This window comes from Streptomyces sp. NPDC054770 (assembly GCF_053611985.1).
In genome coordinates this window covers 1-57613 of record NZ_JBSHBL010000065.1, presented here as the reverse complement: position 1 = coordinate 57613, position 57613 = coordinate 1, and the positions used below count along the sequence as shown (strand labels likewise).

The 57613-nt window shown below is 72.4% G+C and carries 41 protein-coding genes; 22 read left to right on the top strand and 19 right to left on the bottom strand.

The window, feature by feature from the left end:
* Positions 1-112: 112 nt before the first annotated feature.
* Positions 113-541 (bottom strand): VOC family protein, encoded by a 429-nt coding sequence (locus tag ACWGKQ_RS39050; RefSeq protein ID WP_453296798.1) that lies wholly within the window; start codon positions 539-541, stop codon positions 113-115.
* 327 nt (positions 542-868) lie between these two features.
* On the opposite strand from ACWGKQ_RS39050, the gene ACWGKQ_RS39045 reads away from it, so the two are divergent.
* Both ACWGKQ_RS39045 and ACWGKQ_RS39040 read left to right on the top strand, forming a co-directional pair.
* Complete coding sequence (locus ACWGKQ_RS39045; protein WP_453296797.1) at positions 869-1225, top strand: helix-turn-helix domain-containing protein; 357 nt, start codon at positions 869-871, stop codon at positions 1223-1225.
* A gap of 133 nt (positions 1226-1358) precedes the next feature.
* Positions 1359-2366 (top strand): zinc-dependent alcohol dehydrogenase family protein, encoded by a 1008-nt coding sequence (locus ACWGKQ_RS39040; RefSeq protein ID WP_453296796.1) that lies wholly within the window; start codon positions 1359-1361, stop codon positions 2364-2366.
* 37 nt (positions 2367-2403) lie between these two features.
* Here ACWGKQ_RS39040 and ACWGKQ_RS39035 read toward each other — a convergent pair whose 3' ends face one another.
* Both ACWGKQ_RS39035 and ACWGKQ_RS39030 read right to left on the bottom strand, forming a co-directional pair.
* The gene (locus ACWGKQ_RS39035; protein WP_453296795.1) at positions 2404-3036 is read right to left on the bottom strand and encodes a TetR/AcrR family transcriptional regulator; all 633 of its coding nucleotides are present in this window, start codon (positions 3034-3036) and stop codon (positions 2404-2406) included.
* Positions 3037-3131: 95 nt separating this feature from the next.
* Positions 3132-3653 carry a MarR family winged helix-turn-helix transcriptional regulator gene (locus ACWGKQ_RS39030; protein WP_453296794.1) on the bottom strand — a complete coding sequence of 174 codons (522 nt, stop codon included), beginning with the start codon at positions 3651-3653 and terminating at the stop codon, positions 3132-3134.
* Between the two features lie 62 nt (positions 3654-3715).
* Between ACWGKQ_RS39030 and ACWGKQ_RS39025 the strand changes: the two genes are divergently transcribed.
* On the top strand, positions 3716-4999 hold the full coding sequence (locus tag ACWGKQ_RS39025; RefSeq protein ID WP_453296793.1) for a multidrug effflux MFS transporter: 1284 nt from the start codon (positions 3716-3718) through the stop codon (positions 4997-4999).
* A 71-nt stretch (positions 5000-5070) separates the two neighbouring features.
* Here the strand turns inward: ACWGKQ_RS39025 and ACWGKQ_RS39020 are convergent, their stop codons facing one another.
* Genes ACWGKQ_RS39020 through ACWGKQ_RS39010 form a run of 3 tightly spaced genes read right to left on the bottom strand, consistent with a single transcriptional unit; the run spans position 5071 to position 7828 of the window.
* Positions 5071-6447 (bottom strand): sensor histidine kinase, encoded by a 1377-nt coding sequence (locus ACWGKQ_RS39020; protein ID WP_453296792.1) that lies wholly within the window; start codon positions 6445-6447, stop codon positions 5071-5073.
* Positions 6444-7106, bottom strand: coding sequence for a response regulator transcription factor (locus ACWGKQ_RS39015; protein ID WP_453296791.1), 663 nt, complete (start codon positions 7104-7106; stop codon positions 6444-6446). The genes ACWGKQ_RS39020 and ACWGKQ_RS39015 overlap by 4 nt, the downstream gene beginning before the upstream one ends.
* A 50-nt stretch (positions 7107-7156) precedes the next feature.
* Entirely contained in the window at positions 7157-7828 is a 672-nt protein-coding gene (locus tag ACWGKQ_RS39010) for a DedA family protein (protein WP_453296790.1), read from the bottom strand.
* A 297-nt stretch (positions 7829-8125) separates the two neighbouring features.
* Here ACWGKQ_RS39010 and ACWGKQ_RS39005 point away from each other — a divergent pair, with 297 nt between their 5' ends.
* Entirely contained in the window at positions 8126-8932 is an 807-nt protein-coding gene (locus tag ACWGKQ_RS39005) for a COG4705 family protein (RefSeq protein ID WP_453296789.1), read from the top strand.
* Between the two features lie 36 nt (positions 8933-8968).
* On the opposite strand, the gene ACWGKQ_RS39000 is transcribed toward ACWGKQ_RS39005, so the two are convergent.
* Positions 8969-10162 carry a glycoside hydrolase family 3 N-terminal domain-containing protein gene (locus ACWGKQ_RS39000; RefSeq protein WP_453296788.1) on the bottom strand — a complete coding sequence of 398 codons (1194 nt, stop codon included), beginning with the start codon at positions 10160-10162 and terminating at the stop codon, positions 8969-8971.
* A gap of 156 nt (positions 10163-10318) precedes the next feature.
* Positions 10319-12589 (bottom strand): M4 family metallopeptidase, encoded by a 2271-nt coding sequence (locus ACWGKQ_RS38995; RefSeq protein WP_453296787.1) that lies wholly within the window; start codon positions 12587-12589, stop codon positions 10319-10321.
* 426 nt (positions 12590-13015) lie between these two features.
* Between ACWGKQ_RS38995 and ACWGKQ_RS38990 the strand changes: the two genes are divergently transcribed.
* The gene (locus tag ACWGKQ_RS38990; protein ID WP_453296786.1) at positions 13016-13435 is read left to right on the top strand and encodes a hypothetical protein; all 420 of its coding nucleotides are present in this window, start codon (positions 13016-13018) and stop codon (positions 13433-13435) included.
* 68 nt (positions 13436-13503) lie between these two features.
* Here ACWGKQ_RS38990 and ACWGKQ_RS38985 read toward each other — a convergent pair whose 3' ends face one another.
* Entirely contained in the window at positions 13504-15060 is a 1557-nt protein-coding gene (locus ACWGKQ_RS38985; protein ID WP_453296785.1) for an oxidoreductase, read from the bottom strand.
* A gap of 82 nt (positions 15061-15142) precedes the next feature.
* A complete protein-coding gene (locus ACWGKQ_RS38980; protein WP_453296784.1) occupies positions 15143-15547 on the bottom strand; it encodes a winged helix-turn-helix transcriptional regulator in 405 nt (134 codons plus the stop codon).
* 132 nt (positions 15548-15679) lie between these two features.
* On the opposite strand from ACWGKQ_RS38980, the gene ACWGKQ_RS38975 reads away from it, so the two are divergent.
* The 3 genes from ACWGKQ_RS38975 (at position 15680) to ACWGKQ_RS38965 (ending at position 18606) form a co-directional block, all read left to right on the top strand.
* A complete protein-coding gene (locus tag ACWGKQ_RS38975) occupies positions 15680-16570 on the top strand; it encodes an NADP-dependent oxidoreductase (RefSeq protein ID WP_453296783.1) in 891 nt (296 codons plus the stop codon).
* A 191-nt stretch (positions 16571-16761) separates the two neighbouring features.
* Positions 16762-17493 carry an ABC transporter ATP-binding protein gene (locus ACWGKQ_RS38970; RefSeq protein ID WP_453296782.1) on the top strand — a complete coding sequence of 244 codons (732 nt, stop codon included), beginning with the start codon at positions 16762-16764 and terminating at the stop codon, positions 17491-17493.
* Between the two features lie 156 nt (positions 17494-17649).
* The gene (locus tag ACWGKQ_RS38965) at positions 17650-18606 is read left to right on the top strand and encodes an ABC transporter ATP-binding protein (protein WP_453296799.1); all 957 of its coding nucleotides are present in this window, start codon (positions 17650-17652) and stop codon (positions 18604-18606) included.
* Between the two features lie 70 nt (positions 18607-18676).
* Here ACWGKQ_RS38965 and ACWGKQ_RS38960 read toward each other — a convergent pair whose 3' ends face one another.
* The 3 genes from ACWGKQ_RS38960 to ACWGKQ_RS38950 form a co-directional block, all read right to left on the bottom strand.
* Positions 18677-21526, bottom strand: coding sequence for a hypothetical protein (locus tag ACWGKQ_RS38960; protein ID WP_453296781.1), 2850 nt, complete (start codon positions 21524-21526; stop codon positions 18677-18679).
* A 35-nt stretch (positions 21527-21561) separates the two neighbouring features.
* Positions 21562-24801 carry an FtsX-like permease family protein gene (locus ACWGKQ_RS38955; RefSeq protein ID WP_453296780.1) on the bottom strand — a complete coding sequence of 1080 codons (3240 nt, stop codon included), beginning with the start codon at positions 24799-24801 and terminating at the stop codon, positions 21562-21564.
* Between the two features lie 255 nt (positions 24802-25056).
* Positions 25057-26016, bottom strand: coding sequence for a GlxA family transcriptional regulator (locus tag ACWGKQ_RS38950; protein ID WP_453296779.1), 960 nt, complete (start codon positions 26014-26016; stop codon positions 25057-25059).
* A gap of 102 nt (positions 26017-26118) precedes the next feature.
* Here ACWGKQ_RS38950 and ACWGKQ_RS38945 point away from each other — a divergent pair, with 102 nt between their 5' ends.
* On the top strand, positions 26119-26757 hold the full coding sequence (locus ACWGKQ_RS38945) for an HD domain-containing protein (RefSeq protein ID WP_453296778.1): 639 nt from the start codon (positions 26119-26121) through the stop codon (positions 26755-26757).
* A gap of 19 nt (positions 26758-26776) precedes the next feature.
* Here the strand turns inward: ACWGKQ_RS38945 and ACWGKQ_RS38940 are convergent, their stop codons facing one another.
* The gene (locus tag ACWGKQ_RS38940; RefSeq protein ID WP_453296777.1) at positions 26777-27391 is read right to left on the bottom strand and encodes a TetR/AcrR family transcriptional regulator; all 615 of its coding nucleotides are present in this window, start codon (positions 27389-27391) and stop codon (positions 26777-26779) included.
* 178 nt (positions 27392-27569) lie between these two features.
* Here ACWGKQ_RS38940 and ACWGKQ_RS38935 point away from each other — a divergent pair, with 178 nt between their 5' ends.
* Positions 27570-28124 (top strand): cysteine hydrolase family protein, encoded by a 555-nt coding sequence (locus ACWGKQ_RS38935; protein WP_453296776.1) that lies wholly within the window; start codon positions 27570-27572, stop codon positions 28122-28124.
* Between the two features lie 19 nt (positions 28125-28143).
* Here ACWGKQ_RS38935 and ACWGKQ_RS38930 read toward each other — a convergent pair whose 3' ends face one another.
* Both ACWGKQ_RS38930 and ACWGKQ_RS38925 read right to left on the bottom strand, forming a co-directional pair.
* Positions 28144-29418, bottom strand: coding sequence for a cytochrome P450 (locus ACWGKQ_RS38930; RefSeq protein WP_453296775.1), 1275 nt, complete (start codon positions 29416-29418; stop codon positions 28144-28146).
* Positions 29419-29438: 20 nt separating this feature from the next.
* Positions 29439-30788: a glutamine synthetase family protein gene (locus ACWGKQ_RS38925; protein ID WP_453296774.1), complete on the bottom strand. Its 1350-nt coding sequence runs from the start codon at positions 30786-30788 to the stop codon at positions 29439-29441.
* 362 nt (positions 30789-31150) lie between these two features.
* On the opposite strand from ACWGKQ_RS38925, the gene ACWGKQ_RS38920 reads away from it, so the two are divergent.
* From ACWGKQ_RS38920 to ACWGKQ_RS38875, 10 genes are all read left to right on the top strand, one after another.
* On the top strand, positions 31151-31339 hold the full coding sequence (locus ACWGKQ_RS38920) for a ferredoxin (RefSeq protein WP_217553506.1): 189 nt from the start codon (positions 31151-31153) through the stop codon (positions 31337-31339).
* 2 nt (positions 31340-31341) lie between these two features.
* On the top strand, positions 31342-32535 hold the full coding sequence (locus ACWGKQ_RS38915; RefSeq protein WP_453296773.1) for an NAD(P)/FAD-dependent oxidoreductase: 1194 nt from the start codon (positions 31342-31344) through the stop codon (positions 32533-32535).
* A 10-nt stretch (positions 32536-32545) separates the two neighbouring features.
* On the top strand, positions 32546-33358 hold the full coding sequence (locus ACWGKQ_RS38910) for an acetoacetate decarboxylase family protein (RefSeq protein ID WP_453296772.1): 813 nt from the start codon (positions 32546-32548) through the stop codon (positions 33356-33358).
* Between the two features lie 97 nt (positions 33359-33455).
* Positions 33456-34916, top strand: a complete 1461-nt coding sequence (locus ACWGKQ_RS38905) for an aldehyde dehydrogenase (RefSeq protein ID WP_453296771.1) — start codon at positions 33456-33458, stop codon at positions 34914-34916.
* Complete coding sequence (locus ACWGKQ_RS38900; RefSeq protein ID WP_453296770.1) at positions 34909-35844, top strand: 3,4-dihydroxyphenylacetate 2,3-dioxygenase; 936 nt, start codon at positions 34909-34911, stop codon at positions 35842-35844. The genes ACWGKQ_RS38905 and ACWGKQ_RS38900 overlap by 8 nt, the downstream gene beginning before the upstream one ends.
* 10 nt (positions 35845-35854) lie before the next feature.
* Entirely contained in the window at positions 35855-36700 is an 846-nt protein-coding gene (locus tag ACWGKQ_RS38895; RefSeq protein WP_453296769.1) for a fumarylacetoacetate hydrolase family protein, read from the top strand.
* A gap of 43 nt (positions 36701-36743) precedes the next feature.
* Positions 36744-37418 (top strand): TetR/AcrR family transcriptional regulator, encoded by a 675-nt coding sequence (locus tag ACWGKQ_RS38890; RefSeq protein ID WP_453296768.1) that lies wholly within the window; start codon positions 36744-36746, stop codon positions 37416-37418.
* Positions 37419-37604: 186 nt separating this feature from the next.
* The gene (locus ACWGKQ_RS38885) at positions 37605-39050 is read left to right on the top strand and encodes an APC family permease (RefSeq protein ID WP_453296767.1); all 1446 of its coding nucleotides are present in this window, start codon (positions 37605-37607) and stop codon (positions 39048-39050) included.
* Positions 39051-39110: 60 nt separating this feature from the next.
* Positions 39111-40601: an aldehyde dehydrogenase gene (locus ACWGKQ_RS38880; RefSeq protein WP_453296766.1), complete on the top strand. Its 1491-nt coding sequence runs from the start codon at positions 39111-39113 to the stop codon at positions 40599-40601.
* Positions 40598-41311: a gamma-glutamyl-gamma-aminobutyrate hydrolase family protein gene (locus ACWGKQ_RS38875; protein ID WP_453296765.1), complete on the top strand. Its 714-nt coding sequence runs from the start codon at positions 40598-40600 to the stop codon at positions 41309-41311. Before ACWGKQ_RS38880 ends, ACWGKQ_RS38875 begins: the two co-directional genes overlap by 4 nt.
* A gap of 24 nt (positions 41312-41335) precedes the next feature.
* Here ACWGKQ_RS38875 and ACWGKQ_RS38870 read toward each other — a convergent pair whose 3' ends face one another.
* The 3 genes from ACWGKQ_RS38870 to ACWGKQ_RS38860 are packed head-to-tail and all read right to left on the bottom strand — an operon-like array spanning position 41336 to position 56135.
* Positions 41336-41908 carry a MarR family winged helix-turn-helix transcriptional regulator gene (locus ACWGKQ_RS38870; RefSeq protein WP_453296764.1) on the bottom strand — a complete coding sequence of 191 codons (573 nt, stop codon included), beginning with the start codon at positions 41906-41908 and terminating at the stop codon, positions 41336-41338.
* A gap of 57 nt (positions 41909-41965) precedes the next feature.
* Entirely contained in the window at positions 41966-44488 is a 2523-nt protein-coding gene (locus tag ACWGKQ_RS38865; protein WP_453296763.1) for a right-handed parallel beta-helix repeat-containing protein, read from the bottom strand.
* A 37-nt stretch (positions 44489-44525) separates the two neighbouring features.
* Complete coding sequence (locus ACWGKQ_RS38860; protein ID WP_453296762.1) at positions 44526-56135, bottom strand: hypothetical protein; 11610 nt, start codon at positions 56133-56135, stop codon at positions 44526-44528.
* A gap of 171 nt (positions 56136-56306) precedes the next feature.
* Here ACWGKQ_RS38860 and ACWGKQ_RS38855 point away from each other — a divergent pair, with 171 nt between their 5' ends.
* Both ACWGKQ_RS38855 and ACWGKQ_RS38850 read left to right on the top strand, forming a co-directional pair.
* A complete protein-coding gene (locus tag ACWGKQ_RS38855) occupies positions 56307-57158 on the top strand; it encodes a hypothetical protein (protein WP_453296761.1) in 852 nt (283 codons plus the stop codon).
* 62 nt (positions 57159-57220) lie between these two features.
* A complete protein-coding gene (locus tag ACWGKQ_RS38850) occupies positions 57221-57532 on the top strand; it encodes a hypothetical protein (protein ID WP_046730425.1) in 312 nt (103 codons plus the stop codon).
* The last annotated feature ends 81 nt before the right edge of the window (positions 57533-57613 follow it).

Genomic DNA, 57613 nt, shown 5'->3' with positions numbered 1-57613 from the left:
AAATCCCCCCCCCCGTTGGGGTTGTCGGGGGCACGGCCATCCCCCGCGGGGTGGGGGCGCCCGTCCCCCCCCCGGCCCGCCCACACCCGTTCCACGCGCCGGGGCCCGGGGCCTACGGGCGGACGTAGGGCCGCGTCATGATCTCCATGTTGTGGCCGTCCGGGTCCTCGAAGTAGGCGCCGCGACCGCCGAACAGGCCGTTGGTCCGGCCGGGTCGGGTGTGGTGCGGGTCGGCGTAGTAGGTGACCCCGGCCGCCTCCAGGCGGCTGATCATGCCGTCGAACCGCTCCTCGGGCACCAGGAAGGCGTAGTGCTGCGACTGGATCGGCTCGTCGCGCTTCTCGTAGTAGTCGAGCGTCACGCCGTTGCCGAGGTCCATGGGCAGGAACGGCCCGAACGGGGTGCCGACCTCCAGGCCCAGGACCGTGGCGAGGAACCCGGCGGAAAGGTGCCGGTCGCTGGCGTATATGGCGGTGTGGTTGAGCTGTACGGCTGCCGACGGCAGTTCGGACGCGTGCGGGTGTGGCTGGTCAAGGGGCATCGATGTGGTCTCTCCGGTCTCGGGACATCCGCTGGGACGGGCGCCGCATACGGGCGCCGGGGCGAGGACGCGGAGATGCTGGCGGGCCTCTTGCCCGCCTCGGGCTCACGCCGAGGCCGGAAGCCTCACTCGTGCATGGCCCATGGCCGACCCGGCAGTCACGCGGGCGACTTTAGTGACCGTCACGGGCCGGGGCAACGCATTTGTCCCCCGCGCCGGACGACCGTGGGTGCTCTGCGGTCCGGCGGAAGATTTCGGGGGCGGATGCGGTTTCGATGGCGGTCGTACTATGACTTGACCGCCCAGCAGCCGCCCCGAGGAGTCACTGTGGCCCGCCCCCGCACCACCGCCCGCACCGTGGAGCACCCCGAGCTGTCGGAGGTCTCGCTCCAGCAGGTGCTGGAGGCGCTGGTGGACCCGGTGCGGCGCACGGTGGTGTCGCAGCTGGCCCGAGCGGGGGAGGACATGAGCTGCGGGACGTTCGTCGCGCCCGTCTCGCTGTCGACGCTGACACACCACTTCAACGTGTTGCGCGAGGCCGGTGTGATCCGGCAGTACTACGTCGGGACGACGAAGATGAACACGCTGCGCACCGACGAGATGGAGCTGCGTTTCCCCGGACTGCTCTCCGCGGTGCTGGCCGCCGCGGCGGCGGAGGCGGACCTGGCACGAGACGGGCGGTGACCTCGACGACCGGGACCTTATTTCGATCGCGCTCAAAATTTGACGGCCATCGAACCTTGGGGCAAGGTGAGTGGAGACGCCGGGCGACCCGGCGCGTTCACTCACCGATCTCTTCCCTCAGGACGGATGCGCCATGGCAAGACTCGTTCAGTTCGACCGGACCGGCGGACCCGAGGTCCTCACCCTCCGTGATGTCGAGGTCGGCGCGCCCGGCGTGGGGGAGGTCCGGATGCGCGTCGACGCGATCGGTCTGAACCGCGCCGAGATCATGTTCCGCGAGGGCGCCTACTTCTACGCGCCGGTCTTCCCCTCCCTGCTCGGCTACGAGGCCGTCGGTGTGGTCGAGGCGGTCGGCGAGGGCGTGCACGGCCTCGCGGCGGGCGACCCGGTGGCGGTCGTACCGCAGTTCCTCCAGACCGACTACGGCACCTACGGCGACCACGTCATCGTCCCGGCCTCGGCCGTGGTGCCGCGCCCCGCCGACGTCGACCCGGTCCGGGCGGCGGCCGTGTGGATGGCCTACATCACCGCCTACGGCCCCCTCGCCGAGAGCGGCCGGGTGCGGCCCGGTGACCACGTCCTGATCACGGCGGCCTCCAGCAGCGTCGGACTCGCCGCCATCCAGATCGCCCGTCACATCGGAGCGGTCCCGATCGCCACCACGCGCGGCTCCGCCAAGAAGCAGCGCCTCCTGGACGCGGGCGCGGCCCACGTCATCGTCACCGACGAGGAGGACCTGCCGGCCCGGATCAAGGAGATCACCGGCGGCGAGGGCGTCCGCCTGGCCTTCGACCCCGTCGCGGGGCCCGGCGTGGAGGCCCTCGCCCAGGGGATCGCCCCGGGCGGCTTCCTGGTGGTCTACGGCGCCCTCGACCCGCGCCCCACCCCGCTGCCCAACGCCCAGTCCTTCCCGGCGCTGACCAGCAGCACGTACACCCTCTTCGAGATCACCACGGACCCCGAGCGGCTGCGCCGCGCGGTCGCGTTCGTCAACGCGGGCCTCAGCTCCGGCTCCTTCGACCCCGTCGTCGACCGCACCTTCGATCTCACGGACATCGTCGAGGCGCACCGCTACATGGCGGCCAACGAGCAGGTCGGCAAGATCGTCGTCACCGTCGCCCACGAGGGCCCGGCGTCTTGAGTCCGCACTCGCGCGCGGGGCGTCGACGTGCCGGCCGTCAGCGCTCCGCCGGTGCCGCCATCCGGGCGGCGGCGTCGTGGATGAGCCGGGCGTGCAGTTCGAACAGGGCCACCAGGTCGACGGAGTCGCCCTTGACCTCCCGGTGCACGAACAGGCCGTCGGCGCCGGCCACGGCATAGGTGGTCAGGGTGTCCACGACATCCCTGGCCAGAGTCGGGAAGAGGGCGCCGATGACCTCGGCGATGCGCTGGTGGGAGACCTCGCGGACCTGGAGGAAGACCGTCCGGCCGCGCGGCTCGGTCGGGCGGCGTTCCAGCGCGAGCATCAGGCCGAGACGCAGGAAGTCCGGGGCGGCGACGAGGGACCTCGCCACGTTCGCGGCCATCAGGGTGACCCGTTCCAGCGGGGTGCCGGCGTCCTCGCCGGGCAGCTCGACGGCCGTCAGCCAGGTTTCGAAGCTGCGCTCGATGACCGCGGCGATCAGGTCGTCCTTGTCCTTGAAGTGCCAGTAGATCGAGCTGGCCGGCAGCCCGCACTTGGCGCTGACGGCCGCGATGGACGTGCCGTCGTAGCCGCGCTCGCCGGCGATCTCGACGGTGGCGTCGAGGATGCGCTGACGCGACTCCACCCCGTTGGCGCGCTTCCTGCGCGTCGTCTGCGGCCCGGTCATCTCTGCGCCCCTCGGGGATCGCGGCGGCCCCGGTGACGGGCCGCCTCTCCAGTGAGCACTCTAATTGGAGCAACCCCTACAACAGGAACCGCCTGTCAGCCGTGGGCCCCGCGGGCCTCCATGGCCGCCACCAGCCGGCGCAGCGCCTCGGTCACCCACTCGCGGTCCTCGCCCAGGCCGTCCAGCAGGCCGATCTCGACGGAGAGCTGCCGCGGGAAGAGGTCGTCGACCGCCTTCGCGCCGGCCTCGGTGATGGTGACCAGGGCGGCACGCCGGTCGGCCGGGTTGGGGGTACGGGCGATGAAACCACGCTGCTCCAGTCTGCCGAGGGTCTTGCTGACCCCCGCGCGGGACAGGCCCAGCCGCTCGGCGAGGCCGCGGGCGATGAACGGCTCGGTCGCGTGCCGCAGCGGGATCAGCATGTCGACCTCGGGTGCGGTGAGCGGGGCGCCCGCGTAGAGGGGTTCCACGGAGCGGTTGAGCAGGCCGGTGGCGTGCTTGAGCAGCCCGACCAGCTCCATGGGGGAGGTGTCCAGGCCGGGGTGGTGCGCGGCCCACTGGGCGCCGACGTCCGCGGCGGACGGGGTGGCGGGGCTGGGGGAGGAGGGGGAGGGCATGCGGCTCGTCTTCTCGCTCTCCATATTTGTTAGCTGGTGAACTATCGGCTACCTTTATTTTCATGGCAGCTCCGTCATCCTCGCGCAATCGCGCCGACGCCGTCCCCGACACCGCCGGACCTGCGCCTTCGGGGCGTACGGCCACCGCCCTCATCGCCGTGCTCGGCGCGCTGACCGCCGTCGCCCCGCTCGCGACGGACATGTACGTCCCCGGCTTCCCCGCGCTGGGGGAGGCGCTCGGGGCGAGCAGTTCGGCCGTGCAGTTGACGATGACCGCGTTCCTGGCCGGTCTCGTCGTCGGCCAGCTGGTCATCGGCCCGCTCAGCGACGGCCTCGGCCGGCGCCGGCTGCTCATGGCAGGCACGGTGGGCTTCGTCCTCTGCTCCGTCGCCTGCGCCGCCGCCCCGGACATCGCCGCCCTCACCGGCGCCCGTTTCCTGCAAGGCGTGGCGGGCGCGGCCGGCATGGTCCTGGCCAGGGCCGTCCTCACCGACCGCTTCCACGGACCCGAACTGCCGCGCTACTTCGCGGTGCTGTCACAGGTGATCGGCGTGGCACCGGTCGCCGCGCCGGTGCTCGGCGGGGCCGTCCTCGCCGTCTCCACCTGGCGCACGGTCTTCGCCGTACTGGCCGTGCTCGGTGTGCTGCTCCTGCTCGCCGTCGTGCGGGCGGTACCCGAGTCACTGCCGCCGGAGCGGCGCCACAGCGGCGGACTCACCGGGACCTTCCGGGCCATGGGCGGGCTGCTCGCGGGCCGCACGTTCATGGGGTACGTCCTGGTGGTCGCCCTGGTCTCGGCCGCGATGTTCGCCTACATCAGCGGCTCCAGCTTCGTCTTCGAGGACCTGCACGGGGTCTCCTCGACCACGTACTCCCTCATCTTCGCCGGCAACGCCGTCGCCATGCTGGCCGCCGGGGCCTCCTTCGCCCGCCTGGCCGGGCGCGGCACCCGCCTGAACACCCTGCTCGCGGCGGGAGTGGGGATCGCCCTGCTGGGCGCGCTGGCCCAGGTCCTGCTGGTGGAGACCGTGGGCGAGACCCTCGCGGGCACCTGGAGCACCCTGTTCGTGACCGCCGGCGGCATCGGCCTGGTCTTCCCGAGCGCCATGAGCATCGGCCAGACGGTCGGCCGCGCGGCGCCGGGCGCGGCGTCCGCGCTCCTCGGCGGCTTCCAGTTCCTGTTCGGAGCCCTGGCCGCCCCGCTGGTGGGCGTGTTCGGGGAGGGCAGCTCCCGCCCGATGGCGCTCATCATGCTGGGCGCGCTGCTGGCGGCGGGACTGGCCCTGGTGGGGCTGGCCCGGCCCTGGGAGGGGCGCGGGGAGCCGGTGCCGGTGTCGGCGGCGTAGAGGCAGAGGGGCAGCGGCGTGGCACGTGGGCGGCGGCCCGGGCGGACGCGCGGCAGATGTTCAGGATCCGGTCACCCGGCGGGCAGGTCGGTCACGAAGCGAGCGCCGGAGGTGTGGGCGGGATCGTGGGAGACCTCGCCGCCGACGGCCCGGGCCAGGCGCCGGGCGAGCGGCAGCCCCAGGCCCGCGCCGTCGTGGCCGTCCCCGGGATCGGCCCGGCGGCCGGGCTGGAACAGGTCGGCCACGAACGGCTCCGGTACGCCGGGACCGTCGTCGGTGACGGTGATCCGCACCCCGCCGGGCACCGGTCGCGCGGCCACGGTCACCGTGGAGCGCGCGTACCGGACCGCGTTCGCCAGGAGCGGGCTGACGATGCGTTCGAGAAGGGCCGGCCGGACGCCCGCCGCCAGCTCGGGCACCGCCGGATCGACGACGGCTTTGACCTGCTCAGGCGTTTCGAGGCGGTCGACCAACCGGCACAGGACCGGCACGACGGCCGTGGCGCCGGGGGGCGTGGCGGCGGTGCGGGCGTCCTCCCGGGCGTCGTCCAGCAGGGTGTCGCAGATGGAGCGCATCGCCTGGGCGGCCTCGGCGATCACCTCGTGGGTGGCACGGGTCTCGGCGGCGGAGCGGGGCCGGGCCCGCCACCAGTCCAGTTCGATGATGATCCGGGTGAGCGGGGTACGCAGTTCGTGGGACAGCTCCCCGGTCAGCTGCCGCTCGTGCCGCAGCACGGTACGGATGCGGTTCAGCAGCGCGTCCAGCGAGGCGCCCAGGCGGGCGAGTTCGGCCGGCTGGTGGGCGGCGCCGAAGCGTTCGTCGGAGCCCACGGCGCTCCACTCGGTGGCCTGGTCGGTCATGGTGCGCACCGGACGCAGCGCCCGCCCGACGGCGAGGCGGGTCAGCGCGTAGGTGCACGCGAGCATGACGGAGTCCAGGACCAGGGAACCCAGCAGTACGGCCGCTGCCGAATTGCGGTACGGGGCGAGGTCCAGGGCGGTGACGACCGTCGCCGTGCTGCGGCGGCCGGCCAGGGAGTGGGCGCACAGGCGGACGGACCGGGGATTCCCGGCCGCCACGGTCGTACAGACGTCGCCACCCCGTACGGCGAGCCGCGCGGCGGCCTCGGTCAGGATGCTGTCGGCGGCGGCGGACGGAGGCTTCTCCAGCAGCCGTGTCCCGGTGTAGATCCAGACGTTGGCGTCGAGGAGCCGGTCGTTGACGGTCTCCAGCACCCGTACCCGTGGGCCGCTGGTGTCCACGGTGGTGGCGACGGCGTCCGCCCGGTTGCGCAGCTCGGCGTCCGCCTGATGTTGCAGATGCCGGTCCAGTACGGTGTTGAACGCCACGGTCAGGACGGTCATCAGGAGGGCCGCGGTGGTCAGTGCCACGAGCGAGAGCCTGCCGCGCAGCGTGCGGGGGGCCAGGTGCCGCAGGAGGCCGGTCACGACAGCCGGTGGCCGATCCCGCGCGCCGTCCCCAGGCTCAGGCCGCTGCCCGCCTCGCGCAGCTTGCGGCGCAGCCGGCTGAGGTACTGGTCCAGTGTGTTGTCGCTGACCTGGGCGCCGTCCGGCCACGCGGCCCGCACCAGGTCGCGGCGGCTCACGATGCCGCCGCCCGCGGCCACGAGGGTGGCCAGCAGACGGAACTCCGTCGGGGACAGCTCGACCCGGGTCTCGCCGACGCTCGCGCTGTGCCGGGTCGGGTCCAGCACCAGGTCCGCGGCCGTGGTCACCGCCGGCGGGGCGGCCCGTTTGAGTGTCGCCCGCAGCCGGGCGACGAGTTCGGCGAGGTGGAACGGCTTGGGGAGATAGTCGTCGGCCCCCGCCGAGAACGCGGACAGCCGGTCGGTGAGGTGGTGGCGGGCCGTCAGGAAGATGATCGGGGCCGTGAATCCGTTGGCACGCATCGCCTGGCACACGTCCCTGCCGTCCGCGTCCGGCAGCCCGACGTCCAGGACGACGGCGCCGATGCCCTCGGCGGCCAGCCGCAGGGCGGTGGCGCCGTCGGCGGCGGGCACGGGCTCGAAGCCCTCGTCGGCGAGCCCGCGGCGCAGCACGTCACGCAGGGCGTGATCGTCCTCGACGACCAGGATCCTGTGGCTCATGCTCCTCCGTGCGGTCACCGCCGTCCCACGGTGCCCGGACCCGGCGACGGTCACCCGCGTCCCTCCTCGGCCCCGGCGGCCCGCCGCCTCCCCCGGTACACCTCGGCGAGGACGGGGATCAGCGACACGATCACGATCAGCGCCACCAGCGGCAGCAGATACCGGTCGACGTTCGGGATCGACGAGCCCAGCGCGTATCCCGCGAGGGTGAGGCCGATGCTCCACACGAGTCCGCCGACGATCTGCCACTGGGTGAATGTCCGCACCGGGACCTCCAGCGCACCCGCCATCGGATTGAGCACCGTCCGCACCACCGGCACGAAGCGAGCCAGCACGATGGCCTTCGCGTGTCCGTACCGGTCGAGGAACTCCTCGGCGCGTGTCACGCCTTCGTGCAGGCGCCGGGAGCGGCTGCGGGCCAGCAGCGCTCCGCCGGCCTTCCGGCCGAGCAGGTATCCGCACTGCGCCCCGGCCAGCGCACCCGCGGCCGCGGCGACGAGCAGCGGCCCCAGGGACAGGTGCAGGCTGCCCTGTGCCGAGCCGGTGCACAGCAGGCCGGCGGTGAACAGCAGGGAGTCGCCCGGCAGGAAGAACCCGACCAGCAGCCCCGTCTCGGCGAACATCACCACCCCGACGCCGAGCACACCGAACGCCGCCAGCAGCGAATGGGCGTCGAGCACGTTCACGGCCAGCTGTGACGCCGCGAGGATCGGAGTGGTCATGAACGGGGCCCTTTCCGCGGACGGCTCTACCTGGACACCCAGGGGGACTACAGCCTTGTAGACGCCGTAGGAGACTCTAGACGATCGCCGGTCCGGGACGGACGCGGTGCACCCCGCGCGGCACGCGAACGCATGCGCGCCTATCACCGGCTCGACCGCCTTGACCAGGGGCTCTGCCGAGGCATTCAGGTTGCGTTCAGGTCGGGCGCGCGGATGAGAAACTCATGCACCAGAGGCGCCAAAGCATTGGCAAAGACATCTGTGGTGCCTGGAGCCCGGCGTGTCATGGTGCCGCTCATGACCACAGAGCACCTCCTCGACGACCGTTCCCGCGTTCCCCTCCGCACCCTGGCGAACAAGGTGCCGGAAGTGACCGTCTACTTCTGGATCATCAAGGTGCTCACCACCGGGATGGGCGAGACCGCGTCGGACCTGCTGGCCCGGCTCCTCGGCCCGGTACCGGCCGTCGGTCTCGGCGGTCTCGCCCTGGCGGCCTCCCTGGCCGTGCAGTTCGCCGTACGGCGGTACATCGCCTGGGTGTACTGGACCGCCGTCGTCATGGTCAGCGTCTTCGGCACTATGGCGGCCGACTTCCTGCACGTCGGTCTCGGCGTGCCCTACATGCTGTCGACCCCGTTCTTCCTCGTCGTGCTGGCCGCGGTCTTCGCCCTCTGGTACGCCGTCGAGCGGACCCTGTCCATCCACGGCATCCGCACCCGCCGCCGCGAGATCTTCTACTGGGCGGCCGTCCTCGCCACGTTCGCCCTCGGCACCGCGGCCGGGGACCTGACCGCCACCGCCGGCCTCGGCTACCTCGGCTCGGTGGTCCTCTTCGCCGTCGCGATCTGCCTGCCCGCGATCGCCCACCGCGGCGGTGCCCTGAGCGCCGTGCCGGCCTTCTGGACGGCCTACGTCATCACCCGCCCGCTCGGCGCCTCGCTCGCCGACTGGATGGCCGTCGGCCACAGCCGGGGCGGACTCGGCCTGGGACTGGCACCGGTGACCCTCGCCTGGACGGCCGCCATCGCCTGCTTCGTCGGCTACCTGGCCGTCTCCCGCCGGGACACGTCCGGTGTCGAGGCGTTGTCGGCCGAGGCGGGATGAGGCGAAGGCGACCGTGACGGGCGACCGGCCGGAGGCTCAGCTGCAAGTGAGGCGGCCGGCCGCTGCCTTGGCCGTGAGGATGCGGTGCACGGAGGCGGCGACCTTGGCGCGGAAGGAGGCGTCCTTCGCCATCTGGGCCTGAACTCCCTGCACCATCGCCGGCACGGTCGACGCCTTGACCGTGAGGACCATGTCGCCGCCGGCGCCGATGAACTGCACCGCCCGCTGTGCCGGAGTGTAGGCGCGTACCGCGACCGCCTGGCCCAGGTCGTCGGAGATGACGACGCCCTTGAAGCCGAACTTGCCGCGCAGCAGGGTGTTGATGACGGTCGGTGAGAACGCGGCCAGGTGCTTCGAGTCGATCTTGGTGTACTTGGCCGACGAGATCATCACGAACGGCGCACCGGCCTTGATCCCGCTCTGGAACGGCTGGAGGCTCGAACTGGTGGTAGTGGTCACCGAGTCGACGACGTTCGCGGTGGTGTCGGTGTTGCCGATCACCTGGCCCAGGCCCGGGAAGTGCTTGAAGGTGGTCATCACCCCGGCCGTGCGGAAGCCCGCGGCGAAGGCGCCGGTGTGCGAGGTCACGACGGCCGGGGTGTGGCCGTACTCCCGGTAGAAGTGGCCGATGGGAGCGTTGCGGGTGCCGAGGCTCGCGGGCACCACGTCGGCGACCGGGGCGAGGTTGAGGTCCAGGCCCGCCGCCTTGAGCTGCTTCGCCCAGGTCTCGGCGCGGCTGCGCAGGGTCGCGGTGCTCCACGTGCCCTGGGTCAGGGCGTTGGGTATGACGGAGAAGCCGGGGCCGCTGAGCACCTGGACCTGGCCGCCTTCCTGGTCGGTGGAGACCAGCAGCCCGACCCGGTGCCCGCCGACCGTGTCGGCCTGCGCACGGACCCCGTCGACCACCTTCCGCGTCGCGGCGGTTCCGGCGCTGCTGCGTCCGGTGAGCATGACGGACCCGACGTGATAGGTGCGCAGTGTCTGCAGATCCGTGGTGCTCGGACGGCCGGCGGCGACTCCGCCCATGAACAGCTGGCCGACGCGCTGTGCCTGGGTCATTCCCGTATACACCGTGTCGGCGCAGGTGGCGGCGGGGGTCGCCGGGGAGGCGGTCGCCCCCGCGGCGGGTACGGCGCACACACCGGCGGTGAGCACGGTGGTGACGACTCCAACAGCGGTACGCCGCACGGCGGAACCGCCGCACGCGCGCCGACGAACAGGTCTCCCCATGATGCGCTCCTGACGCTCCTGAATCATGCGGGTGCACGCCACGGCATTCCCACTACACGTTACGCCGAACGGGTGCTGTCGGCACATGGGCGGAGCCGTTGCCGCGGGCCACCGAGGGTGTCCCGGGACAACGGCTCCCCAGAGGGCGGGGGAGGATCAGGGGGTGAGCCGCCACTGGTCGATGTAGCCGACGTCGATCGGGGCGTGGTCCTGGACGCGGAGTTTCCAGGTGCCGTCCACCGGCTGTGCGGAGGCGTCGACGGTGAAGGTCTGGTCGACGTTGTCGGCGGAGCCGCCACTGCGGTTCAGGAGCGAGTACACGGTTCCGTCGGGACCGACCAGGTCGACCGTCAGGTCACCCCGGTAGGTGTGGATGATCTTCACGTAGACCTGGGTGGTCGCCGAGGCGTTCCCGGTGCGGTCCGTGACCGTGACCGGGGACTCCACCGCGGCGCCGTTGTCGGGGATGTCGACGCGGGTGGCGTTGCCGTAGACGTACGCCACCTCCCAGGAGAAGTTCACCGTGCTGCTCGCGCCGGTGTCGTCGGTGACCGTGATGGTGACGTCGCTGGTGCCGAGGGTGGTCGGGGTGCCCGAGATCAGGCCCGTGTCACTCATCGTCAGCCCGTCCGGCAGGCCGGTCGCCGTGTACGTCAGACCCGCGCCGGAGTTCGTGGTGTACGCGTCCGTCTGGAGGGACACCGCCTGCCCGACGCCGCTGATCTGGTCCGCGATCGGCGCCACGTTGACGCCCAGCGCGATCCGGTTGCCCACGTTGATCGCCGCCCACGCGTCGGCCACCGCGAGGTAGGAGGGGCTGTAGGCGCCGAACAGGTCCGCCGCGGCCTGGAGGGTGGCCGTGCGGGCGCCCGCGTAGTTCGTGCTGGACGTCATGTAGGTGGTGAGCGCCCGATACCAGACGCGTTGGGCGTTGTCGATGCCGATGCCTGCCACCGGCCGGCCGTCGTAGGTGGGGCTGTCGTAGGCGACCCCGTTCACGGTCTTCGCTCCGCTGCCCTCGGAGAGCAGGTAGAAGAAGTGGTTGGCCGGGCCCGAGGAGTAGTGGACGTCGAGTCCGCCGAGCGACGGGCTCCAGTTGTCGCTGGACGCACCGTCTTTGCTCGGCTTGTCCATGTAACGCAGCGGGGTGCCGTTGCCGTTGATGTCGATCTTCTCGCCGACCAGGTAGTCCGGGACGTCGGCCGGCAGGTTCTCGTAGAACTCCACGGCGGCGGCGAAGATGTCGGAGGTCGCCTCGTTCAGGCCGCCCGACTCGCCGGAGTAGGTGAGGCCCGCGGTGGCCGCGGTGACGCCGTGGCTCATCTCGTGGGCGGCCACGTCGAGCGCGGTGAGCGGGTGGGTGTTGCCCGAACCGTCGCCGTACGTCATGCAGAAGCAGGCGTCCTGCCAGAAGGCGTTGACGTAGTTGTTGCCGTAGTGGGCGCGGCTGTAGGCGGCGACGCCGTCGTTGCGTATGCCGTTGCGGCCGAAGACGTTCTTGTAGTAGTCCCAGGTCGCCGCCGCGCCGAAGGCGACGTCCACGCCCGCGGTCTGCCGGTTGGCCGGGGTGCCGTCGCCCCAGACATCGTTGTCGTCGGTGAAGAGCGTGCCGGTTCCGGAGGTGCCCTGGTTCAGGTCGTAGGTGCGGTGTCCGGCGCGGTCGCCGTCGACGAGCTGGTAGGTCGAGCCGGACAGCGTGGTGCTGAGCGGCACGGTGCCGTTGAACTGGCCGGTGCCGGTGCCGGTTTCGACGCCCTGGTACCGGAAGAGCTGCTTTCCGGAGTCCGCGTCGGTGATGACGTGGAGTTCGTTGGGGGTGCCGTCGTCCTGGAACCCCCCGACCACCGACTCCCAGGCCAGGGCGGGGTGACCGGAGGCGGCCCAGACGACGAGACGCGGGCTGCCGTCGAGCGCGGGCCGCTCGGCGCCGGTCTTCGCCGCGGTGGTGAGCGCCTGGGCCTTCGCGGTGGCCGAGGAGACCTTCGCCCTGGTGGACGGGAGCGCGAGGGCCGCCTTCGTGGCCCGGGACACCGTGAGGCGGCCGGCGCTGTCGTGGACGACCAGGTCGCCGCCGAGGACGGGCAGGCCTGCGTAGGTACGTTCGTAGCGGGTGTGCGTCGTACCGTCGGCGTCCTGGGCCACGTCCTTGACGACCAGCTTCTCGCGGGTGCCGAGACCGAGGATCCTCGCGGTGTCCGGGGCGTCGGTCGCCGCGCTCTTCAGCAGCGCCGTGCGCTTCGCCGGCGAGAGCGAGGCGGGGGCCGCGCCGGCGTCGGGGGTGGCCAGGATCTTCGCCGGGGCACGGCCGTCGGACGCGGCCACGGCGGTGCCGTTCTGGATTCCGGCCACGAGCATGGCACTTGCGGCTGTCAGGGCCAGGGCGATGCTGTGTCTGGTGCGACGGTGATGACGGTCCTGCCGGAGCATGCGTTCTCCTTCTGTGGGGTGGTCGGGCCTGGTGTGGGGCCCGGGAGAGCGGGTCGGCCTGGTGAGGCCGTCCGGCGGCGCGCGGGTGGCCGGCACGGCTCGAGGAGGGGTCAGGTCCTCGCTGCCGTGCGGGGTGAAGTCGGGTGTCGGACAAGGGAGTTGTGTGAGACACCTGTGAGCAGGCGGTGAACTTTCGGAGAGCAGATTGACACCCGGAAACCGGAACTGTCATGACCGCATCAGCACATCGGCTTGAACTGGCGGTTGCGAGCGGCGGGTTCGAGCGCCCGAACAGTGCTTTTCGGCCGCCGTTCCGGTGCGGCTCCGCGTGTGCGGGTCCTGTTGAGCCGGACACGCGGAACGCCATGGCGCGGGAAGAATGTCTCGCGGAACGAGCCGTCCCACACCGCGACTTGGGAGCGAGTCTTGGAGCTCAGGCGAATCGGAGACCCGACCGGTGACCAGCAACCGGGCATCAGCCTGGAGTCCGAGATGCGCCGGGCGAGACGGAATCTGCGCATCGGCACGTTCAACTACGGCATCACCTATTTCGTGACCCGTTTCACCCTGATCGTCACCTCGGCGATCGTCGCAGCGGACCAGAATCTCGGCGGTGGGGCCGTGAGTTGGCTCGTCGACTGGGTTCCCGCCCTGTCGCTTCTGGTCGCGATCGGGACGGCTTTCGACACCTGGTACAAGCCTCAGCAGAAGTGGAAGGGGTTCATGGAGTCCCGCGATGCCCTGGCCGACCTGCTGATCCAGGTCAACCAGGGACTCACGGAAGAAGAGGCCCGCACCAAGTTCGTCGATCTGCGCAGCCGGCACCGCCAGAACAACGTCTTCTGAGCGGTGCCGCCGGGCCATGGGAAGTCGACGAGGAACTGTGGGCGCAGGCGGAACTCGGCTGTCGCCGACTAGTTTTTCTGCAGTGCGCGGGTGACACCCGCGATGATGGCGGTCGTCAGCACCCAGCCGAAGGCGATCAGCAGGTAGGCCAGCCACTGCAGGCTCTCGTTCGGCCAGTACCAGGCGGTGCGCTGGCCCAGTCCGCCGATGGGGATCAACAGGTCCAGTGTGTAGACCAGGGGTTGGAACGGGGCGCCTTCGCCTCGTTGGACCGGAGTGGGGGAGTGCGTGCGGAAGGACAGTGTGCCCAGCAAGGTCAGCGCGAGGAGCCAGACGCCGGCCAGCCAGGGGCGGTAGCCGTAGCCGACGGTCACGTCGAGCAGGTGCCCCCACGCGCGTGCGATCCGGGGCAGGGTCTGACGCCGGTGGCGCTGTTTGGCCAGGAGTACGCGGCGGGCTTCGTCGTCGTGACCGGCCTTCCGGTACCAGCTCGCCAACTGTTCGTAGGGCTGGGGGTTGTAGCCGGGGCAGCGTCGTATCCACGCCACGCGGTGGGGCACAGAGTTCCGACGGCGCGCTGCCTCCCGCCGCCCGCCCGCCTCGTCCGCCTTGATGGAGCCGTAGACGAAGCCGTCCAGCTCCACCACGTCCGGCCAGCTGTGCTCGCTGTCGTGGAGGTAGGACACTTGCGCGCCCTGGAGGTCCACGGTGCCGGACGGCGGCCGGGCGAGGGTGAAGTCGAAGTCGACGGCCTGCATCTGCAGAGCGACCAAGGAGGGGCCCTGGCCGTCGGGCGGTCCGTTCAGGACGGCTCCTTCGAAGGACAGGGTGCCCGAGGCCCGGGTGCCCTGCAGCCGTACGGTCCCGTTCGCGGTGAACCCGTCGGAGAAGTCGAGTGCCGAGGCTACGGCGTTGTCCAGAGCGAGCGCCACTCCGCGTGGACCGGGGTCCGCCAGGTGTGCGCCCTGCATGAACAGTCCGCCCGGCAACTGAGCACCCAGGAAGCGCACTTCACCTCGTGCGACGAACCCGCCCCGGCAGAAGAAGCCCCCTTCCATGACCAGGCCGCCGGCGGCCACGGCCCAGCCGCCGGGCGCGTCGAACTCGGCCTTGTTGAGGACCACTCCGCCGGTCACCCGGGCGTTGGTGAGCGACAAGGCCGTGATGTCGTGGTTGAAAGGCGAGGAAGCGCCACTCTCCACGAGTGAGCGCCGCAGGTCGACGTTTCCGTCGATGCGCGCCGCCCCGGCGTCGATGCCGGGCACGCGGCTGCCGGTGATCACGAGCGTCTGTGTCGACGCCCCGAAAAGGTTCACCGGCTCCTCGAACCAGCAGTTCTCGATCCAGAGGGACTGACCGATCTGCGCGCCGGCCAGATCGAGGGGCCCGGTTATCCTCGCCCCGGCGAGCCTCAGGCATGCGACGGCGCCCGGTCGCGCGGTGTTCGCGCCCAGGAGGAGCGCCACGATCACGGCGGCCCGAACCGTCCGCCCCGCACCCCACTGCCCGCCCTCGACGACGCGGTCGTCCTCGGGAACGCCCGTGCGCAGGTCCACCCGGCGCCCCTCGGGGAACGCGTCCCACAACTCACGTTCCGGTGAAGTCAACTCGTCGTATGAGAGCACTCGTGCAGAGTAGTGATCTCCCTCCGCGCCCGCGTCGGCTCCTCGCACACGGATCGGAGGGCGGCCCGTTCTGTTAGAGGCTCTAACTCCCGGCCTCCGCGTCATAGCGCTCGCGTGCCACGTGGACCTGCTCGATGTGGGTCTCCGCCCAGTCCTTCACACCCGCCAGGAGCAGGGAGAGACTGACGCCGAGCGGGGTGAGTTCGTAGTCCACGCGGACGGGCACGGACGGGGTGACCGTGCGGTCGAGGAGACCGTCGCGTTCCAGTGAGCGCAGGGTCTGGGTGAGCATCTTGGGGCTGACGCCGGCGATCTTGCGGGCGAGCTCGCTGTAGCGCATCGGCCCGGGGGACAGCGCGCAGACGACCAGGCTGACCCACTTGTCGCTGATCCGGTCGAGAAGCTGGTTGGTCGGACAGGACCGGATGAACGCGTCGTACTCGGCACGCGCCTGCTCGCGCCGCTGGGCGGCCGTCGTCGTCGGCATCGCTCACCTCTGGGGGACCTAGGCACCTTCAGGTAACTACTTACCAGTGGATAGTAGCTCTTCCTAGGGTTGCAGACAGCTGAGGAGAGACCGCAGCGGGAACGTGGCATGTGGAACAGGGAGATGACCGTCATGCGTGCAGCAGTGGTGAACAGGTTCGGGGGGCCCGAGGCCGTGGAGGTCGTCGAGACCGAGCGGCCCGAACCGGGGCCGCGCCAGGTGCGGATCAAGGTCGCCGCGGCCGCGCTGAATCCCGTGGACGAGGGGGTACGGGCGGGTTTCTTCGGCGGTGCGGGCAAGCGGATCGGGCTCGGCTGGGACGTCGCCGGGACCGTGGACGCGACCGGTGTCGCCACCGCCTGGGGCGCCGGCGACCAGGTGGTGGCGATGGACCCCGGCATGGTGCGCCCGCTCGGCACCCACGCCGAGTACGTCGTGGTGGAGGCGGACGCGGTGGCCACGGCGCCGGCCACGGTGGACGCGGTGCACGCCGCGACGCTGCCGCTGAACGGGCTGACCGCCGTACAGGCCCTGGACCTGCTGGAGTTGACCGAGGGGCAGTCCCTCCTGGTCACCGGTGCGGCCGGCGCGGTCGGCGGCTTCGCCGTCCAACTCGCCGCCCACCGGGGGACATCGGTGACCGCGCTGGCCCGCGAGGCCGACGAGGAGCTCGTACGGTCGCTGGGGGCCGCGCACTTCACGGCGGGCGCCGTCGAGGCCGGGAGTTTCGACGCCGTACTGGACGCGGCGGTCCTCGGCGAGCCGGCCCTGGAGTGGGTGCGCGACGGAGGCCGCTACGTCGGCGTCCGCCCCGGAGGCGAGCCGGCGCCGGCACGCGGGGTACGGACGACCGCCGTCGCCGTGACCGCCGACGGAGCACGCCTCGCGGAACTGGCGGCACTCGTGGACGAGGGCGTCCTGACGCTCCGAGTGGCCGAGACCTTCCCCCTGGCAGAGGCGGCCAAGGCACACGCCCGCCTCGCGGAGGGCGGGGTGCGCGGGCGGCTGGTGCTGGTGCCCTGAGTGCTCAGAGAGGAAGGCCGAACTCGCCGCCCTGGCCGCCGAAACGGGCTCGGACATCACGGTGTGCCGGCTGCCGCCGGGCACCTCGAAATGACGATGGCTGATCTTCCTGCGGAGGTCCTCCGTGCCGTACGGTGCGGAGGAAGGACCTCCCCGGCCGAGCCGGGGCGGGGCGGGGCGGGGAAGGAAGTATGAGCGAGCAGTCCAGCGGTCACGGCGCTCTTGCGGACATCGGGACGCCGACCGGCGAGATGGTGGTGGTCGAGGACCTGCGCCGCACGTACGGCAGCGGCGACACCACCGTCCACGCCCTGCGAGGCGTCTCCTTCAACGTGCCGCGCGGCGAACTCGTCGCGCTCAGAGGCCGTTCCGGCTCCGGCAAGACCACCGTGCTCAACCTGGTCGGCGGCCTCGACACTCCGGACGGCGGCCGGATCATCCTGGACGGTACCGACCTGGCCGGGCTCGGCGACGACGACCTGCTGGCGCTGCGCCGCGACCGCATCGGCTTCGTCTTCCAGTCCTTCGGCCTCATCCCGGTTCTGACCGCCGCCGAGAACGTCGGGGTCCCGCTGCGCCTGCGGAAGGTCCCGGCCCGCGAGCGCGAAGCCCGCGTCGGCCTTCTGCTCTCCCTGGTCGGCCTCTCCGACCACGCCGACCAGCGTCCCGGCGAGTTGTCCGGCGGCCAGCAGCAGCGGGTCGCGATCGCCCGCGCGCTCGCCAACAACCCCGCCCTGATCATCGCCGACGAACCCACCGGCCAGCTCGACGCCGACACCGGACTCACCGTGATGGACCTGCTGCGCGCCGTCGTCCGCAGTGAATCCGTCACCGCCCTCGTCGCCACCCACGACACGCAACTCCTCGCGCTCGCCGACCGCGTGCTCGAACTCCGTGACGGCCGCATCGTCGAGGACATCTGACGGCACCGCCCGCGGACCGGCGGCGGGAGCCCGCATTACCCTGGCGGCTGTCCGACAGCGTTGTCCGCACACTTCATCTCCACGGGGGACCGCGTGGCAGTTCACGAACAGCCGACCGGGGTACCGGACTTGGACGAGCTGCGCCGACGGGCCGCCATGGCCGCCGTCCCGCAACGCGAGGAGGGGCTGGTCGTCTGCGAGAACCTGGTGCGGATCTATCAGACCGAGGGCGTCGAAGTTCAGGCCCTCCAGGGCCTCGACCTGGCCGTGGCCCAGGGCGAGATGATCGCGGTGATCGGGGCCTCCGGCTCCGGCAAGTCCACCCTGCTGGGCATCCTCTCCGGCCAGGACCTGCCGACCGCGGGGGCCGCCGAGGTCGCCGGACACGACCTGCTGGCGATGAAGCGCCGCGAGCGGCTGGAATACCGGCGTACCACCGTGGGCTTCGTCTGGCAGCAGACCTCCCGCAACCTGCTGCCCTACCTCACGGCGGCCGAGAACGTGATGCTCCCGATGACGTACACCGGGGTCAGGCGTTCCCAACGGCGGGCCCGTGCCGAGGAGTTGCTCGACCTGCTGTCCGTCGGCCACTGCCGGGACCGCACGCCGGACACGCTCTCCGGCGGCGAGCAGCAGCGGGTCGCCGTAGCCGTCGCCAACGCCAACGAGCCCCGGGTGCTGTTCGCCGACGAACCCACCGGCGAACTCGACACCGCCACCAGCGACGAGGTCTTCGCCGCACTGCGCCGGGCCAACGAGGACCTGGGCGTCACCGTGATCGTGGTCACCCACGACGCGCTGGTGTCCGAGCAGGTCCAGCGCACCGTACGGATCCGCAACGGCCGCACCTCGACCGAGGTGCTGCGCCGGGTCGCCACCGGTGAGGACGGCGTCGAGGTGCTCACCGCCGAGGAGTACGCGGTACTGGACGGCAGCGGTCGACTTCAGTTGCCGGGCGAGTTCACCGAGCGGCTGCACATGCGCAAGCGGGTGCGGCTGGCTCTGGAGAGCGACCACATCGGCGTATGGCCCGACGAGGTCGCGCGGCGGGCGAAGTCCGACGCGGAGGCGGAGGACCGGGGCGAGCGGCGGCCGGAACGCCGGGAGAGCTGAGAGCGCCGAGAGCGCGCAGTGAGCCGTTCGCCCGGTGGCCGTCCCGGGCAGCCTCCGCGTGCGCGGCCGTTCACGTGAGGCGCAGTACGGTCCCCAGGCGGCGCCGGCGGGCGAGGACGGTCTCGGTGGCCGCGGCGGTCAGGATCAGCGCGGTCACGCCGGCGATGAGGGCGACGGTCAGCGAGTAGTCGGTTCGCAGCGCCGGTTGGGCGGGGCCGCCGGTGAACTGCCGCAGATCCAGTGTCCGCGCCATGAGCCGTGGTTCGAGGAGCCCGAGCAGCGTGCCGCCCACCGCTGAGGCCACCGCCAGCGGCAGCAGTTGCAGGAAGTGCAGTGCCCCGGCTTCCTTGCCGCCGAGCCCGAGCGTGCGCAGGAACGAGGTGGTGCGGCTGCGCTCGTGGGAGGTGAGGGTCAGTTCCAGGGCGAGCGCGAGCAGGCCCGAGAGTGCGGCCAGGATCGAACTGGTGGTGTAGATCGTGGCGAGTCCCTGCGTCAGGCCGTCCGCGCGCAGGGTGCTCAGCGTCTCGGAACGGACGCGGATCCGGGCCAGCGGCCCGAGCGTCCTGGCCGCCGCCGACCGCAGTGCCGCGGGCTCGGTGGAGGCGGGACCGTCGCCCTTGAGGAGCAGGACGGTGCTTCCCGAGGACCCTTGGGGCATCAGGTGCTCGGCGGTGGCGGTGGTGATCAGCATCGGCGTACCGGCGGCGATCTGCGCCGTGACCGGCCCGAGGAGGGGGTCGTGCAGTTCCGCGGCGGTGAGGGTGCCGACCGGCTTGAGGGTCAGGTTCACCGGGGGCCGCCCCTGGGTCACCACCGTGGAGGTGAAGCCGCCAGTGCGCTCTTTCGCCCGCAGGTCGGGCGAGAGGAAGGACGGCAGCGGGGTGCTCGCGCCGGCCCGGGTTCCCGGCGGGGCGGCCAGCCCGGCCAGCAGGGCGCCGGCCAGCGGCGACTTCGGGGCGATGGCGGCGAGTTGCCGGGGATCCACGGTGATCACGGCGACCGAGGAGATCGCCGCGCCGTCGGCCTGTCCCGCCAGGTCGAGGGTGTGCAGATGCTGGAGGGCGGTCCGTATCCCGGTGGTGGTGCCGGCTCCGAGTGCGGCGCTCCCGGCGGGGGTTACGGTCCCGGCCACGGTCGCGCTCGCGTCGGCGCCGGTGGTCCAGGACGCGCCCGCAGCCAGGCCGTCGCCGATCGTACGCTGCACGAGGCCGCCGAACACGGCCGTGCCCAGGGTCAGGACGAGCACGAACAGAGCCAGCCCGGTCGCTGGGGCGTCGTGGGCGGCCCGGGCCGCCGCGATGAAGCCGACCGTTCCCCGGCCGCGCCGGGTCTGCCGCAGTACCGGGCGCAGCACGAGCGGGTAGATCCGCAGCAGGATCAGTACGACGGCCAGTGCCACCAGCACCGGCACCGCGCCCAGAATCCCGTCGGGGGCCTGCGAGCGCAGCGCGGCCACGCCCGCCGCCGCCGCGAGCAGCACCGTCAGCTCCAGGACCACGCGCCGGCCGACGGCGGTGTTCCGACGCGAGCGCCGCGGCCGTCCGGGCCTGCGCGGTTCGCGAACCGTGAGCCAGGTCAAGAGCGGCACCGTCAGCATCACCACCGCGGCGGCGAGGGCGGCGGGCACCGGTTGCGGCGATCCGGACGTGCCCGTGGGCGCGAGGGCCCGTCCGGCCGCCCAGCCGAGCAGTGCGGCGGTGAGCACCACCGGCCAGGCCACGGCACAGCGCAGCAGCACCAGCCGCGCGGTGGACGCGCCCCGCGCACGCTGCAACCGCAGATGCGCCTGCCTTCGGCGCAGCAGCAGCCGTACCGCGACCGCGACGGTGGCCAGCGCGACCGCGGCCAGCGCGTCCACGGCGAACGTCGCCAGCGCCCTGGCCTGTTGGTCCTGAGCGGTGAACGCGGCCAGCAGCGGCGTGAGGAAATCGCTCACCAGCAGGGACCCGGTGGTCTGGCCGCCGACCTGGCAGCTGACGTCGCCGGTGATCGGATCCATCCCCTGGCACAGGGCGGCGCTCAGGTCCGCGCCGTACTGGGACAGCGGCCCGGTCAGTGCGCGGGCCTGGTCGAGCGCCGCCCCGGACAGGTCGGCGCGCAGCTGCCAGGTCACCCGCGGGCCGCCCACCCCGCCGTCGGCCAGCAGGTCGGCGGCGTCGAGGCCGACGAGGCCGCGGACGGCGAGCACCGTGCCGGCGGAGCGCTCCGCCGGGTAGCGCGACGGCTGGTCCAGCGTCTCCCGGCCGGTCCAGTAGTCGTCCGTCGCGGCCGCGGTGCGGTAGACCCCGCTCACCAGCAGCCCCGCGCGGGGTGGTTCGTTCTGTACTCCGGGCGTCTTGGCGAACTCAAGGGTCAGCCGGCTGCCGGCCCGGACGCCCAGCGCCTGTGCGGTGGCCTGCGACAGCCCGATCTGGGGCGCGGTGCCCAGCGGCGTGTGGTCGGCCGGTGGGCGGCCGCTGACGTAGTGCAGATGGGCCCGCGCGGACGGCAGATAGCTGATCGTCAGTCGGGTGCCGGCGTTCGCCGGCCCCGGCGGCTGCGGTGAGATCAGGGACGCCTGGTTGTAGTCGTAGCTGCCGCCGGCGGAGGTCAGGTGCCGAGCGGCGGAGCCGCCGAGGCGCTCGGTGAGGGCGCGGCCGGCGCCGAGCAGGGTGGCCATGTCCACGGCGGGCGGCTGGGTGTCGAAGACCTCCGGTGTGGTGCTCAGGCTGATCAGGGGTGCCTGGGCCTGCGCGGCGTCGACGCGCTGCCGCAGCGCCCGGTCCTCCTGGCGGCCCGCGAGGGCGGGGGCCCAGGCGCACAGCGCCGTCAGCACCAGGACCAGCACCGCCAGGCAGGCCAGCAGGGGCAGGTCGCCGCGGGTCTCCTTGCGTATCAGGCGCCCCGTCACCGTCGCGCCCGTGCCCACGGATCGCGTCACCGTCCGCCCTTTCCGGTCGTGTCCGGTCGCCCGGCTCAACGGTCTTCCCCCGCTCGCAGTACGCGTACCAGGTCCACCCGGGCCAGCAGCCGGGCCAGCGCCAGCACGACCGCGCTGATGGCCAGGGCGGTCGCCACCGCGGTCAGCGCCACGGTGCCCCAGGGTATGACCTGCGGCAGCGGCGGATAGGGTGCCTGTCCGCTGTCGTCCACGGTGACCAGCGGCAGCACCGCCGCCGCCAGGGCCATGCCCATCAGCGCCCCCGGGACCACCGCGAACAGCGCCAGACTCAGTTGCTCTGCGCCCAGCAGCGCGGACAGGTTCTTGGCAGGGACGCCGATCGCCCGCAGGAGGGCGAACTCCTTGCGGCGCTGCCGGGTGGAGACCACCGCGTGCACGGTGAAGGCGATGACCGCGAAACCGGGAGCCAGATACCGGACCAGTTCCAGCAGCCGGCGCAGCCCGCTGCGGAACGGGTCGGCCTGCAGGGACGCGGCGGTGCCCGCCGTGGTGGTGACGCGGCCCAGCGCGGGCTGCGCCTCGGCGGCGGCGGCCGTGCGCGCGCTGTCGGTGCTGCCGATCCACCAGAACGCGGGATCCTGCTGGTCGGCACCGGCCGGCGTCAGCGCGGTGGCGAGTTGGCGCTGGTCGGCGATCAGATGCCCCTGTCCGCGGCCCAGTCCGGGCAGCGAATCGACCCGGCCCACGATCTTGGCGGTGATCCGGCTGCCGCCCAGATCCAGTGTGGTGGTGCCGCCCACGCTCAGGCCCGCGTCGCGCAGCGCCGAGGCGTCGGCGCGCACCGGCAGCGGCGCCGGATCGCCGGCCGGCCCCGCCACGAGCCGTACCCGGCTGCCCGGCTGGGTGTCGTAGTCGCTGTCGGCCAGGCCGCCGAAGGCGTCGCTGATGGCCCGGGAGGGCCGGCTGCCGGTGCTGATGGTGGTCCGGAGCACCTCGGCGCCTCCGGGAACGATCGAGCACACCCCGGGGTGGCCGGGATCGTAGCGGCCGGCCGGCTTTCCTTCACAGGCCCCCGCGGTGGCGTCGGCGGCGTGGTCCGTGCCGTCGGCCCAGACCTGCCCGCCGGGCAGCCGGGAGACCCAGGTGTCCGCGGTGCCGCGCGCACCCACCCGGAGCAGTTCCAGGTCCAGCCGCGCGGGACGCGTGTTCGGCTGCGGCAGGACGTCGACGGCGGTCACCGTCAGCGGATACGACCGCGGGTGGCCGCCGCTCAGCGCCACGTCGAGTGGGACCACGACGGTGTGCCTGGCTCCGTCGGCGGCGGGCAGGTGGGTCACCACGGTGCTGACCAGGCCGGACGCGTCCTGGACGGTCAGGTCCAGGTCCGGTGCCGTGCGGCTGCCGTCGCTGCGCAGCCGCTCGTCCAGCAGCAGCGCGGCCGGACGCCCGGGGAGCGGTAACCCGAAGACGACCGGCGACGGGGTGCGGGGAGCGGGCCCGCCGATCGTGCCGACGAGGTCTTCGGTGGCGCCGCCGGGCAGGTTCACCGTCGACTGCGTCACGGGTGTCACGGCGGTCACCGCCGGCAGCGCGCGGTAGGCGGCGCCCAGTACGGAGGAGGGGTAGCCGTCGTCTGCGGACGGGAAGACCCGTACGTCCGCGCCGACGGTGAACGCGGCCTGCTCGGACGCCAGGCCGCCCAGGCAGGCCAGCGCGGTGGTGGCGAAGGCGCTCACCGACACGGCGAGGCACATCAGCACCACCGGTCCGGCGTTGCGCGCGGCCCGCCGGCTCAACTGCCAGCCGGCCAGCGCGGGGACCAGGCCCCGGCTGCGACGGCCGAACGAGTCCAGCAGCAGGGAGGTCAGCGGCAGCAGCCGCAGCAGCAGGAGTGCGGCGGCGCCGGCCACCAGGGTCGGCACCAGGACCAGCACCGGGTCCGCGGACGCGCTGCCGGTGCCCGCGTCGGCGATGAGCGAGTGGTGCCGCCGCAGCTCCAGATACCCCAGGGCCGCGATGGCCAGCAGTGCCAGGTCGGCGCCCAGCCGCTGTGCGGCCGCGGCCCGGGCGCCGCGGCCCGGCCGCGACCGGGCCGACGGCAGCACGGGCAGCAGCACCGCCGCGGCGTGCACCAGCAGGGTCAGTCCCACCGCCGCCCAGGCGCCGGCGCCCCGGCCGCCGGGGTGCAGCAGTCCGGCCAGGAAGGGCGCGACGACGGCGGCCGGGACGCCGGTGAGTGCCCACTCGGCCGCAGCGCCGCGCAGCAACCGCAGGGTGCCGGCGCCTCTGGCCCGTTGGAGGGCCAGCTCATCGCGGCGGCGCTCGGTCAGCTGGCGAGCGGCCAGCAGCAGGGTGGCCAGGGCGAGGACCGCCAGCAGCACGCTCGGCAGGTACAGCGAGGACCGGGCCGCCACCATCGGCACCGTCAGGTCGTCGATCGCGCCCGGCAGTCCGGAGACCACCGTCAGGTCGTCCAGCGACGGCTGCCGCCCGCGGAACACCGACACGCGGCTCTGGCTGCCGGAGAAGGCACGCAGCCGGTCGTGCAGCCCGGCGAGGCTGCCCGCGTCGAGACGGGAGAAGACGGGCTGCACACTCCAGTGGACCGTGAGATGCCCGTTCAGGACGGCGCTGTCGTTGAGAGCCGACGCCGAGACCACCAGCAGGTCCTGGTCGGCGGTCTCCCCCTGGGTCAGGTCGCCGGCCATCGCGGGCCAGAACCCGACGGCGCCGGTCGCCCGGAAGACACCGGTGATCCGCAGGGTCATGGTGCGGTCGAAGGCGTCCTGCACCTGGAGGCTGGAACCGGGTTCGATGCCCAGGCGCTTGGCCAGCGCGTCGGGTACCGCCGCGTCGACCGGGGCGGTGGACCCGGTGGCGACCCGGACATCGGGGAGCGAGGTGAACGCGCCGGCCGGGGCGTGGGCCGTGCCGGCGGGCCACCGCCCGGCGGTCAACTGCCCGAACCTGCCCGCGTCCTGCACCGCGACCGGGTGCAGCCCGCTGCCTCCGGGACCGCGCGGCGGGCCCGCGATCCCGTCGATCCCCGTCACCGAGACCGGCGACGTGCCCAGCAGCCCCACAGAGGTCCGCTGCGGCACCCCGGCGAACACCCGGTCGGCGGCGGCCCGCACGGCTCGATCGGCGGCGGCCATTCCCCCGGCCCGGAAGGACGCGTTGACGTTCACCTGCGCGTCGAGGTCGGCAGCCAGCCGCCGCACGGCCCCGCCCTGCACCGAACTCCCCGCCAGCGCCGCGAGCGCGGCCAGCGCCGTCGCACACAGCAGCACGGTCACCGCGACGGCGGCCAGCACCAGCCCGTGCTGCGTGGCCCGCCTGGCAACGATGGGAAGGCGCCGCCGGATCGGGTGCGGAGAACCCGGGCGTCGCCGTGACGAAGACGTGAAGGCCGTGGCGACCACATGAACCCCCGCGAAATCGAACATGTGACGGTGACGGCGCGCCACAGTCCTACCAGGCATCCACCGACGAGGCAAGAATCGCTGATCTTTTCCAGCCTGCGGTACCAGAGCGCCCGGAGCCGCCGCCGCGCTGCGCGAGGACCGGCCCTAGTCACCGTGTCCGGTGCTGGTGAAGCGGCTGCGGTAGTGGGTCGGGGTGGTGTCCAGGTGGCGGGCGAAGGCGCGGCGGAGGGTCTCGTCGGTGCCCAGGCCGCTGTGCTGGGCGGCCGCGGTGACGCTGTGGCCCGCCAGGAGCAGCTGCTGGGCGCGGTCCAGGCGGACCCGCTCGACCCAGCGCGCCGGTGTGGTGCCCAGCTCGGCGGTGAACATCCGGGTCAGATGGCGCGGGCTGACGGCGACGGCCGCGGCCATGGCGGGCAGGCTGTGGTCGGCGGTGGGATCGGCGAGTACGGATGCGATCAGCGCGCGGAGCCGGTCGTTGCGGGCCGGTGGTGTGGTGATGGCCGTGGAGAACTGCGACTGGCCGCCCGGGCGTTGCAGGAACACGACCAGTTCGCGTGCGATGTCCCGCGCCACCTCCGCCCCGTGGTCGTCCTCCACCAGCGCGAGCGTGAGGTCGATGCCCGCGCTGATGCCGGCCGAGGTGACGTACCGTCCGTCGCGGATGTGGATGGCGTCCGGCTCGACCCGCACCCGGGGGTACCGGCGCGCGAACGTGGCCGCGTGCCGCCAGTGGGTCGTCGCGCGCCGCCCGTCGAGCAGGCCCAGCTCGCCCAGCACGAACGCCCCCGTGCACACCGAGGCCACTCTGCGCGCCCGCTCGGTGAGGTCGCGGGCCGTGCCGAGCAGCCCGGCCTCGATCGGCCGCTCGGCCAGCCGGTCGCCGCCGGCCACCAGGACCGTGTCGACCGGGCCGGCGTCGGCCGCCCGGACGGTGCCGGTCAGCGAGAGCCCGGCGGAGGTGGTGACCGTGCCGCCCGCGGGGGAGACCAGTACCAGCTCGTAGGGGTCGGCGAGCCGACCCGCCTGGTGCAGCACCTCCGACGGACCGCTGACGTCCAGCATGGTCACCCCGTCGAAGACCACAAAGCCCACCCGATGCGTCATGTCCTGATCCGTGGTTTTCCTGTCGGCAGAGACATGGCCCAGCCTACGTCCCCCGGAGAACCCTGGAGGCACACCACCCACCGGCATGGAGGCTGAGGAACGATGAGCGAAGAGATCGCAGGCGTACGGATCCCCGACACCGCCCTGGTACGGGAGGCCACCGAACTGGTCCGGGACGTCGCCACACCGCTGGTGTTCGACCACTCCCGGCGGGTCTTCCTGTGGGGCTCGCTGCGCGGCCGGGCCCTGGGGTCGGCCTTCGATCCCGAGCTGCTGTACGTCGGCGCGATGTTCCACGACCTGGGGCTCACCAAGAGCCTGCGCCGCACCGACCAGCGCTTCGAGATCGACGGCGCCGACGAGGCCCGCGCCTTCCTGCACGCCCACGGCATCACCGGTGAGCCCGCCGACCGGGTCTGGACGGCCATCGCCCTGCACACCACCCCGGAGATCCCGCTGCACATGGCACCCGAGATCGCCCTGGTCACCCGCGGGGTCGAGCTGGACGTGCTGGGCATCGGCTACCACGACGTCACCGACGAGCAGCGTGCGGCGGTCGTCGCGGCGCATCCGCGCCCCGACTTCAAGAACCAGATCCTCGCCGCCTTCACCGAGGGCATCCAGGACCGCCCCGACACCACCTTCGGCAACGTCAAGGCCGACGTGCTCGCCCACTACGTCCCCGGATTCCGGCGCGGCGACTTCGTCGAGGTCATCAAGGGCTCCGCCTGGCCCCAGTGACCCGTCCGAGCGGGGCTGCTCAGTCCGGCGGCGGTCCGAGCAGCCCCTCCACGATGTCGTGGAGGGGGCCGAGGAGGTCGCCGGGTGTCGCGTCGGCCAGCGGCCGCAGGCCCACGGCGGAGCGTACGACGGCGACCCCGACACCGAGGGCGACCAGAAGCTCCGCCCGCAGCTCGGCGTCGGGTGCCGCCGAGGTGCCCGACGCCTCCAGCACCTGCCGGGCGAACTCCCTCAGGGCCCGCCGCCGCAGCTCGGCCACCTGCTCGTCGCCGGAGTCCCGCAGCAGCATCAGCACCGGATGCTCGCCGAACTCCGCCCACGCCCCCGCCGCCAGCTGCCGGCTGAGCGCCTCGGCCAGCGCGGCACGGTCGCGCGGGAACTCCCCCTCGCCGCCCAGGAACCGGGGCGTCGACGCCAGCGCCGCCTTGAACAGGCCCTCCTTGGAGCCGAAGTACCGCTTGATGAGCGCCAGGTTGACCCCCGCGTCCGCGGCGACGTCCCGCAGCGTCGTGCGGTCGTAGCCCAGCCGCGTGAACCGGGCGCGGGCGGCCAGGAGCAGGGCCCGCCGGGTCGCCGCGGCGTCCCGACGCCGAGGCCCGTCGGCGGCCCGGCCGGTCGCGTCGTCCGATGACACAGCGGCTCCTCTCGTCAACGCCACCACGGCCCCTGCGGCGGAACGGGGCCCCGCCACCAAGTAATCATGCGTTGACATTGTCCCGCAGCGGGGACTAGGTTGCCAAGTAATCATTTGATGACTAATCACCGACCCATCACTCGATGACCAACGGGGCCGTGTGGAAGGAACAGAGACGGTGCCTCAGCAAGCCCTCCTCGTCATGGACGTCCAGCAGGTCGTCGTCGACCGGTTTCCCGACGACGAGTACCTGCCCCGGCTGAGCAAGGCGATCGACGCCGCCCGGGCCGGCGGTGTCCCGGTGATCTACGTGGTCGTCGGCTTCCGCCCGGGCTACCCGGAGGTCAGCGCCCGCAACAAGATGTTCCGCGGCCTGGTGGGCGCAGCGCCCCGGCCGGCCGGGGACGACCGGACCACCCAGGTGCACCCGGACGTGGCTCCGGCGCCCGGCGAGCCGGTCGTCACCAAGCGGCGGGTCAGCGCCTTCGCGGGCAGCGACCTCGACATGGTGCTGCGGGCCGGCGGGATCGACCACCTAGTCCTCACCGGCATCGCCACCAGCGGTGTCGTGCTGTCCACCCTGCGCCAGGCCGCCGACCTCGACTTCGAGCTCACCGTCCTGGCCGACGGCTGCCTCGACTCCGACCCGGAGGTGCACCGGGTGCTCACCGAGAAGGTGTTTCCCAAGCAGGCGGACGTCACGACGGTCGACGCCTGGGCCGCAGCGCTCTGACCGCGCTCCACCCGGACCGTCAGGCGAGCGTCACCTCCACCGGCAGCTTCTTGATCCCGTTCACGAAGTTCGAGCGCACCCGCGGCACCTCGCCGGTCAGCCGGATGCCGGCGAGCCGGGGGATCAGCTCCTCGAACATGATCCGGATCTCGGTGCGCGCGAGCAGGTTGCCCAGGCACAGGTGCGGGCTGCCCTTGCCGAAGGTGACGTGGTCGTTGTGCTGCCGGGCCACGTCGAAGTCGTACGGGTTGCCGAAGACCTCCTCGTCGCGGTTGCCCGAGGCGTACCACATGACGACCTTGTCGCCCTCCCTGATCCGCCTGCCGCCGAGCTCGACGTCACGGGTCGCGGTACGGCGGAAGTGGTAGACCGGGGACGCCCAGCGCAGGAACTCCTCCACCGCCGTCGGGATCAGCGACGGGTCGTCCTGGAGGCGGGCCAGCTGCTCGGGGTGCTGGAGGAGGGCCAGCATGGAGTGGGTGATGGTGTGCCGGGTGGTCTCGTTGCCGGCCACCACGAGGAGCAGGAAGTAGTTGTCGAAGTCCTGGGCCGAGAGCGGGACGCCGTCCCGCGGGGTGGTGTTGACCAGCTTGGAGACCAGGTCGGTCCCCGTGCCGCCGCGCCGCTGCCGGGCCAGCTCCCGCCCGTACTCGAAGACTTCGAGCGAGGCGGGGGAGCGGAACGGCAGGTCGCGGTACTGCTCGCTCTCCGCGCTTTCCAGCAGGACGTCGGCGTAGTCGGGGTCGGTGTTGCCGATGATCCGGTTGCCCCAGTCGATGAGTTGCTGGTTGTCCTCCGGCGGGACGTCGAGGAGGCGGGCGAGCACGTTGATGGGGAAGTCCGCGGAGACCTCCTTCACGAAGTCGAAGGTCCCCTTGGCCAGCGCCGCGTCCAGCGTCCTCGCCGTCAGCCCGCGCAGGAAGTCGGTGTAGCTGTTGATGACCCCGGCCCCGAACTGGCGCTGGATCACGCTGCGCAGGGCGCGATGGCGGACCCCGTCCAGCTCCAGGACCGAGGCGCGTTTGCGGATCTGGTCCTCGTCGAGCTCCTCCAGGTTCACGAACCGGGTGGAGGTGAACGTCTCGGCGTCCCGGTCGACCCGCGCGATGTCGGCATGCCGGGTCACCGCCCAGAAACCCGAGTTGGGCGCCTGCTCCGGCTGCCAGTGAACCGGGTCCTCGTGGCGCAGGGTGTGGAACATCCGCCAGGGCGTGACCCCGTCGGTGAAGTTGTCGAGGTTCGCGAGGTCGACATCGGCGAGGCGCATGGCCTCGACGCCGGTGGCTGTGGTCATCGTCGGTCCTTTGCGGGTGGTCACAGGTGGTAGGCGTACTCGGTGAACTCCCAGTCGGTGACATGCCGTTGGAAGCGTTCGACCTCGTTGCGCTTGTAGGAGAGGTAGGAGTCGGTGAAGTCCTTGCCGAGCAGTTCGGTCAGGGCGGTGTCCGCCTCCAGCGCGTCGAGCGCGGCGGACAGTTCCATGGGGAGCACGGCCGCCTTCGTGGTGTCGTAGCCGTAGCCCTCCAGCGGGGCGGGCGGCTCCTCGGCGGCCAGGACTCCGAGGAGTGCGGCGGCCGTGGTGGCGGCGACCGCCAGATACGGGTTGGCGCTCGCGTCCCCGAGCCGCAGTTCGAGCCGGGCGCCGGCGCCGCGCTCGGGCGGCACCCGGACCATCGCGCTGCGGTTGTCCAGGCCCCAGTCGATCAGCCATGGGGCCAGGGTGTCCGGGCCGAAGCGTTTGTACGAGTTGACGGTCGGGTTGAGCAGCGCGGCCAGGGCGGGTGCGTGGGCGAGGACACCGGCGATCGCGTGCCGGGCGGTGGCCGACAGGCCGTGGGCGCCGGCGGGGTCGTCGAAGGCGTTGCGGCCCTCGGCGTCGGAACAGGACAGGTGCAGATGGAAACCAGAGCCGCCCGCGTCGTTGAAGGGCTTCGCCATGAAGGTGGCCAGCCGCCCCTCGCGCCGGGCCAGCTCCTTCACCGCGGCCTTGAAACGGAACGCCCGGTCGGCGGCGGACAGGGCCTCCGAGTGCAGCAGGTTGATCTCGAACTGTCCGCCGTCGAACTCGTGGTTCCCGCTCAGCACCCCGATGCGCAGGTCGCGCACCTGCCGCAGGGTGCGCAGCAGATGGTTGTCGGGGTCGGCGCGCAGGCCGGCGGTGTAGACGACACCGGGGGTGCTGCCGTAGCGCCGCCAGCCGCCGGCCTGGTCCGGCTCACAGAGGAAGTACTCCAGCTCGGGCCCGACGACCGGGCTCAGTCCGTGCTCCCGGCACCGCTCCAGGACCGACCTGAGCAGGTCGCGCGGTGACTCGGGGGCGGGCGCGCCGGTGGCCGGATCGACGACATCGGCCAGGCAGGCCGCGACGCCCGGCTCCCAGGGCAGCGCGATCAGGGTGCTGAGGTCCGGCCGTACGCAGACGTCGGGCAGACCGGCGTCCAGGCCGCCGCTGACCGGGACCACGTCCCCCTGCGGACTGGTGTGGTACACGGCCCGGCAGAAGGCCAGCCCGTGCTCCAGGGCCCGGGGCAGCTCCTCCACGAGCACGTCACGTGCCCGGTCCGTGCCGATGAGGTCGGGATAGGTCACTCGGACGACGTCGATGCCGTCGGCGGCGAGCCGGTCCAGATGGCGGCGGACTTCTGCATGGTCTTGATCGCTCACCGTTGTCTCCTCGGGCGGACGGACGTCGGGACACCACCTGGGGGATCCGGGAGCTGGGGGATCCGGGAGGTGGGTGGTGTGGGAGGTGAGGGCCGGGGCGCGAAGACGCGGACCGCTCTCCGGCCTGTTGTTTGAAGCCAAACGGTAAGCAGGGGTGCAGCTTGCCGCAAGAGGTCCGTGCAAAGAATTTATCCATACGGATAGGTATTGACCAGGGGGTGGCGGCTGCCTACCTTGTTTGAAGCCAAACGAGTCCGGGACGCGGTCCGCCGCAACCCGTTGGCAGGGGCCCGGTCGGCACGACCGGCCGGGCCCACTTCTTCCCCTCTCCCTTCGCTCCCGCTCCCTCAGGAGGACCGGCCATGAAGGTCGTCGTCGACATGAACAAGTGCCAGGACCACGGCCAGTGCGTCTTCGCGGCCCCCGACGTCTTCTCCCTGGACGACGCCGGCCACCTCGTCCACGTCTCCGACCCGGACGACGCACTGCGCGACGAGGTCGAGGAAGCGGCCGACGTCTGCCCGCTCCAGGCCATCCGGATCGAGGCCTGACCGTGACCGCGCGCATCGTCGTGGCCGGCGCCTCCATGGCCGGCCTGCGGGCCGCCGAGCAACTGCGCGCGGCGGGCTGGAGCGGCGCGATCACCCTCGTCGGCGACGAACCGCACATGCCCTACAACCGGCCGCCGCTGTCCAAGGAGGTCCTGGCCGGCAAGGCCCCCTTCGAATCCCTCGCCTTCCGGCCACGGGCCAGCGTCTCGGACGCCGAGTGGCGGCTGGGCCGGAGGGTGGTCGCCGCGGGACTGGACGAGCGGACGGTACGGCTCGACGACGGCACCGAGCTGTCGTACGACGGACTGGTCGTCGCCACCGGGATGCGCCCCCGGCGCCTGAACTGCCCGGGGCCGTCGGCCGGTCGCCACACGGTCCGTACGCTCGACGACGCCCAGGGGCTGCGCGCGGCGCTGACCCGGCCCGGCGCCCGGGTCGTGGTGGTCGGCGCCGGGTTCATCGGCTGTGAGGTCGCCGCGACCGCGGTGGGTCTCGGCGTCGCCGAGGTGACGGTCGTCGATCCGCTGCCGCTGCCGATGGCCGGGCCGCTCGGAGAGCTGCTGGGCCGGGCGCTGCTCAGGCGGCACGAGGAGCGCGGGGTGCGATTCGCGCTGGGGGCCGGGGTCGCCGGGTTCATGGGTGAGGAGCGGGTGACCGGCGTGGAGTTGAGCGACGGTTCCGTGCTGCCCGCCGATGTGGTGGTCGAGTCGGTGGGCTCGGTCGCCAACACCGAGTGGCTCGACGGCAACGGGCTCGACCTGACCGACGGGGTGCTCACCGACGCCTGCCTGCGGGCCGGCGGCCGGCCGGACGTGGTCGCGGTGGGCGACGTGGCCCGGTTCCCCAACGCCCGCTACGACGGTGTGCCGCGCCGGGTCGAGCACTGGTGCATCCCGACCGACACCGCCAAGCACGCGGCGAAGTCGCTGGTCGGCGATGCCGCGCCGGTGCCCTTCGCGCCGTTGCCCACCTTCTGGAGCGACCAGCACGACTTCCGTCTCCAGTCCTTCGGGGCGCCGGCGCTCGGCAAGGAGGACGTCCGTGTCCTCGACGGCGACCCGGAGGGGGACGTGCTCGTCGGCTACCACCGCGACGGCCGGCTCGTCGGTGTCGTCGCGCTCGGCGGCCAGGCCGTGGCCGCGTCCGCCGCCCGTTACCGCGCCGAGCTGCTGAAGCAGCCCGCCCTGACCGTTTGAGGAGCTCCAAGTGACCGGTGTACGTGGCTTTTTCCATCCCAGGACGGCGAGCGGCGCGTCCTCGCTGATCCCGGCGCCGCCGTGGCGGTACTCCGGTGACCTGCTCACCGTCGAGTACCGCACGGATCCGGCGCGGGTGCGCGAACTGCTGCCCGAACCACTGGAGTTGGCCGACGAGGATCCCGGCGCGGTCGCCCTGATCTGGGCCGACTGGCAGTCCTGCGCGGCGTCCGGGGAGGAACTCCTCGATCCGGTCCGCGCGCAGTACAAGGAGGCCTTCGCGGTGGTGCGCTGCAAGTACCGGGGGCAGACGTACTCGCGGTGCGTCTACATCTGGGTCGACAAGGACTTCGCGATCGCCCGGGGGCTGCACCAGGGGTATCCCAAGAAGCTCGGGTCGATCCACCAGACGCGGCCGCACCCCTACGGGCCGGCTCCCCGGATCGAGGCCGGGGCCCGGTTCGGGGCGACGCTGGCGGCGGCCGACCGGCGGTTGGCCCAGGCGGTGGTGACGCTGCGGGAGCCGTCCGGGACGAACGGGTTCGTCAACGGGCATCCGATGGCTCATCACCGGTGGCTGCCTTCCATCGAGAAGGGCAAGGGGCTGGCTCTGGACGAGCTGATCGAGTCGGGGGCGGCGGATTTCGAAGGGGGGCAACCGTGGGTGGGGGAGGCCGAGTTGGAGCTGTTCGAGGCGCCTACCGAGGAATTGGCCCGGCTGGAGATACGGGAGCCGATCGCCGCGTACTACCGGCAGTTGGGGGTGGTTTGGGATGGGGGGCGGCTTCTTGAGTCCGGGATGTCTGGAGCGTCTGCCGGGTGAGGCCGGTGGGTCGCCGCGGGCCCGTCGTGGTTGATCGCGCAGTTCCCCGCGCCCCTAGGTGGGGGCAGTTTCCGTCTTCCATATTGGAGCCGTTCTCATGAATGAGAAAATCCTCGTCGCCGGTGTGTCCGTCGACACCCGGCACTGGATCGGTGGCGAACGCGTCGCCTCTGCTGGGACGTTCACCGACAGTTCGCCCATCGACGGGCGGCCGATCGGTGAGATCGCCCGTGGTGGGCCCGCCGAGGCCCAGGCCGCCGTCGCCGCCGCCCGCGCAGCCTTCCCCTCCTGGGCCGCCACCCCCCGTGCCGAACGCGCCCGGATCCTGCACGCCGTCGCCGACGGGGTCGAGAAGCGCATCGAAGAGCTCGCGATCGTCGAGACGACCGACAACGGCGCCCTCCTGCGCTCGCACCGGCGCGGAGTCATGCCTCGCGTCGCCCACAACTTCCGGTTCTTCGCGGACTGGTTGCTGACGCTGGAGCACGAGGACTTCGAGACGCGCGGTCACACCAACCACGTCAGCTGGGACCCCGCCGGCCCCTGTGTGCTGATCACCCCGTGGAACGCCCCGCTCATGCTGGCCACCTGGAAGGTCGCCCCGGCCCTCGCCGCCGGGAACACCGTGATCCTCAAGCCGGCCGAGTGGTCCCCGCTCACCGCCTCCCTCCTCGCCGACATCGCCGCCGAGGCCGGACTGCCGGCCGGTGTGCTCAACGTCGTGCAGGGGTACGGCGCCGAGATCGGCGACGCGCTCACCTCCCATCCGGACGTGCGCCGGATCAGCTTCACCGGGTCCGTGCCCACGGCCAGGCGCATCGCCGCTTCGGCCGCCGCGAACCTGACGCCCCTGAGCCTCGAACTCGGCGGCAAATCACCCCTGTTGGTCTTCGCCGACGCGGACTTGGAGCTCGCTGTCGACCTGGCGGTGGAGCAGTACGACAACGCCGGGCAGGTCTGCCTGGCGGGTACCCGGCTGCTGGTCGAGGAGTCGGTCGCCGAGGAGTTCACCCGGCGGTTCGTGGCGAAGGCCACCGCGCTGCGGCAGGGGGATCCGCGCGACGAGGACACCGACGTCGGGCCGAACATCCATCCCCGTCAGCTGGAGAAGATCGACGGATTCGTGCGGCGGGCGATCGCCGAGGGGGCGCGGGCCGTGATCGGCGGGCAGCGCCGGGACGGGCAGTTCTACGCGCCGACGCTCCTCACCGATGTCGCGCAGGACAGTGAGGTCGTGCAGGAGGAGGTCTTCGGGCCCGTTCTCACCCTCCAGACCTTCGCCGACGAGGAGGAGGGCGTCCGGCTCGCGAACGACACGCGGTTCGGGCTCGCCGCCACCCTCGCCACCGGCGACCCCGAGCGCGCCGAGCGGGTCACCGCGCAGCTGGTCGCCGGCACTGTGTGGGTGAACTGCTTCTTCGTCCGTGACCTCCAGGCCCCCTTCGGCGGCTCCCGGCTCTCCGGCGTCGGGCGCGAGGGCGGCACCTGGAGCTTCGACTTCTACTGCGACCTGAAGAACACCGTCACCGCACCGAAGGGCTTCAAGGACCATGGGTGAGATCGTCGGGGCGGGGCTCCTCGCCCACGTCCCCACCATCGTGCTGCCGGAGGCCGACCGGCTGGAGCTCAACGAGGGCAAGGAGATCACCCTCGTCACCGGTCTGCGCGAGCTGCGCAAGGAGGTCTTCGAGCGGGACGACTACGACACCGTCGTCGTACTCGATTCCCACTGGGCGACCACCGTCGAGTTCGTCGTCACGGCACAGCGGCACAGGGCAGGCCTGTTCACCTCCGAGGAACTGCCGCGCGGGATGTGCCGGATGCCGTACGACTTTCCCGGCGACCCGGAACTCGCGCACAGCATCGCCTCGTTCGCGGACAAGCACGGCACCTGGATCACCCCGATCGACGACGAGTACCTGCCGATCTACTACGCCACCGTCAACCTCTGGAAGTTCCTGGGGGAGGGCCTGCCCGACAAGCGCTGGGTGACCATCGGGGTGTGCCAGACCGGGGACATGGAGGACCATCTGCGGCTCGGGCGGGCGCTCGCCGACGGTATCGCCGCGACTCCGGGGCGGCGGGTGCTGCTCATCGCCTCCGGTGCCCTCTCGCACACCTTCTGGCCGCTGCGCGAGCTGCGCGACCACGAGGCGAGCGACCCCGTGCACATCCGCACCCCCGAGGCACGGGAGGCGGACTACGAGCGCATCGCGTGGTTCAAGGAGGGCCGGCACGACAAGGTCCTCGACACCATGGACGAGTTCTGGAAGTTCAAGCCCGAAGCGAGGTTCTCCCACTACCTGATGCTGGCCGGCGCCCTCGGCGAGCAGGCCTGTGCCGCCCCGGCCCGGCAGTACGGCGAGTACGAGAACTCGGTCGGCACCGGCCAGGTCCACCTCTGGTTCGACCGGCCCGCCGACGGCTGGACCGGCACCGGAACAGCCGTCGGCGCCGCGCCCCACCACCCGCACCGTCGTCCCTAGGAAGGCCGCCATGCCCGAATACCGCCGCATCCTCCTGGACGGTGCCGCCGTCCAGGTCACCGTCGACGGCGACGAACTCGTCGCCGGGGACGGGCGCCGCGTCAAGACCGAGGATGCTCGGCATCTGCCGCCGGTCGTGCCGTCCAAGGTGGTCGCCGTCCATCTCAACCACCGCAGCCGCGTGGAGGAGTTCCGGATCGGGCTGCCCGACACCCCGACCTACTTCCACAAGCCGACCTCCGCCCTCAACTCCCACCGGGGCGCCGTCGTCCGGCCCGAGGGCTGCAAGTGGCTCAACTACGAGGGCGAGGTCGCCATCGTCATCGGGAAGACCGCGCGGAACGTCTCCCAGGCACAGGCGGGGGAGTACATCGCCGGGTACACGGTCGCCAACGACTACGGGCTGCACGACTTCCGCGACACCGACGCCGGCTCCATGCTGCGGGTGAAGGGGTCGGACACGCTGTGCCCGCTGGGCCCCGGTCTGGTCACCGACTGGGACTTCCGCGGCAAGCGGCTGCGCACGTACGTCAACGGCGAGGTCGTCCAGGACGGGTCCACCGACGAGATGAAGTGGGACATGCACTATCTCGTCGCCGACATCGCCCGCACGATCACCCTCTACCCGGGCGATGTGCTGCTGTCCGGGACGCCTGCCAATTCGCGGCCCGTCCAGCCCGGCGATGTCGTCGAGGTCGAGGTGGAGGGCCTCGGGCGGCTCACCAACCACATCGTCACCGGGCCCACCCCCATCCGCACCGACGTCGGCGCGCAGCCGACCGAGTCCGAGGAAGTGCTGTCCACCGCGCTCGGCGGGGACTGGGAGTTCCGTGGCATCCGCGCGCCCCGCAGGTAGACGTCACGGCAGGCGCCGGGAACCGACGGGTAGGGTCGCGACCATGACCGAGTCCGCCGAGACCCCGCAGCAGCCGGACGGCCAGCCGGATGGCCAGCCGGACGACCGGCCCGACGGCCAGCCGGACGACCGGTCGCGCAGGCGGCTCGGCTACGGCGAGGGGCGCGAGGCGCTGCTCAGGGCCGCGGTCCGGGTCGTCGGCGCGCGCGGGCTGCGCCACCTCACCTACCGCGCCGTGGCCGAGGAGGCCGGGGTCACCCACGGCCTGGTCGTCCACCACTTCGGCTCCCGGGACGCGCTCATCGAGGAGTCCCTCGCCTACGCCGTGCGCCTCAGCCTCAGCAGCAGCCTGCTGGAGCCCGGCACCGGCGAGCCCGAGGACTTCGTGGCCGGTCTGACGGACATGGTCGAGGACGACGCGGACGGCCAGGCGTACCAGTACGAGCTGCTCCTGGAGGCCCGCCGCCGGCCCGAGCTGCTGCCGCAGGTCCGCGCGCTCTACGACGAGTACTTCGGCGCCTCCCAGCGCGAGCTGGACCGCATCCTGCCCGGCGACGCGAGCCCCGCCTTCAACCGGCTGGTCTTCGCCGCGCTGGACGGCCTGGTGCTGCACCAGCTCACCGGCATCGGCGACCGCGCCGACACCGAGGCGGCCCTGGCCGAGCTGCGTGCCCTCCTGCGCACCCTGGGTGAGCGGCCGCCGGGGAACCGCGACTGAGCGTGCCCGGCCCGGAACCCCCCGTCGCGGTCGCGCCGGGGGGTTTGCCATGCCCTGGGCGCAGCGGTTTCCCTGGCGTAAATTCCCCTTCCCACCCCCTTGCCAGATGGATAGTTCCGGCCCACCATGAGGCAACTCGTTTGGCTCAAAACGAAAACTCTCCCTTCCCCTCAGCAGGTGATCCGAGTGGACAGTCAGACGGTCGACGCCTCTCCGCAGGCCGGAGCGGGCCCCCAGCCCGCGGCCACCCTCAAACGCAACGCCCTGGGTGTCCTGGGCATCCTCTTCTTCGTCCTGTCCGCCCAGGCACCGCTCACCGGTATCGCGGGCGCCGTACCGATCGCCGTCGCCGTGGGCAACGGCGCCGGGGCCCCGGCCGCCTACGCCCTCGCCGGAGCGGTGATCCTGCTGTTCTCGGTGGGCTTCGTGGCCATGGGCCGGCACGTCGTCAACGCCGGCGCCTTCTACACCTACATCGGGAAGGGGCTGGGCCGGACGACCGGCAGCGGCAGCGCGGCCGTGGCGCTGTTCGCCTACTGCACGGTCCAGGCCGCGATGTACGGGCTGTACGGGTACACCGTCAGCGGGCTCGTCGAGCACTACTCCGGCGCGCACATCGCCTGGTGGGTGTGGGCCCTGGTGACCATGGCCGTGGTCCAGGTGCTGGGCGCCGCCGGGATCGAGCTGGGCGCCAAGGTCCTCGCCGTGTTCGTGCTGGCCGAGTTCAGCATCCTGCTGGCCTTCGCCCTGGTCACCTTCTTCAAGGGCGGCGGGCCCGAGGGACTCGACTTCGGCGGTACGTTCTCGCCGAGCGCCGTGCTCCAGGGCGCACCCGGCGTGGCCCTGATGTTCGCCGTGGCCTCGATGTTCGGCTTCGAGGCCACCGCCATCTACGGCGAGGAGGCCCGCGAACCCCGCAAGACCGTCCCCCGGGCCACCTACCTCTCGGTCACCGTGGTCACCGGCTTCTTCGCCTTCGTGTCGTGGATGCTGGTCTCCTCCTACGGCCCCTCGAAGGTCACCGCGGCCGCGGGCAAGGCGCTGGCCGGCGGCGACTCCACCGTCTTCGTCTTCGCACCGATCGCCGACCAGTTCGGCGGCTGGGCCGACGACGTCCTGCCGATCCTGCTGGCCACCTCCCTGTTCGCCGGCATCCTCGCCTTCCACAACTCCGCCAACCGCTACCTGTTCTCCCTCAGCCGCGAGGGCCTGCTGCCGGGCCGGCTGCGCACCCTCAACCACCGGCACTCGCCCTGGGCCGCGGGCCTGGTGCAGACGGCGATCGCGGTGCTCCTGGTGATGCCCTTCGCCGTCGCCGGCAAGGACCCGGTCCTCACCCTCTTCTCCTGGTTCAGCGGCGTCGGGGTCCTGGCCTGCATGCTGCTGTACTTCCTCACCTCGGTCTCGGTGATCGTCTTCTTCCGCCGCGAGCGCCTCGACACCCGGCCCTGGAACACCTGGATCGCCCCGGCCCTGGGCGCCCTCGGTATCGCCGCCATGATCTGGGTGATCCTGGCCAACTTCACGACCCTCATCGGCGGCGCCACCAGCACGGCCGTGTGGCTCGTCCTCGCCGTCCCCGCCGTCCTGCTCCTCGGGGCGGGCACCGCACGGCTCGTCCACCGCGGCTGACGCACCCCGCCGGGCCCGGCCCCCGCACGGCCGGGCCCCCGCCTTCCGATTGGGAACACCATGCTGGACCTCACCCCCGACGAACTGCTCGGCCGGGCAAAGGCCCTCCACCTGCCCGCCCAGCACCACATCGACGGCACCGACGAGCCCGGGGGCGGAGCGGCCTTCGCCGTCGTCTCACCCCGGGACGGACAGCTCCTCACCCAGGTCGCCGACGCCGGCCGGGCCGAGGTCGACCACGCCGTGACCGCCGCCCGCCGCGCCTTCGACTCCGGGCCCTGGCCGCGCCTGGCGCCCGCCGAGCGCGGCCGGATCCTGCTGCGCATGGCCGAACTCCTCGAAGCACACCGGGAGGAACTCGCCCTCACCATCACCCTGGAGATGGGCAAGCCGATCACCGAGGCGTACGCCATCGAGCTGCGCGCCGCGATCACCACCTTCCGCTGGTACGGGCAGCTGGCCGACAAGCTGACCGACGAGTCCCCGCACACCGCCGCCGACGCCCTCGCCCTGGTCACCCGCGAACCGACCGGCGTCGTCGGCGCGGTGGTCCCCTGGAACTTCCCCCTCACCCTGGCGAGCTGGAAGGTGGCCCCGGCGCTCGCGGCCGGCTGCACGGTCGTCCTGAAGCCCTCCGAGTCCTCCCCGCTCTCCGCCCTGCTCCTCGGCCGGATCGGCACCGAGGCCGGACTCCCGCCCGGCGTCCTCAACGTCGTCACCGGCGACGGGCCGACGGCCGGCCGGGCGATCGGCCTCCACCCCGACGTCGACGTACTGGCCTTCACCGGCTCCACCGCCGTCGGCCGCCACTTCCTGCGCTACTCCGCCGACTCCAACCTCAAGCGGGTCTGGCTGGAGCTGGGCGGCAAGTCGCCCAACATCATCCTCCCGGACGCCCCCGACCTGGACCGGGCCGCCGCCACCGCCGCCTGGGGCATCTTCTTCAACCAGGGCGAGATGTGCACCGCCCCCTCCCGGCTCCTGGTCCACTCCTCGATCGCCGAGCGCGTCACGGACGCCATCGTGCGGCGCGCCGAGGAACTCCGCATCGGCGACCCGCTCGACCCGGCGACCGAGCTGGGCGCGCTGGTCGGGGAGGCCCACCTGGAGCGCGTGCGGGGGCACATTGCCGCCGGGCGTGAGCAGGGGGCCCGGCTGCGCACGGGTGGCGAGCGCACTCTGGCGGACACCGGCGGCAGCTATCTGCAGCCGACGGTCTTCGACCGCGTCGGCCCGGGTATGCGCCTGGCCCGCGAGGAGATCTTCGGTCCCGTCCTGTCCGTCCTCGCCTTCGACGAGCTGGACGAGGCGGTCCGGCTCGCCAACGCCACCGAGTACGGGCTCGCGGCCGGTCTGTGGACCTCCGACCTGTCCACCGCGCACCGGGTCTCCCGCGCCCTGAAGGCCGGCACGGTCTGGGTGAACTGCTACGAGGAGGGCGACCTCACCGTGCCCTTCGGCGGGATGAAGCAGTCCGGCAACGGGCGGGACAAGTCCGCGCACGCCATCGACAAGTACACCGAACTCAAGACGACCTGGATCCAGCTGTGACCCGTCCGCACCGTCGGCTCCGCCCGCTCATCGCCGTACCCGCCCGGTTCTCCGCCACCACCTCGGCGCTGCGCTTCGCCGCCGAGGTCAACGCCCGGGCCCTGATCGAGGCCGTCTGGCGGGCCGGCGGCGAACCCGCGAGCATCCACCCCGCCGACACCGACGTGCCCGGCCGGCTCGCCCGCTTCGACGGCGTGCTGCTGCCCGGTGGCGGCGACCTCGCCCCGCGCCGCTACGGAGCGACGGACACCCACGACAGCGTCTACGACGTCGACGACCTCCAGGACGCCTTCGACCTCCAAGTGGCCCGCCACGCACTGGAATCGGGCCTGCCGCTGCTGGCGATCTGCCGCGGACTCCAGGCCGTGAACGTGGCGTTGGGCGGCACGCTGGAGCAGGACATGGGCGGTCCGGACCGCACCCACCGGCACCTCCGTCACCCGGTGACCCTCCGTCCCGGCTCGCGCGTCGCACAGGCGGTGGGGGAGGAGAAGACGGACGCCTCCTGCTACCACCACCAGCGGGTGGACCGCCTCGGCACCGGCCTCACCGTCACCGCGACCGCGGCGGACGGCACCGTCGAGGGTCTCGAACTGACCGGCGCCCAGGGCTGGTTCACCGCCGTGCAGTGGCATCCCGAGGACACCGCGCACGAAGACCCGGCACAGCAGCGCCTGTTCGACGCGTTCGTACAGGCGGCGGCGACCTGAAGGCCTCCTGATCGGGCGTCCCGATCAGGCCTTGGGGCGCCTACCGCTGCGGCGGGGTGCCGGCTCGGCGCCGTCGAGCAGTTCCCGGCGCCGCTCCTCGCCGTGCTCCTCGACCTGGAGCACGACCCGCCGCAGCAGCTCCGCGAGGGTCCGGCACTCGGCGTCGCTGAGCCCGGAGGTCACGAACGCCTCCTCCTCGTTGAACGCCGGGAACACCCGCTGCATCAGCTCCTCGCCCTTCTCGGTGAGACTGAGCAGGACCAGGCGGCCGTCGCCCGGATGCCCGGCCCGGCTGACCAGCCCACGCGACTCCAGGGTGCGGGCCACGCCCGTGAGCGTGCCCTTGGAGATCCCGGCCTCCTCCGCCACATGCCGGGTCTCCGACTCGCCCCACACCCAGACGACCCACAGCACCACGAACGCGGTCCAGGTGAGGTCCGAGCCGCGCAGCACGGAGTTCTCCAGGTGCTGGCGCACGGCGGAGGCGGCCCGGTGGATGTTGGCCACGGCCGCCATCCGGTCCCGGCGGATCGGGATGCCACCGAGCTTCGCCGAGGCCAGCTTCTCGGCTTCGGTGATGGACCGCTGACCGGGCACGGGTGACTCCTTCTCGACTTTCGTTCGGCCTCAAATTGTACGGAACGAAGCGTGCCGTCAGCGGGCGGCCGGGTGGGGCAGGTCGTGGGCCTCCAGGCTGATCAGCTCTTCGGCCGTCGGGGCGGTGAGCTCGGCCACGCGCTGGGCCTGGCGTTCGGTCATCTCCTGGAAGATCTGGCGCGCCGAGCGGCCGTTGCCGAAGCCCTCGCCCCGGGGCATGGCCTGGAAGAGGGAGAACAGTTCGGTACGGGCCGTCGGAGTCAGCTCGTAGCGGTGCTGCCCAGCCTGGAACTCGACGATCGACACCAGCTCGCCCGGCTCGTAGTCCTCGAAGAGCAGGGTGCGGCCGAAGCGCGAGGCGAGGCCGGGGTTGGAGCCGATGAAGCGGTGCATGTCGCCGGGGTAGCCGGCGGCGATGACCACCACGTCGTCGCGGTGGTCCTCCATCAGCTTCACCAGGGTCGCCACGGCCTCGGTACCGAAGTCGTTGCCCGCGAAGGCCGGGGCCAGGGAGTAGGCCTCGTCGATGAAGAGCACACCGCCGAGCGCCCGGGTGAAGGCGGCGGTGGTCTTCGGGCCGGTGTGGCCGACGTACTCGCCGACCAGCGCGGTCCGGTCGACCTCGATCAGGTGGCCCCGGCGCAGCAGCCCGAGGGCCTTGAGGAGACGGCCGTAGAGGCGGGCGACCGTGGTCTTGCCGGTGCCGGGGTTGCCGGCGAAGACCAGATGGCGGCTGAGCGGCGGGGCCGGCAGTCCGGCCTCCTCGCGGCGGCGGACCGTCTGCATGAGCTTGACCAGGGAACCGACGTCCTGCTTGACCCGGTCCAGGCCGACCAGTTCGTGGAGTTCGCCGAGCAGGTCCTCCAGGCTCTCCTCCTCCGGCTCGTCGGAGTCGTCGACGGCCTTGGCGGTGGAGGGGGAGGCGGGGGCGGCACCGGGTCTGCCGTTCGCGGGGGCCGTGGCGGGGGTGCCGAAGGTCAGCGGGGTGCCGTCGGCGGTGCAGTCCTCCAGGACCGGCTTGGCGCCCTCGTCGGTGCCCAGCGCCTCCGCGCAGTCCCGGATCCGGCAGTGCCGGAAGACCGGGTCGGCTCCCTTGGCGACGTGCAGGGCGGGGAAACCCGCGCGGGTGACGTCGAGCGAGGTGAACGTGCCGCCCGCGCCCTCGGCCAGGAACACCCCGTTCTTGCCCGGCCGGTCGATGTGCAGCCCGGTGATCTCCGGCCTGGCGCCGGTCCACACGACCGCGCCGGAGCCCGCGCAGTCCTCGACCCGGCCGCCGGTCACCGTGGCCTCGGCGCCCTCGTCGACCACCAGGCCGGCCGCCCCCGCGCCGCTGATCCGGATGCCGGCGAGGGAGACGGCGGCGCCCTTGGCGACCTGCACGCCGATCTCCTTCGTCCCGGTCACCGTGGTGTCCGCGACCGTGCTGCCGGCGGGCGAGCCGATGCCGATCCCGGCGGCGGACCCGGCGACCCGGCAGCCGGTGAGTGTGGCCACCGCCCGCTCCAGGACGCTGACCCCGGTCATGGCGACATCGGTGATCCCGCAGTCGGTCAGCTCGATCCGGGCCTCGCCCGTGGCGTGCACACCGTGCTCGGAGCCGCCCCGCACCCGGCAGTCGGCGAGCCGCCCGACGGCCGTACCGGCCAGATGCACCGCGCTGAAGGCACTGCGGTCGATCCGGCAGTCGGCCAGGTCCGCCTCGGCCGAGCCCGTCACCAGGAGCCCGTTGGCCCCCGCGTCCGCCACGGAACAGCCCGACGCGCTGAGCCGTGCGGTCTCCTGCACGACCAGCCCGCTGGCGGCCGCCCCCCGGATCCGGCAGTCGGTCAGCTCGGCCCGCGCCGAACCGGTCAGATGCACCCCCGCCGCACCGGGCGTCTCGATGCGCGACTCCCCGGCCAACGCCTCGGTGGAGTCCTCGAGGAGCAGCCCCGCCCTGCCACTGCCCGCCAGCACCGAGTCGGTCAGCCGCAGCCGCGCCCGGCCGCGCAGCCGCATCCCGGACCCGGTCGTACGCTCCAGCCGCAGCCGTACGGCGTCCAGGCTCGCCGTGCCGGACAGCACCACGCCGGTGCCGTCGACGCCGGTCACCGCCGTGTCCTCAAGCCGGGCGCGGACACCACCCGCCAGGTGCAGACCGGCCAGCCTGGCCCCCTCCAGACGGCAGCGGCGCAGGACCACGGCCGTCGTACCGCCCTCCTCGTCGTCCGGGCCCTTCACCTGGACCCGGCCGCCTTCCACCGAGCACTCCTCCAGGACCAGCCCGGCGCCGGGCGACACGCTCACGGCGGGCAGGCCCGCGTCCGAGCCCCACACGGTGATGTTGTGCAGGGCGCAGTCCGGCCCGTCCACGGTCACCGCGGGCGCCTCACCGGGCGGCGCCGCGATCACCACGCTGCCCCGGCCGTGCTCCGCCGTGAGCACCACCGCGCGGTCCAGCACCAGGTTCTCCGTCCAGGTGCCGGGGGCGATCACCACCAGGTCGCCGGGCGAGGCGGCGCGTATCGCCTCGCCGATGGTCCGGTACGCGCCCCGGCCGCCCTGCCCCTTGGGCGCCACGGTGTGACGGGTGGTCATCTACGTTCCTCAGTCCTCGGTGATCGCCGCTGCCCGGTCACGGTGCCTGGTAGTAGGTGGGATTGATGCTCGCACGATACGTACTGGTCAGGTACAGCGACTGGATCGTCTTCTCGAAGATCTTGAAGGGTAGCTGGATCCAGAAGTCGGCGAAGCCCTGGCGGTGGAAGAGCCGGCTGCCCGCGCTCATCACGAACACGTTCTTGACCAGTCCGGTGGTGGCGGCCGTCGTCACGGAGGCGGCGGCGTTGATCCCGCCCTCCCAGACCGCGTCCCCGCCATGCAGCTTCACGGTCTGCCCGTCGGCGTTGGTCACGCCCCACACCGCCGCGTTCATACTGCCGTTGACCCAGCCGGACAGGGCGCTGCTGAGGACGCCGAACGAGAAGTCGTAGGCACCGCCCCGCCAGCGGGTCGGCGTCTCGTTGCCCGCCCACTCGTTGACCCAGGTCTTGTCGTGGTTCAGCGGGCGCCGGGTCCACGGCTTGCCGCCGTCGACATTGGCGATACCCGCCTTGAACTTGCCGAGCTTCTCGAACCCGAGGGCCCGGTTCTCGTGCACCGCGGTGCTCAGACCGGTCTTGACGGTCGCGCCGACCGCCGCGTTGGCGAACGACTTGAGGGCGTCCTTGCCGGTGAACGGCTTGTTCTGGACGGCGGCCACGATCCCGTTGACGGCGAGGTTCGCACCGAACTCCAGGATGAACTCCTGACCGAACTCCAGCGCCGCCTTCTTGGCCACGGACTGCCAGTACGGCTCGTAACGCGCCTCGCGCAAGGCCGCGTTGCCGTCCGGCAGGACCGTGCCGGACCACGGCATGCGCTGCGCCTCCCGGGTGGTACGGCCCCAGCCGCGGATCTCGGTGAGCGCGCCCCGGAAGTCGTACTCGTTGCCGGTCAGCCGCATCCGGCCGAAGCTGTCCCGCTCGAACACCAGCCCGCTGTCGGTGCGTTGGGCGATCAGCTCGCCCCGGTCGCTGTACCGGTTCCACTGGCCGCGCCAGGCGTCCGTCTCCAGGAACCCGCCGCCGTCCGCCTTCCGCTCGCGGACCACACTGCCGTGGTCGTACTCCTTCCACACCGACCCCGGTGTTCCGGCGCCGGTGTCGTACGTCCGCACCCGCACCGGACCGCCGTTGTGCAGCGGGGTCTCGCGCACGACGGCGGGCGCGCCCTGGCCGGTGCCGGGCAGCGAGTCGCGGAAGTGGCGGGCGCCGGGCGCCCACTGGTCCTGCCAGGCGCCGTCGTGCCACCAGCGGCGGACCTGGTTGACCATGGCCGGATCGAGGGCCGTGCCGTCGCGCTTGAAGACGTTGGCCGTCCACCAGCCGTTGGCGTCCCGCCAGGCGTCCACGTACCGGCCCGAGTCGAGCATCCGGCGCTCGCGGACCAGTTGCCCGTTCGCGTCGAAGTCCCGGTAGGAGTCGTCCCAGGGCAGCCTGGAGTCGGTGGAGCCGCGGAAGAACTGCCGCTCCCCGGTGGCCACCTGGGCGCCGTTCCCGTCCAGCTCGCGCCAGGTCCAGCGGCCGGAGTCGGCGCGGCCCGAACCCTGGATCACATGGTCCGGGGCGTTCGGCTTGGGGTGGCTCTGGCCGACGAGGTTGCCGTGCGGGTCCCGCTCCACCCAGAAGCGGTTCCCCGACGGGCCGGTGTACTCCCGGACCACCCCGCCGGGCCGCCCCTCGCGGGCGATGTGGGTGGTGCCGTCGGCGGCCTGGTGGACGTCCTGCCAGAGCCTGCCGTCCGGGTCGTTCGCTAGCGGTTCGCGGTAGCCCCTGACCTGGCCGGCCTGCCAGGGCTGGTCGGTGGGGTTGGCCGGGGCGTGGCCGGGGCGCCCGGCGTGGTCGCCGACCTTCAGGGACGTGCCGTCGTGCAGCTTGCCGCTGAAGCGGGCGAAACTCCCGTCGGCGGCCAGGTCGAGGGCGCTGCCGTCCATGCCGACATAGCGCACACCGGAGGCGGTGACCGTGCCGTCGTTCGCCTCTCTGCTCCAGGTGAACACCTGGTAGGTGTTGTCGCCCCGGACATGCGCGTACGGCGGCCGGGTGTGCTCGGCGCCGGTCAGCCAGCGGGTGCGCACCCATGTCGGCGGGCGCTGCTCGCGCCAGCGGTCGGTGGTCAGGAAGCCGTCCCCGAACGCCTCGTGCCTGCCGACCTCCTTGCCGTGCGGGGAGTGCCGTTCCCAGGTGGCGCGCAGCGTGCCGTCCGGGTTCATGGCGTGCTCCTGGTACTGGCCGGCCCGCTCGGGCCACTCGGCCATGCCCCACTGCCGCTGGGCGACCCGGCCGTCGGCCGTGCGGTCGGTCCAGCCGCTGCCCAGGCGCTCCGGTGTTCGCGGGCCCGAGGAGAGCTCCCTGCCCGCGCCGTCGTAGCGGTGCCAGGTCCAGCTGCCGTCGGCGTTCCGCACGGCCAGGGTGTGCCCGGCGCTGCCGTCGAACTTCTGCAGCCCGTCCCGGTATTCGCGGACCGTGCGCCCCCGGCCGTCGGTGTCGTGCCAGCCGGTGCCCGCCGTGTCGTAGTGCCGGCCGCCGGTCCCGGCCGGGGTGCCGCTCTCGTCCCAGCGCACCCAGTGGGTACGGGGGGCGGTGCGGGCGAAGGCGATGGTGTCGGTGCGGCGGAAGGAGTCGAGGGCATCGCCGCCGGCCCCGGGCAGCACCCGGCGCTCGAAGACCGGGACCTTGGCCCTGGTCGAACCGAGCAGCCGGATGCGGCCGTTGGCGAGGCCGGAGAGGTCGACGGTGCCGTGGTGGAAGGCGCCGGCTCCCGCGGTGCCCCGGCCGTCGACGCGTGCCCAGGTGTTCCGGGCGTGGTCGAGGACGTACGTGAAGTCCGTCGGCCGGCCGTTGTCCAGCACCCGGAACCCCTGCCGGGCCGGGCGGCCGTCGGCACCCAGTTCCAGGAACTCGCCGCTGCGCGGGCTGCCCTGCCGCTGGAACACGATCCGCAGCCGGCCGTCGGTCCGGCCGACGTTCCAGTGGTCGAGCCGGGCGCCGGAGGCGTTCTCCAGCCATCCGCCGCCGAAGCGCCCGTCGGCCGCCGTCTCGGTGACCACGAGGCGTTCGCCGTGCCCCGCCGGCAGTGTCTCGGTGGTGCGGTGACCGCCGCCCGGCAGGGGCACCCGCTCCCCGAGGAACCGGCCGGTGTTCTGGTCGAAGGTCCGCACGACACCGTCGGGCCGGGTCACCAGGACACGGCCCGCCGGGTCGACGGCGGCGGTGTGCGTCGGGTTCGGGCCGAAGGCGTCGTCCAGCACCTGCTCCGGCGCTCCCAGCGGCCGGTCGAGGTGCCAGGCCGTGGCGCCGTCGCGCCCGGTCAGCCGGAGGCCGTCGCCGGTGTGTGCGCCGTCGGGCCCGAACGTGCGGTAGCCGGCGCCGTGAGCGGTACGGAAACCGCCGTTGCCCGGCAGGACGGTGACCGCGTCGGGCAGCGGGCGGCCGTCGGCACCGGTGAGCCGGTGGCCGCCGGCCCCGTCGGACGCCACGAAGCGGGTACCCCGTGGCCCGCCGGCCGGGTCCGCCAGCGCCGTCGAGGTGCCCACCGGACGGGCGTGCCCGTCGTAGAGCACGGAGTGCCCGGTGGTGTCGTCGATGGTGCGCAGCCGGTTGTCGCCGACCTCGATGACACGCTCCGGCAGCGGCTGCCCGGCCGCATCGGTGAGCCGGTGGCCGCCCGCGCCGTCCGGTACGGCGATCCGGTCGCCGCGTCCGCCCGTCGCCGGGTCGAACAGCGCCCGGCCCGTGTCCTCGAAGCGTCCCTCGCCGGTGTACCGGGTGGTGGTGCCGGTCGTGTCGTCGGTCACCCGGAACCCGGTGCCGTCGGGCAGCCGGGTGACCGTCCCGGGCTGCGGAACGCCGGCCGTGTCGGTCACCGCGTACCGGCCGTCGCCCCGCTCCGCCAGGAAGAGCCCGCCGCGTCCGCCCTGCGGGTCGGTGAGGGAGAACCCCGCCTCCTGGAGCCGGCCCCGGCCGTCGTGGCGTACGGAGACACCGGTCGCGTCGTCGGTGATCCGCACACCGTTGCCGTCGCCCAGGCGGTCCGCGCGCATCGGCAGGCGGTCGCCCGCCAGGTCGGTGACATGGGTGCCGGTGCCGTCGGTGACCAGGACCAGATGGTCCTCGGGTACGTCGGTCGGAGTGGTGAGCCGGACCCCTGCGTCGATCGGGCGGCCCTGTCCGTCGACCCGGGTCGTGGCGCCGCTGCCGAAGTCGGTGATCCGCACCTGGCCGCCGGGCAACGGCTCGGCGGCCAGCCCCTGGGCGCCCGGGCCGGTGACCGTCACCCGGTCGGCGTGGCCGTGCCCGTTCAGGCGGATGTCCAGGCGCAGCCCCGTGGGCGAGTCGTCGGCGCGGAGCAGCGGGACGTCCTCGGCGATCCGGTCGCCGTTCGCGGTGTACGTCGTGACGACGTCCCGGTCCGTGTGCCGTACCAGGAAGCCGCCGTCCGGGCCGGGGGCCACGGTCCGGTCCGAGACCGGGTTGAGCTGCTGGTCGAGCAGCCGCAGTGTCGACCCGCCCTCCTCGGAGGTGCTGACCGTGATGGTGAGGCCGTTCGGGCCGGAGACCCCCGAGTCGTTGAGGTCGATCCGGTCGACCGTGACGGGCACGTTGTCGGGCAGGTCGTCGAACCCGCCGGCGCCGAGCGTCGCGCCGTGCCGGGTGGCGTCCGCGTCGAGCTCGTCGATCCGGGCCTGGATGCGCTGCGGATCGGCGGCGTTGTCCCGCAGGCCGTGGTAGGCCGCGTTGAATCGGTTCTCGGCGGCGTCCACGCGCAGCCGCACCTGCTCGTCGACGGCGCTCACGCCCTGCGAGGTGCTCGCGTCGCCGGGCCCGCGGAGCTGCCCGCGGGCGTCCCCGAGGTCCTGACGGGCGGCGGTCAGCTCCTCCCACCCCGTGCGCCACGGCCGCCCCTCGGGCCCGAGGATGCGCTGGACCCCCTCGGACCGGGCGGCCCACGGGGTGTCCCCGCCCGGCCGGGCCGGGGGCGGAGCAGCCCTCTCCAGGAGCCCGAGGGCGTTCTCCTGCCGCTCGAACCGCTGGATCTCGCCGAGTACGACCTGGAGGCGGGCGTGCGTTCGCGGACTCGCGCCCCCGGCGGACACGGCAGCCCGGGTCCGGTCGCCGAGCCCGCCCGCGGGCCCGAGACGTTCGAAGTCCTCCAGCACGCGGTAGGCGTTCGCCTCGGCCCGCACCTGGTTCAGCAGCGCGTCGACACCGGCCCGGCGGGCCGACTCCGGGCGTGCGTGCACGAAGGTCTCGGCGGCGGTGACCAGCCGGTCCAGGGCGTCGGCCCGCTGCCCCAGCCGATCGACGGGAACCTGGCGGAACTCGTCCAGAGCCCGGTCCACGGGATGGATCTGCGAGCGGAAGCGGATACCGCCCGGCCTCGCGGTACGGGTCCGGAAGGTGGCCCGGTCGAGGAGGTCGGGATCGGCCGCGCGACCGACGGCGGGTGCCGTCGTCGTCGGGGCGGCGTCGGTGCGCGGTGGCTCGGGCCGCCGGAACAGGTCGTCGACGACCGAGTCCCCCGGCGCTCGCGGAGCCGAACCGCCGGCCCCGAGACGGGTGCCGTCCTGCGGGGGCAGCGGTGCCGAATGGCCCGTGTCGGCCGGGTGGGAAGCCGCCGTGGTGAGGTCGTCGAGCTTCGGCGCCGTGGACTCGGTGCCGGTGTGGAGCGGCGCGGCCGAGCCGAGGTCGTGCAGGCGCGGTGCCGTGGCATCGGTGTCCACGAGGCGGAGGGCGGCCGCGGAGTCGACGGTGACCGGGTGCGGCTGGGACGCGTCGAGGTCGGTCGGGCGGGGCGAGGTGGTGTCGGTCCCGACGAGCCGCGGCGGCGTGGTCTCCGTGTCGATCGGGTGCGCGGTGGGCGACTCGTGGGGAGAGCGGGACGGTCGGCTCGTGTCGGTGACCTCGATGCGCGGCGGGGTGCTGTCGGTGTCGATACGCAGGGGCGCGGGTGCGTCGGTGCCGATGCGCTGCGGTGCCGGTGCGTCGGTGTCGATGCGGTGGGGTGCGGGCGCCGTGGTGTCGAGGCCGTGCGGTGTCGGTGCGTCGGTGTGGGGGGTGTGTGCCGTGGTGCCGTCCGTGGTGAGGGCGGGCGGCTTGGTGTCGGGGCCGAACCGGGCCGGGACGGCCGGCTGGTGCCCATGAGCCGCGCTCGTGCTGCTCTCGGCGACGGCCGACGGCGGAAGGGTGGGCGTGTCCGCCTTCGGGGACAGGAAGAGGTCACGGCCCAGCTGCGTGAGGTGCAGGCCGTCGCCGTCTCCCCTCACCAGATCCGCCTTGACCAGCTTCTTGTAGGTGTCGCCGAAGTTGTTCCTGGCGAGGCCGACCGCGGCCTTGGTCTCCTCGCCGTTGCTGGAGTTCTTCAGCGCCCGGAAGCCGTCGTGGTCGATAAGAGCCTCGAGCATCGTCTTCATGTGCTTGGTGGGCTTGTCCACCTTCAGCGCGAGCTGCGCGTCCAGGAGCCGGTCCAGCTCCGGCGACCGGACCTGGGACGGGCCGGCCCCCGCGCCGGCGACCGCCTTGGGCTGCGCCTTCGGGCCGCCGGCCTCCCGCGACGGCGTCACTTCCGCAAGCCGCGTCCTGATGTCGTCGAGGAGCTTCACCCGCTGGTCGAGCAGGGTCTGCGCCATGGCCTTGCGCTCGCCGACGGCGACCGAGTGGAACTGCCGTGTCAGCTCGACGGATTCCTGGGCCCGGGGGAGTGCCTGGTTGAGGTTGTACCGGACGTTCTTCGTATTGTTGGGGACCTTGGTGGCGTTGTCCGCCTGGCGCAGCTTGTCGGATGCCTCGTCGAACGCCTTGCCCGCGGCACGCGCGGCCGGGTCGACCGTGCCGTCGGCGAGGTAGCGGCCGTCTCCGTCCGCCTGGTGGACCGTGAGCGGCTTCGGCCACTCCGAGGCGACACGGCTCTCGAACGGGTTGATGGGCAGCCCCGAGCCGAACTTCGCCTCGGGCCGGTAGAGCTTCGTGACGACCGACCCCAGCTGGTCCGCGTCGATCGGACCGGCCACCATCCGCAGGACGTCGTCCTTGAAGCCGCCCCCGATCAGGTGTACTTCGCGCACCACGGACAGGGCGAGCGCCTCCTGGACGTGTTCGCCGTGGAAGACCTCCTGATCGAAGGAGACGGTACGGGGATCGCCGCCGCCCGGGTACTCGTACGTCCAGCGGGCCCGCTCGCCCATCTTCTGGAATCCGTCGTCGTACTTCGCGCTGCGGACGACGTCGTCGCCGTGCGTCAGCTTGCTCATCGTGTCGCGGTCGAGCGGGTGCAGCTGGTCGTGCAGCGAGACCCAACCGCCCTTCTGCTCAAGGACCTTGGCGTCGAAGACCAGCGTCGTCGGCCCGTACCGGGAGGCCATCGGCTTGTCGCCGACCTCCATGCGGAAGAAGACGAAGTCGTCATTGCCCAGGTTGGAGGTGTTGTTCACCGAACTCTTGCCGGAGGCGAGGAACTTGAAGCCGCGCCGGCTCAGGTCGCCCTGGGAGGACATCACCCCGCTGTTGGCGATGGCGTGATAGGCGGGGGTCGCGTGCTTGATGCGGTACGGCAGGTTCTGGAGCCCGTCCAGGAGGGCTTCGAACCGGACGCGCTCGGCCTGCGGCATGCCGGTCAGCAGCTCGCCGACCTCCCTGCGCAGGTCCCCGATGTTCCGCTCGGAGAGCCCGCGCACGAACGAGATCTGCTGGGTCCGCGACAGCCGGTCGAAGTTCTCGAAGTCGGCGAACACCTGCTGCCAGCGTGCCGTGGAGCCGGGCAGCTCGGCCTTCCACTGGGTTCCGGTCGGCACCTCGGCGAAGGCCTTGTCGGTGCGGTAGCGCCGGGTGAGACCGGCGAGTCCGCGGACGTCGTTGATGGAGGTCTCGGTGCCCTTGAAGCCCTTGAGGACGAGGGGGGTGCCCTCCGTCGCGCCCCGGGCGGCGTCGCCGACCAGGTCGGCGAGATGCCGGGCGACGGCGATGACCGGCGCGTGCTGGTTGCGCAGGGTGTAGGTGCCGCCGAACTCTGCGGCCTCCTTGACGAAACCCTGGAGCGAGGTGTCCAGTTCACCGGCGGCGTGGGTGAGGTCGTCGGCCAGCCGCTGGAGCTCGTGGAGAGGCTCGGTGCCGGCCGTCGCCAGGTTCTCCAGCCGCTGGGCCAGGGTCCGTACCTGGACCGACTGGTTCTCGATCTCCTGACCGGTCCGGATGAACTGGTCCGCACCCGCCGAACCGCCCTCGGCGCGGACCCTGGTGTCCAGGTCCAGGGCGTGTTGCTGCAGGGTCCGGGCCCGCTCCAGCTCACCGGCGCCGGCGAACTGGTCGACCAGCTGGTTGAGATCACGCTGGGACAGCCCGCCGTGCTCGACCTCGTGCAGCAGGGCCTGGTCCAGGTCATGGACGGCCAGGCTCGCCTGGCTCTTCGCCTCGTCCAACGCCTTGTTGGCGTCCCCGAGTTGCTTGGGCGCGGCGTTGGCCAGCTTGCTCTCCGCCTGCTGGAGGCCGTGCTGGGCCTTGAGATGGTCGGCCAGCAGCTCGGGCAGGGCCGTACCGCCGAGCGCGCGGGGGCGTTCCCTGAGGCTGAGGTCGCGCAGGGCAGCCAGGTCGCCGTCCATCCGGGCCGGGTCGAGGCCCAGTTCGGTCAGGCGGCCGCGGGTGTCGTCGTACCGCTGCCGGGCGTCGCGGACGTCGTCCCGGAGGCGGATCTCGTGGACGCTCGGGCCGTGCGAGCCGCCCGCGGTGCCGTGGTCGGGCAGCAGGTCCTCGGCCCGGCCCAGGTCGTAGCGGGCCTGGACATGGTCCCGCCAGGCGGTACGCCGGTCCAGGCGCAGGGGGTCGTCCGCGCCGCCGAACAGCGCGTCGACCCGCTCGCCGTCCCGGAACCAGGCCTGCTCGATGTCGGCGGGGGTGAGGCGGGTGTCGCCGCGCGGGGCCTTGACGGCCAGCTGGTGGTCGCCGGGCACCCGGACGACGTTGGGGTCCTTGAGGAGATCGTCGAAGCTGTCGGAGTGGGCGGAGGTCGTGGCCCCCTGTTCCGGCAGGTGTTCCGGGGCGTGCCCGGGCGTGCCGGAGGCCGAGCCGGCCAGGCCCTTGTCGGCGTCCGTGTGGGTGGGGGTGCCGGCGAAGGCGGGGCCGTCGGTGGTGCGGGCGCTGCGGCCGGTGTCGACGAGGTCGAGGGCCGAGCCGCTGTGGTCGCCGCCGGGACCCGGGTGCCCGGAGCCGCCGACCGGCGCGGGAGCCGGCTCGTGCGTCCCGGCGCCGACCATGAGCCGGTCGGGGGTCATGGGGTTCGTCGGATTCGTCGTCAGCCGGTCCGGGGCGATCGTGAGCCGGTCAGGCGTCCCGGGCGTCGGGGACGGCGAGCCGTGCGGGAGCCGCTCCGGCGGGGTGCCCGGGCGCGGCGAGCCCGGCTGGTGCACGAGTTCGTCGAGGTGGAGGCGGGTCTGGTGGGCGTTGAGGGCGCTGGTGGTGCGCTCGGCGAGGGCGTCGCCGGTGCCGGGCGCCACGGGGGAGTGCGGGGTGTTGTGGCGGGTGCCGGCGAGCAGGTCGAGGGCCGAGACCCCGGCGTCGACGCTGCCCGGCCCGCCGTGCCGGATGCCGGTCGGGGAGGGGTGGGCGACGGTCGTGGGGCCGGTGAGCAGGCTGTGCGGCGCCGTCACGTCGTGCGGGCCGCCGGGCGCCGGGGCCGAGTCGAGCGCGGTGTGGGCGATGTTCGTGCCCGGGGTGCCGGTCAGTGCGGTGTGGGCCGCGCCGATGCCGGGGGCGCCCGGTGCGTGGACGGTGCCGACGCCCGGGGTGCCGGTGAACGCGGAGTGCAGGGTGCCCGCGCCCGGGTTGGCGGTCGACAGGTCGCCGAGCGTGGCCGCGACCGGCGGCGGTGTGGCGTGGGTGCCGGTGAGGACGGTGCTGCCCGGCGCGTGGGTGGCGTTGTGCGCGCCGCCCGGCAGCAGCACGTCGGTGGTGGAGGTGAGGTTCGCCGGCGCCGGGGGCAGTCCGGTGAGCGTGGTGTGGGCACCGCCGGAGACGGCGGTGACCGGCGTGTCGGTGATGCCGTGGCCGGCGCCGGGGACTCCCGCCGAGGCGGGCACATGGAGGCCGGACGCGGTGGTGACAGTCGGTGTGGCGCCGGCGCTCACCCCGAGCTCCGAATGCCCGCCCAGTGCGCCGAAGTTCTCCACGCGCACGGCGCCGAGCTGCACATGCGGCATGTCGACCAGCGCGTCCACCGTGCGCGCCGCGTGGACGCCGAAGTTGCCGCGGTGGGCGATCGCGCCGACGTCACCGAGGTTGAGGGACGGCGGCCGGAGCGTCGAGGTGACGTCCAGATGCGTGCTCGGGATGCTGAGGTCGAGGTTGCGGATGCTGCTCTGCCCGGAACCCGCCCCGAACCGCACCTCGTTGAGCTGGATGCGGGGCATGTCGACAAGGGCGTCGACGGTGCGCGGGTCGACCGGCACCGAGCTGATCGTACGGCCGATGCTGCTGGTGATCGGGGCGCCGAAGATGTGCTGGCCGAGCACACCGCGGTCGAAGAGGCTGATCCGCAGGGCCCGTGCGAAGCCGTACTCGCCGATCTCCGCCGCGTCCACCGGCAGGAAGATCCGCAGCCACTTGGTGCCGCCGAACTCCTGGCCCACCCACTCCTTGGTGGCCTGCCAGCCGCGGGAGAGCGTCTCGGGCAGCCCGCGCACGAACCCGGGAATCGCCTTGAAGCCCTGCACGACCGTCAGACTCAGGGAGTTGACGCCGTGGCTGATGATGTTGGGCAGGTTGTGGATGCCGTCCAGCACCCACAGGCCGCCCTTGTAGACCCAGGTGCTGCCGAGCCGCACCAGGTCCTTGAGGCCGAGCAGCAGCGTGGTGGGGCGGAAGCCGTTGGTGAACAGGTTGCGCAGGGCCTGGAAGGTGCCCCGGGCGATGTTGGCGAACCCCTTGGCGAAGGCCGTCGTACCGACGCTCTTGATGATCTGGAAGATCGGCAGCGCCTTGGTGGTGGGCGCCAGGATGCCGAGCCCGGCGAGGAAGAGGTCGAGGAAACTGGCGTCACCGTTGGCGAAGTCGACGATCGTCTTGATGAAGAGGGTCAGGTTGACGCCGAGGGCGAGCAGCGCGATCGGGCCGCCGAAGATCAGCGCGGGCACGATCAGGATGATCGCCAGCCACTGGAACGCCTCCCAGAAGAGCTGGCACTTGGAGATCGGCAGTTGGATGTCGGAGACACCGGAGATGCTGCTCGCCGCCGTGGCCGCGCCCTCGCCGTGCTCGGTGCCGGCCTGCCGCGCCGTGGAGGCGTAGGTGTCCCGGTTCGGGTCGTCCTCGGAAAGCCCTCGGCCCGAGTTGAGGGCGCCGTCGGCACGGGACTGGAGGTCGACCAGCTTGTCCGCCCAGGTGGTCAGCGCGCTCGCCGCGGTCTCGAAGGACTGCGCCACGTCCTCGATGTGCCCGCGCAGCCGGTCGTTGACCTTGTCGCGCAGGGCGTTGGCGGCCTCGCCGACGAAGACGCTGTCACCCGCGGTGTTCATGACCGCGTCGATCGCCGTGCTGATGCGCCGGGCCTCGGAACCCAGGTGGTTGAGCTCGGTGGACAGCGTCCGGATCTGGTCCGGCTCGCCCGGCGTGGGGTCGCTGTCCAGCCCGATCGCGTTCCAGTCGGTCGGGCGTGGCATACGAGTTCCTCCCGGAAGCTGCGGGGCTCGGGGCGGTTCCTCCCCAACTGACCACGCCACAACCGCCGCTGCGGTTCACGTGACCTGGGTTACAGCCGCCGTCCGAGGTGAACCGGCGGGGCGTGTGCGGCGTGGTCCAACTGACCGGAGTCGCGACTGGGAGGCCCAGGCATGGCCGATTCACTCAAAATCGAATACAACGTCCTGAACGATGCCAAACGGGACCTGGAGGCCCTGGCCGGTGACATCGGTCCGCTCCTCGACAACAGCACGTTCTCCCGACTGGGCCAGACGGACTACGACGGATACACCTCCGGCGACGCCCTGACCGTCCTCGGCGACCAGACCCTGGCCGACGCGCTCTCGGGTTTCTACTCCAACGCCAGCAGCACCATGTCCCACGCGGACAAGGGCCTCAAGGAACTGGCGGGCGCCTTCGGCTCGGTGGGCGAGGCGTTCCTGTCGTTCGACTCCGAACTGGCCCAGGGCATGGGCATCACGGGCAGCAACCTGGGCCTGCAGAACTACTTCCGGGACAAGGACCTGTGGGACTACAAGCAGTCCCACCTCGACCAGTGCGTGCCCGGCCCGGACGGCAAGATGCCGGACTTCTGCTCCGCCACCGACCCCGGCGCCCCGCCGCTGGACCAGACGATCAACACCGCGCGGGGCAGCGTCCACACCCACCTCACGCTCGACGACCAGCGTCACGTGATCAAGGAGGAGTCCACCGTCACCTACGACGGCAAGACGTACACCTCGGTCACCAACTACTCCAGCGACGGCAACCACTACACCACGGACACCTCCTACCCGGACGGCAGCACCGTGCACTCGGAGACCAACCTCAACTCCGACGGCAGCGGCACGATGGTGACCACCGGCAGTGACGGCGACCGCACCGAGTACACCCGCGGCCCCAAGGACGCCAACGGCAACCAGCCGGACTGGCAGCAGGTGGGCGGCAACGACGACGACAGCGGGTCGGGCGACCCGTCCGACAACCCGCCGGTCGTCGAATAGTCCGACAGCGGACCGGCAACCTCATCACCTCATCGAGCACGACAGGAACGGACAGGAACCCCATGGCCAGCTACAACGGCATCAACCTCGACTACCACAAGATCGAGGAGGTCGTGAGCCTGCTGCACGACGCCCACGAGAACCTGCTGCCGGTGCTCAGCAACCTGCGCAACCGGGTCAACACCCTCGTCGACGACGGCATGGTCTTCCAGCAGTCCAGCGAGGTCATCCGCACCACCTACAACAACTTCGACACCAGCCTGCTGGCCGCCGTGAAGGGCATCAACGACTTCTCCGAGATGTTCAACGGCATCAAGGAGAACGCGATCCAGTTCGACCAGGGCATCAGCAGCAGCCTGCAGAACAACTCGTAACGCCCGTGAGCGAGAAGGGGCCTTCCCGGGAAGTTCGGAAAGGCCCCTTCTCGCGCTGCGCGGCGGGGGTCAGGCCCGCAG

Excerpts from the sequence above, each read along its gene's own strand:
- ACWGKQ_RS39050 (WP_453296798.1), bottom strand. The coding sequence starts at position 541 with ATGCCCCTTGACCAGCCACACCCGCACGCGTCCGAACTGCCGTCGGCA.
- ACWGKQ_RS39040 (WP_453296796.1), top strand. The coding sequence starts at position 1,359 with ATGGCAAGACTCGTTCAGTTCGACCGGACCGGCGGACCCGAGGTCCTC.
- ACWGKQ_RS39035 (WP_453296795.1), bottom strand. The coding sequence starts at position 3,036 with ATGACCGGGCCGCAGACGACGCGCAGGAAGCGCGCCAACGGGGTGGAG.
- ACWGKQ_RS39030 (WP_453296794.1), bottom strand. The coding sequence starts at position 3,653 with ATGCCCTCCCCCTCCTCCCCCAGCCCCGCCACCCCGTCCGCCGCGGAC.
- ACWGKQ_RS39025 (WP_453296793.1), top strand. The coding sequence starts at position 3,716 with ATGGCAGCTCCGTCATCCTCGCGCAATCGCGCCGACGCCGTCCCCGAC.
- ACWGKQ_RS39015 (WP_453296791.1), bottom strand. The coding sequence starts at position 7,106 with ATGAGCCACAGGATCCTGGTCGTCGAGGACGATCACGCCCTGCGTGAC.
- ACWGKQ_RS39010 (WP_453296790.1), bottom strand. The coding sequence starts at position 7,828 with ATGACCACTCCGATCCTCGCGGCGTCACAGCTGGCCGTGAACGTGCTC.
- ACWGKQ_RS39005 (WP_453296789.1), top strand. The coding sequence starts at position 8,126 with ATGACCACAGAGCACCTCCTCGACGACCGTTCCCGCGTTCCCCTCCGC.
- ACWGKQ_RS39000 (WP_453296788.1), bottom strand. The coding sequence starts at position 10,162 with ATGGGGAGACCTGTTCGTCGGCGCGCGTGCGGCGGTTCCGCCGTGCGG.
- ACWGKQ_RS38995 (WP_453296787.1), bottom strand. The coding sequence starts at position 12,589 with ATGCTCCGGCAGGACCGTCATCACCGTCGCACCAGACACAGCATCGCC.
- ACWGKQ_RS38980 (WP_453296784.1), bottom strand. The coding sequence starts at position 15,547 with ATGCCGACGACGACGGCCGCCCAGCGGCGCGAGCAGGCGCGTGCCGAG.
- ACWGKQ_RS38975 (WP_453296783.1), top strand. The coding sequence starts at position 15,680 with ATGCGTGCAGCAGTGGTGAACAGGTTCGGGGGGCCCGAGGCCGTGGAG.
- ACWGKQ_RS38970 (WP_453296782.1), top strand. The coding sequence starts at position 16,762 with ATGAGCGAGCAGTCCAGCGGTCACGGCGCTCTTGCGGACATCGGGACG.
- ACWGKQ_RS38965 (WP_453296799.1), top strand. The coding sequence starts at position 17,650 with ATGGCCGCCGTCCCGCAACGCGAGGAGGGGCTGGTCGTCTGCGAGAAC.
- ACWGKQ_RS38950 (WP_453296779.1), bottom strand. The coding sequence starts at position 26,016 with ATGACGCATCGGGTGGGCTTTGTGGTCTTCGACGGGGTGACCATGCTG.
- ACWGKQ_RS38945 (WP_453296778.1), top strand. The coding sequence starts at position 26,119 with ATGAGCGAAGAGATCGCAGGCGTACGGATCCCCGACACCGCCCTGGTA.
- ACWGKQ_RS38930 (WP_453296775.1), bottom strand. The coding sequence starts at position 29,418 with ATGACCACAGCCACCGGCGTCGAGGCCATGCGCCTCGCCGATGTCGAC.
- ACWGKQ_RS38920 (WP_217553506.1), top strand. The coding sequence starts at position 31,151 with ATGAAGGTCGTCGTCGACATGAACAAGTGCCAGGACCACGGCCAGTGC.
- ACWGKQ_RS38905 (WP_453296771.1), top strand. The coding sequence starts at position 33,456 with ATGAATGAGAAAATCCTCGTCGCCGGTGTGTCCGTCGACACCCGGCAC.
- ACWGKQ_RS38900 (WP_453296770.1), top strand. The coding sequence starts at position 34,909 with ATGGGTGAGATCGTCGGGGCGGGGCTCCTCGCCCACGTCCCCACCATC.
- ACWGKQ_RS38895 (WP_453296769.1), top strand. The coding sequence starts at position 35,855 with ATGCCCGAATACCGCCGCATCCTCCTGGACGGTGCCGCCGTCCAGGTC.
- ACWGKQ_RS38890 (WP_453296768.1), top strand. The coding sequence starts at position 36,744 with ATGACCGAGTCCGCCGAGACCCCGCAGCAGCCGGACGGCCAGCCGGAT.
- ACWGKQ_RS38880 (WP_453296766.1), top strand. The coding sequence starts at position 39,111 with ATGCTGGACCTCACCCCCGACGAACTGCTCGGCCGGGCAAAGGCCCTC.
- ACWGKQ_RS38865 (WP_453296763.1), bottom strand. The coding sequence starts at position 44,488 with ATGACCACCCGTCACACCGTGGCGCCCAAGGGGCAGGGCGGCCGGGGC.
- ACWGKQ_RS38860 (WP_453296762.1), bottom strand. The coding sequence starts at position 56,135 with ATGCCACGCCCGACCGACTGGAACGCGATCGGGCTGGACAGCGACCCC.
- ACWGKQ_RS38855 (WP_453296761.1), top strand. The coding sequence starts at position 56,307 with ATGGCCGATTCACTCAAAATCGAATACAACGTCCTGAACGATGCCAAA.
- ACWGKQ_RS38850 (WP_046730425.1), top strand. The coding sequence starts at position 57,221 with ATGGCCAGCTACAACGGCATCAACCTCGACTACCACAAGATCGAGGAG.